Annotated in this window: 60 protein-coding genes and 1 pseudogene (1 of these 61 cut by a window edge); 43 read left to right on the top strand and 18 right to left on the bottom strand. The window is 49.8% G+C overall.

Annotated features, from left to right (window positions below):
* On the bottom strand, positions 1-137 hold the 5' portion of the coding sequence (gene rhlB, locus BM082_RS18610) for an ATP-dependent RNA helicase RhlB (RefSeq protein WP_026024530.1). Its footprint begins 1,165 nt before the window's first position; 137 of the gene's 1,302 nt are visible here — the first part of the coding sequence; the start codon lies at positions 135-137; its stop codon lies beyond the left edge, outside the window.
* A gap of 113 nt (positions 138-250) precedes the next feature.
* Between rhlB and trxA the strand changes: the two genes are divergently transcribed.
* The 6 genes from trxA (at position 251) to fre (ending at position 6,225) form a co-directional block, all read left to right on the top strand.
* Positions 251-577 (top strand): thioredoxin TrxA, encoded by a 327-nt coding sequence (trxA, locus tag BM082_RS18605; RefSeq protein ID WP_017009451.1) that lies wholly within the window; start codon positions 251-253, stop codon positions 575-577.
* A 186-nt stretch (positions 578-763) separates the two neighbouring features.
* Positions 764-2,032 carry a transcription termination factor Rho gene (rho, locus tag BM082_RS18600; protein ID WP_017009452.1) on the top strand — a complete coding sequence of 423 codons (1,269 nt, stop codon included), beginning with the start codon at positions 764-766 and terminating at the stop codon, positions 2,030-2,032.
* A gap of 166 nt (positions 2,033-2,198) precedes the next feature.
* The gene (locus BM082_RS18590; RefSeq protein ID WP_241814598.1) at positions 2,199-3,251 is read left to right on the top strand and encodes a hypothetical protein; all 1,053 of its coding nucleotides are present in this window, start codon (positions 2,199-2,201) and stop codon (positions 3,249-3,251) included.
* Positions 3,252-3,341: 90 nt separating this feature from the next.
* Positions 3,342-5,234, top strand: coding sequence for a 4-hydroxy-3-polyprenylbenzoate decarboxylase (ubiD, locus tag BM082_RS18585; RefSeq protein WP_017013081.1), 1,893 nt, complete (start codon positions 3,342-3,344; stop codon positions 5,232-5,234).
* A gap of 3 nt (positions 5,235-5,237) precedes the next feature.
* On the top strand, positions 5,238-5,516 hold the full coding sequence (locus tag BM082_RS18580) for a 2Fe-2S iron-sulfur cluster-binding protein (RefSeq protein WP_017009456.1): 279 nt from the start codon (positions 5,238-5,240) through the stop codon (positions 5,514-5,516).
* The gene (gene fre / locus BM082_RS18575; protein ID WP_017009457.1) at positions 5,506-6,225 is read left to right on the top strand and encodes an NAD(P)H-flavin reductase; all 720 of its coding nucleotides are present in this window, start codon (positions 5,506-5,508) and stop codon (positions 6,223-6,225) included. The genes BM082_RS18580 and fre overlap by 11 nt, the downstream gene beginning before the upstream one ends.
* An 80-nt stretch (positions 6,226-6,305) precedes the next feature.
* On the opposite strand, the gene BM082_RS18570 is transcribed toward fre, so the two are convergent.
* Both BM082_RS18570 and BM082_RS18565 read right to left on the bottom strand, forming a co-directional pair.
* The gene (locus BM082_RS18570; RefSeq protein ID WP_074928121.1) at positions 6,306-7,181 is read right to left on the bottom strand and encodes a carboxylate/amino acid/amine transporter; all 876 of its coding nucleotides are present in this window, start codon (positions 7,179-7,181) and stop codon (positions 6,306-6,308) included.
* A gap of 119 nt (positions 7,182-7,300) precedes the next feature.
* Positions 7,301-7,726 (bottom strand): universal stress protein, encoded by a 426-nt coding sequence (locus tag BM082_RS18565; protein ID WP_074928119.1) that lies wholly within the window; start codon positions 7,724-7,726, stop codon positions 7,301-7,303.
* Positions 7,727-8,013: 287 nt separating this feature from the next.
* Between BM082_RS18565 and ftnA the strand changes: the two genes are divergently transcribed.
* The 5 genes from ftnA (at position 8,014) to BM082_RS18540 (ending at position 12,605) form a co-directional block, all read left to right on the top strand.
* Entirely contained in the window at positions 8,014-8,541 is a 528-nt protein-coding gene (ftnA, locus tag BM082_RS18560) for a non-heme ferritin (RefSeq protein ID WP_017009460.1), read from the top strand.
* 63 nt (positions 8,542-8,604) lie between these two features.
* On the top strand, positions 8,605-8,946 hold the full coding sequence (gene uspB / locus BM082_RS18555; protein ID WP_017009461.1) for a universal stress protein UspB: 342 nt from the start codon (positions 8,605-8,607) through the stop codon (positions 8,944-8,946).
* A gap of 123 nt (positions 8,947-9,069) precedes the next feature.
* Positions 9,070-10,194 carry a mechanosensitive ion channel family protein gene (locus BM082_RS18550; RefSeq protein WP_017013083.1) on the top strand — a complete coding sequence of 375 codons (1,125 nt, stop codon included), beginning with the start codon at positions 9,070-9,072 and terminating at the stop codon, positions 10,192-10,194.
* 168 nt (positions 10,195-10,362) lie between these two features.
* Entirely contained in the window at positions 10,363-11,547 is a 1,185-nt protein-coding gene (locus tag BM082_RS18545) for a BaiN/RdsA family NAD(P)/FAD-dependent oxidoreductase (RefSeq protein ID WP_017013084.1), read from the top strand.
* Positions 11,548-11,717: 170 nt separating this feature from the next.
* A complete protein-coding gene (locus tag BM082_RS18540) occupies positions 11,718-12,605 on the top strand; it encodes an aldo/keto reductase (protein ID WP_074928117.1) in 888 nt (295 codons plus the stop codon).
* A gap of 66 nt (positions 12,606-12,671) precedes the next feature.
* Here the strand turns inward: BM082_RS18540 and BM082_RS18535 are convergent, their stop codons facing one another.
* From BM082_RS18535 to BM082_RS18525, 3 genes are all read right to left on the bottom strand, one after another.
* Positions 12,672-14,114 carry a coniferyl aldehyde dehydrogenase gene (locus BM082_RS18535; RefSeq protein WP_017009465.1) on the bottom strand — a complete coding sequence of 481 codons (1,443 nt, stop codon included), beginning with the start codon at positions 14,112-14,114 and terminating at the stop codon, positions 12,672-12,674.
* Between the two features lie 78 nt (positions 14,115-14,192).
* Positions 14,193-14,852, bottom strand: coding sequence for a tRNA-uridine aminocarboxypropyltransferase (locus BM082_RS18530; protein WP_074928115.1), 660 nt, complete (start codon positions 14,850-14,852; stop codon positions 14,193-14,195).
* A gap of 84 nt (positions 14,853-14,936) precedes the next feature.
* Positions 14,937-16,490 carry a COG3650 family protein gene (locus tag BM082_RS18525; protein WP_074928113.1) on the bottom strand — a complete coding sequence of 518 codons (1,554 nt, stop codon included), beginning with the start codon at positions 16,488-16,490 and terminating at the stop codon, positions 14,937-14,939.
* Positions 16,491-16,573: 83 nt separating this feature from the next.
* Here BM082_RS18525 and BM082_RS18520 point away from each other — a divergent pair, with 83 nt between their 5' ends.
* The gene (locus BM082_RS18520) at positions 16,574-17,038 is read left to right on the top strand and encodes an EVE domain-containing protein (protein WP_017016789.1); all 465 of its coding nucleotides are present in this window, start codon (positions 16,574-16,576) and stop codon (positions 17,036-17,038) included.
* A 152-nt stretch (positions 17,039-17,190) separates the two neighbouring features.
* On the opposite strand, the gene BM082_RS18515 is transcribed toward BM082_RS18520, so the two are convergent.
* Complete coding sequence (locus BM082_RS18515; RefSeq protein WP_017009469.1) at positions 17,191-17,997, bottom strand: Cof-type HAD-IIB family hydrolase; 807 nt, start codon at positions 17,995-17,997, stop codon at positions 17,191-17,193.
* A gap of 144 nt (positions 17,998-18,141) precedes the next feature.
* Positions 18,142-19,161, bottom strand: a complete 1,020-nt coding sequence (locus BM082_RS18510) for an alpha/beta fold hydrolase (RefSeq protein WP_074928111.1) — start codon at positions 19,159-19,161, stop codon at positions 18,142-18,144.
* Between the two features lie 365 nt (positions 19,162-19,526).
* On the opposite strand from BM082_RS18510, the gene BM082_RS18505 reads away from it, so the two are divergent.
* Positions 19,527-20,528 (top strand): acyltransferase, encoded by a 1,002-nt coding sequence (locus tag BM082_RS18505; protein WP_074928109.1) that lies wholly within the window; start codon positions 19,527-19,529, stop codon positions 20,526-20,528.
* 82 nt (positions 20,529-20,610) lie between these two features.
* Here the strand turns inward: BM082_RS18505 and BM082_RS18500 are convergent, their stop codons facing one another.
* Entirely contained in the window at positions 20,611-20,949 is a 339-nt protein-coding gene (locus BM082_RS18500) for a DUF2500 domain-containing protein (RefSeq protein WP_017016793.1), read from the bottom strand.
* 224 nt (positions 20,950-21,173) lie between these two features.
* Here BM082_RS18500 and BM082_RS18495 point away from each other — a divergent pair, with 224 nt between their 5' ends.
* The 4 genes from BM082_RS18495 to BM082_RS18480 all read left to right on the top strand — a co-directional run bounded on the left by BM082_RS18495 (position 21,174) and on the right by BM082_RS18480 (position 23,079).
* Positions 21,174-21,536: a hypothetical protein gene (locus tag BM082_RS18495; protein WP_017009473.1), complete on the top strand. Its 363-nt coding sequence runs from the start codon at positions 21,174-21,176 to the stop codon at positions 21,534-21,536.
* Positions 21,537-21,807: 271 nt separating this feature from the next.
* Positions 21,808-22,434 (top strand): lysoplasmalogenase, encoded by a 627-nt coding sequence (locus BM082_RS18490; protein ID WP_017013092.1) that lies wholly within the window; start codon positions 21,808-21,810, stop codon positions 22,432-22,434.
* A gap of 12 nt (positions 22,435-22,446) precedes the next feature.
* Positions 22,447-22,758, top strand: coding sequence for a putative signal transducing protein (locus BM082_RS18485; protein ID WP_074928107.1), 312 nt, complete (start codon positions 22,447-22,449; stop codon positions 22,756-22,758).
* Positions 22,759-22,923: 165 nt separating this feature from the next.
* Positions 22,924-23,079 (top strand): DUF2492 family protein, encoded by a 156-nt coding sequence (locus BM082_RS18480; RefSeq protein ID WP_244276045.1) that lies wholly within the window; start codon positions 22,924-22,926, stop codon positions 23,077-23,079.
* Between the two features lie 86 nt (positions 23,080-23,165).
* Here BM082_RS18480 and BM082_RS18475 read toward each other — a convergent pair whose 3' ends face one another.
* Positions 23,166-23,441, bottom strand: coding sequence for a DUF1145 domain-containing protein (locus BM082_RS18475; RefSeq protein ID WP_074928105.1), 276 nt, complete (start codon positions 23,439-23,441; stop codon positions 23,166-23,168).
* Positions 23,438-24,073: a 16S rRNA (guanine(966)-N(2))-methyltransferase RsmD gene (gene rsmD, locus BM082_RS18470; RefSeq protein WP_017009478.1), complete on the bottom strand. Its 636-nt coding sequence runs from the start codon at positions 24,071-24,073 to the stop codon at positions 23,438-23,440. Before rsmD ends, BM082_RS18475 begins: the two co-directional genes overlap by 4 nt.
* Positions 24,074-24,813: 740 nt before the next feature.
* On the opposite strand from rsmD, the gene ftsY reads away from it, so the two are divergent.
* The 8 genes from ftsY (at position 24,814) to glpD (ending at position 32,879) form a co-directional block, all read left to right on the top strand.
* Entirely contained in the window at positions 24,814-26,061 is a 1,248-nt protein-coding gene (ftsY, locus tag BM082_RS18465; RefSeq protein WP_371737314.1) for a signal recognition particle-docking protein FtsY, read from the top strand.
* A gap of 5 nt (positions 26,062-26,066) precedes the next feature.
* Positions 26,067-26,735: a cell division ATP-binding protein FtsE gene (gene ftsE, locus BM082_RS18460; protein ID WP_017009480.1), complete on the top strand. Its 669-nt coding sequence runs from the start codon at positions 26,067-26,069 to the stop codon at positions 26,733-26,735.
* Positions 26,728-27,636 carry a permease-like cell division protein FtsX gene (gene ftsX, locus BM082_RS18455; protein WP_017009481.1) on the top strand — a complete coding sequence of 303 codons (909 nt, stop codon included), beginning with the start codon at positions 26,728-26,730 and terminating at the stop codon, positions 27,634-27,636. The genes ftsE and ftsX overlap by 8 nt, the downstream gene beginning before the upstream one ends.
* A gap of 141 nt (positions 27,637-27,777) precedes the next feature.
* Positions 27,778-28,635 (top strand): RNA polymerase sigma factor RpoH, encoded by an 858-nt coding sequence (gene rpoH, locus BM082_RS18450; RefSeq protein WP_026024531.1) that lies wholly within the window; start codon positions 27,778-27,780, stop codon positions 28,633-28,635.
* Between the two features lie 361 nt (positions 28,636-28,996).
* Positions 28,997-29,341 carry a thiosulfate sulfurtransferase GlpE gene (glpE, locus tag BM082_RS18445; protein ID WP_017013096.1) on the top strand — a complete coding sequence of 115 codons (345 nt, stop codon included), beginning with the start codon at positions 28,997-28,999 and terminating at the stop codon, positions 29,339-29,341.
* 55 nt (positions 29,342-29,396) lie between these two features.
* Entirely contained in the window at positions 29,397-30,245 is an 849-nt protein-coding gene (gene glpG / locus BM082_RS18440) for a rhomboid family intramembrane serine protease GlpG (RefSeq protein ID WP_074928100.1), read from the top strand.
* A 123-nt stretch (positions 30,246-30,368) separates the two neighbouring features.
* A complete protein-coding gene (locus BM082_RS18435; protein ID WP_026024532.1) occupies positions 30,369-31,130 on the top strand; it encodes a DeoR/GlpR family transcriptional regulator in 762 nt (253 codons plus the stop codon).
* Between the two features lie 231 nt (positions 31,131-31,361).
* Positions 31,362-32,879: a glycerol-3-phosphate dehydrogenase gene (gene glpD / locus BM082_RS18430; RefSeq protein ID WP_074928098.1), complete on the top strand. Its 1,518-nt coding sequence runs from the start codon at positions 31,362-31,364 to the stop codon at positions 32,877-32,879.
* Between the two features lie 104 nt (positions 32,880-32,983).
* Here the strand turns inward: glpD and BM082_RS18425 are convergent, their stop codons facing one another.
* Positions 32,984-33,394 carry a flagellar basal body-associated protein FliL gene (locus BM082_RS18425; protein ID WP_017009487.1) on the bottom strand — a complete coding sequence of 137 codons (411 nt, stop codon included), beginning with the start codon at positions 33,392-33,394 and terminating at the stop codon, positions 32,984-32,986.
* Positions 33,395-33,551: 157 nt separating this feature from the next.
* Here BM082_RS18425 and BM082_RS18420 point away from each other — a divergent pair, with 157 nt between their 5' ends.
* Positions 33,552-34,088 carry a chorismate--pyruvate lyase family protein gene (locus tag BM082_RS18420; RefSeq protein WP_017009488.1) on the top strand — a complete coding sequence of 179 codons (537 nt, stop codon included), beginning with the start codon at positions 33,552-33,554 and terminating at the stop codon, positions 34,086-34,088.
* On the top strand, positions 34,089-34,949 hold the full coding sequence (ubiA, locus tag BM082_RS18415; protein WP_017013100.1) for a 4-hydroxybenzoate octaprenyltransferase: 861 nt from the start codon (positions 34,089-34,091) through the stop codon (positions 34,947-34,949).
* 213 nt (positions 34,950-35,162) lie between these two features.
* Here ubiA and plsB read toward each other — a convergent pair whose 3' ends face one another.
* On the bottom strand, positions 35,163-37,601 hold the full coding sequence (plsB, locus tag BM082_RS18410) for a glycerol-3-phosphate 1-O-acyltransferase PlsB (RefSeq protein ID WP_017009490.1): 2,439 nt from the start codon (positions 37,599-37,601) through the stop codon (positions 35,163-35,165).
* A 244-nt stretch (positions 37,602-37,845) separates the two neighbouring features.
* On the opposite strand from plsB, the gene lexA reads away from it, so the two are divergent.
* From lexA to BM082_RS18385, 5 genes are all read left to right on the top strand, one after another.
* On the top strand, positions 37,846-38,469 hold the full coding sequence (gene lexA, locus BM082_RS18405; RefSeq protein WP_026024533.1) for a transcriptional repressor LexA: 624 nt from the start codon (positions 37,846-37,848) through the stop codon (positions 38,467-38,469).
* A gap of 431 nt (positions 38,470-38,900) precedes the next feature.
* Complete coding sequence (coxB, locus tag BM082_RS18400; protein WP_074928096.1) at positions 38,901-40,049, top strand: cytochrome c oxidase subunit II; 1,149 nt, start codon at positions 38,901-38,903, stop codon at positions 40,047-40,049.
* A gap of 12 nt (positions 40,050-40,061) precedes the next feature.
* The gene (ctaD, locus tag BM082_RS18395; protein ID WP_017009492.1) at positions 40,062-41,654 is read left to right on the top strand and encodes a cytochrome c oxidase subunit I; all 1,593 of its coding nucleotides are present in this window, start codon (positions 40,062-40,064) and stop codon (positions 41,652-41,654) included.
* Between the two features lie 9 nt (positions 41,655-41,663).
* Positions 41,664-42,215 (top strand): cytochrome c oxidase assembly protein, encoded by a 552-nt coding sequence (locus BM082_RS18390; protein WP_017013101.1) that lies wholly within the window; start codon positions 41,664-41,666, stop codon positions 42,213-42,215.
* Between the two features lie 16 nt (positions 42,216-42,231).
* Positions 42,232-43,128: a cytochrome c oxidase subunit 3 gene (locus BM082_RS18385; RefSeq protein ID WP_017009494.1), complete on the top strand. Its 897-nt coding sequence runs from the start codon at positions 42,232-42,234 to the stop codon at positions 43,126-43,128.
* A gap of 35 nt (positions 43,129-43,163) precedes the next feature.
* On the opposite strand, the gene BM082_RS18380 is transcribed toward BM082_RS18385, so the two are convergent.
* On the bottom strand, positions 43,164-43,370 hold the full coding sequence (locus BM082_RS18380; RefSeq protein WP_074928094.1) for a DUF2909 domain-containing protein: 207 nt from the start codon (positions 43,368-43,370) through the stop codon (positions 43,164-43,166).
* On the opposite strand from BM082_RS18380, the gene BM082_RS18375 reads away from it, so the two are divergent.
* From BM082_RS18375 to dinF, 6 genes are read left to right on the top strand one after another with little or no spacing between them, the layout of a single operon-like run.
* Positions 43,360-44,172, top strand: a complete 813-nt coding sequence (locus BM082_RS18375; protein ID WP_280138448.1) for an SURF1 family protein — start codon at positions 43,360-43,362, stop codon at positions 44,170-44,172. The two genes, BM082_RS18380 and BM082_RS18375, sit on opposite strands and share 11 nt — an antisense overlap.
* The gene (locus tag BM082_RS18370) at positions 44,169-44,696 is read left to right on the top strand and encodes a hypothetical protein (protein ID WP_017009497.1); all 528 of its coding nucleotides are present in this window, start codon (positions 44,169-44,171) and stop codon (positions 44,694-44,696) included. The genes BM082_RS18375 and BM082_RS18370 overlap by 4 nt, the downstream gene beginning before the upstream one ends.
* 2 nt (positions 44,697-44,698) lie before the next feature.
* Positions 44,699-45,844, top strand: coding sequence for a COX15/CtaA family protein (locus BM082_RS18365; protein WP_074928090.1), 1,146 nt, complete (start codon positions 44,699-44,701; stop codon positions 45,842-45,844).
* A complete protein-coding gene (gene cyoE, locus BM082_RS18360; protein WP_074928088.1) occupies positions 45,837-46,757 on the top strand; it encodes a heme o synthase in 921 nt (306 codons plus the stop codon). The genes BM082_RS18365 and cyoE overlap by 8 nt, the downstream gene beginning before the upstream one ends.
* 30 nt (positions 46,758-46,787) lie before the next feature.
* Complete coding sequence (locus tag BM082_RS18355) at positions 46,788-47,378, top strand: GNAT family N-acetyltransferase (RefSeq protein ID WP_074928086.1); 591 nt, start codon at positions 46,788-46,790, stop codon at positions 47,376-47,378.
* A 46-nt stretch (positions 47,379-47,424) separates the two neighbouring features.
* Positions 47,425-48,765, top strand: coding sequence for an MATE family efflux transporter DinF (dinF, locus tag BM082_RS18350; protein WP_074928125.1), 1,341 nt, complete (start codon positions 47,425-47,427; stop codon positions 48,763-48,765).
* Between the two features lie 107 nt (positions 48,766-48,872).
* Here dinF and nfuA read toward each other — a convergent pair whose 3' ends face one another.
* On the bottom strand, positions 48,873-49,457 hold the full coding sequence (gene nfuA, locus BM082_RS18345; protein WP_017009502.1) for a Fe-S biogenesis protein NfuA: 585 nt from the start codon (positions 49,455-49,457) through the stop codon (positions 48,873-48,875).
* A gap of 84 nt (positions 49,458-49,541) precedes the next feature.
* The gene (locus tag BM082_RS18340) at positions 49,542-50,078 is read right to left on the bottom strand and encodes a ComF family protein (RefSeq protein WP_017013107.1); all 537 of its coding nucleotides are present in this window, start codon (positions 50,076-50,078) and stop codon (positions 49,542-49,544) included.
* 194 nt (positions 50,079-50,272) lie between these two features.
* Here BM082_RS18340 and bioH point away from each other — a divergent pair, with 194 nt between their 5' ends.
* The 3 genes from bioH to BM082_RS18325 all read left to right on the top strand — a co-directional run bounded on the left by bioH (position 50,273) and on the right by BM082_RS18325 (position 52,061).
* Positions 50,273-51,055, top strand: a complete 783-nt coding sequence (gene bioH, locus BM082_RS18335; protein WP_074928085.1) for a pimeloyl-ACP methyl ester esterase BioH — start codon at positions 50,273-50,275, stop codon at positions 51,053-51,055.
* A 99-nt stretch (positions 51,056-51,154) separates the two neighbouring features.
* Positions 51,155-51,490, top strand: a complete 336-nt coding sequence (locus BM082_RS18330) for a hypothetical protein (RefSeq protein WP_017009505.1) — start codon at positions 51,155-51,157, stop codon at positions 51,488-51,490.
* A gap of 76 nt (positions 51,491-51,566) precedes the next feature.
* Complete coding sequence (locus BM082_RS18325; RefSeq protein ID WP_017013109.1) at positions 51,567-52,061, top strand: hypothetical protein; 495 nt, start codon at positions 51,567-51,569, stop codon at positions 52,059-52,061.
* A 112-nt stretch (positions 52,062-52,173) separates the two neighbouring features.
* Here the strand turns inward: BM082_RS18325 and BM082_RS18320 are convergent, their stop codons facing one another.
* Complete coding sequence (locus BM082_RS18320; protein ID WP_074928083.1) at positions 52,174-54,522, bottom strand: Tex family protein; 2,349 nt, start codon at positions 54,520-54,522, stop codon at positions 52,174-52,176.
* A 37-nt stretch (positions 54,523-54,559) separates the two neighbouring features.
* A pseudogene (gene greB / locus BM082_RS18315) lies at positions 54,560-54,901 on the bottom strand (transcription elongation factor GreB); the annotation flags it as partial.
* A 147-nt stretch (positions 54,902-55,048) separates the two neighbouring features.
* Here greB and gmtY point away from each other — a divergent pair.
* Positions 55,049-56,335: a gamma-mobile-trio recombinase GmtY gene (gene gmtY / locus BM082_RS18310; protein WP_074928081.1), complete on the top strand. Its 1,287-nt coding sequence runs from the start codon at positions 55,049-55,051 to the stop codon at positions 56,333-56,335.
* Positions 56,332-56,488, top strand: a 157-nt coding sequence (locus tag BM082_RS25490) for an integrase repeat-containing protein (protein WP_425285243.1), incomplete at its 3' end; no start/stop codon positions are given. The genes gmtY and BM082_RS25490, both read left to right, overlap by 4 nt.

The following is a 56,488-nucleotide window of genomic DNA, read 5'->3' as shown; positions in this document are numbered from 1 at the left end:
CCGGTGAGCAGGACCGGCAATGCCAAGGCTTGAATAGGGGTACAATTATGAAACCCTTTTTCTTCCAAACCTTTGATAACATCGGCGTGTAGACCGAAGTCGGCAAATTTCTGCTCTGTGAGATGCGTCATTTTCATCCGCATAGAATATCAGCTTAGGCTTGCAATACGATAGTGAATACATTCAAATAGTGTGATGATTTACTGGTTGGTATATCGCCAGTGACAAAAAGCAATCATTGGAGTGGAAGATGAGCGACAAGATTTTGCAGTTGACTGACGACAGTTTCGACGCTGACGTTATTAAAGCAGCTGGCCCTGTACTAGTAGATTTTTGGGCTGAATGGTGTGGTCCTTGTAAAATGATCGCCCCGATTCTTGATGAAATCTCAGAAGAATACGAAGGGAAAGTCACTATCGGTAAACTGAATATCGATCAGAATGCGGGTACACCACCTAAATTCGGTATCCGTGGTATCCCGACTTTACTGCTGTTTAAAGACGGCGGTGTTGCAGCAACTAAGGTTGGCGCTCTGTCTAAAACTCAATTGAAAGAGTTCCTAGACGCAAACCTGTAATGTGACATAGAAGCCGTGTACCACCCTGGACACGGCTTAATTCTTCCATCTGCTAGACAGTTCACTATTCTGGTGCTAGTTTATTGCACGTAAATTGTTCATCTGTTCATTTCTCGTTCACACCCGTGATCATATACACTCTAATTAAATCAGACCTCAACTTTGACTGACAAGACACCTACCACTATGAATCTTACCGAACTGAAGAATCAGGCCGTATCTGAGCTGGTCGCCTTAGGCGAAAAGACTATGGGCCTTGAGAATCTCGCCCGCCTCCGTAAACAAGACATTATCTTTGCGATTTTGAAGCAACATGCGAAAGGTGGCGAAGATATTTTTGGAAACGGCGTGCTGGAAATTCTTCAGGACGGTTTTGGCTTCCTGCGTAGCGCAGACAGCTCTTACCTTGCGGGTCCTGACGATATTTATGTATCGCCAAGTCAAATTCGCCGTTTCAACCTACGTACCGGTGATACCATTTCAGGTAAAATCCGTCCGCCTAAAGATGGCGAGCGTTACTTCGCACTGTTGAAAGTGAACGAAGTTAACCATGACAAACCTGACAATGCCCGCAACAAGATCCTGTTTGAAAACCTGACACCACTGCACGCTAACGAGCGTATGGTGATGGAGCGTGGTAACGGTTCTACCGAAGACATCACAGCCCGTGTGCTGGATTTGGCATCGCCAATCGGTAAGGGTCAACGTGGTCTGATCGTTGCACCGCCGAAAGCCGGTAAAACCATGTTGCTGCAAAACATCGCGCAGAGCATTGCTTACAACCACCCTGAGTGTGAGCTGATGGTACTTCTTATCGACGAACGTCCAGAAGAAGTAACCGAGATGCAGCGCCTTGTTAAAGGTGAAGTAATCGCCTCTACCTTTGATGAACCAGCAAGCCGCCACGTACAAGTTGCGGAAATGGTTATCGAAAAAGCAAAACGCCTTGTTGAGCACAAAAAAGACGTCGTTATCCTTCTGGATTCGATTACACGTCTGGCGCGTGCTTACAACACCGTGGTACCAAGCTCAGGCAAAGTACTGACTGGTGGTGTGGATGCGAACGCATTGCATCGTCCTAAGCGTTTCTTCGGTGCTGCACGTAACGTTGAAGAAGGCGGTAGCTTGACCATCATCGCAACAGCGTTGGTTGATACAGGCTCGAAAATGGATGAAGTTATCTACGAAGAATTTAAAGGTACAGGTAACATGGAACTGCACCTGTCTCGTAAGATTGCCGAGAAGCGTGTCTTCCCTGCGATTGACTTCACGCGTTCTGGTACCCGTCGCGAAGAGCTTCTAACGAAGTCTGACGAGCTACAGAAGATGTGGATCCTGCGTAAGATTGTTCACCCTATGGGCGAAATCGATGGCATGGAATTCCTTCTGGATAAGCTGGCGATGACCAAAACCAACGAAGAGTTCTTTGAAGCAATGCGTCGTCAGAAATCATAACGACGTTTTGTTTTGAGAGAAAAAGCACCGCCTAGCGGTGCTTTTTTGTATCTTAAACATATTTGCTAACAACCTAATCAGTTGCCAAACGTGAGATTCATCCTCAGAATTGAGCGAAGCAACGAGATACTCAGCACATTGGGATGTGTTGATTCAGGATTCTGGGATGAAAGATTCGATAGTAAAACGGTTCATTTTCGTGATGTGCTTGCTCTCAAGTGCTGTCCAAGCGATCCCAATGTCTTCTTGTAAAATCTCCGATTTTGAAACGGAATCGGTGCATGCGATCACGGTATCTGCTTGTGAAGTCTCTGATTCCATGGCTAGCCCAAAATCTGTCACGTCGGTGATGCGTGCCATTCAAATCTTCGATGCCAATGAGTTTGATAAACTCACCGTTTACCTCAAAACACTCCCACTACTAACTCAAGAAGAAGCACTGACAGTGCTCGTCAGACGTGCTGGTAACTTCGAAAATATGACCCCAGAGCGCGAAAAATTTCTCGTTAAGCTCAGCCACCAACAGCCTCAATACTTAGTAAAAAGCCAAGGCGATGGCTATTGGGTCACGATACCGGCCTTCAATTTTGCAGGAGAGGCCCGCTGGGTACTCAATCATTGGAAAGTGAAGCTGCTTCAAGATGAAGTGCGCCGCCTGCTGGGATACAACGAGCTTTCTCTGTCGACATGGCTTTCTTTTACCTCGTCTGATTATCCACTGCGCCGTGATGCGTTAGTCGGCATGATTTCTCAGATGACGTCGATAAACGTGGAAAAGCTGGTCACGCTGTACCTTGCTGACAAAAACATGGTGTGGGCCCCAGACAATGCAGTTCTGGGTGCATTGGCTTATAAAACCGGCGATCCAGCCCTGTATAACCTGTTATGGCGTCGCCGCACCGACAGCGATAGTTTGAAACAGCTGCAATTGTTGAATATGCCGCCAGTGACAGAAGATAAAATCTCTCAAATGATTGCGGCGAGTGTAAACCCGTTGCTGCGCAATATTGCGACCCGTCAGTTGGCAGGGTTGCGCCCGTTACCTGATGATGTAAAAGCATTTTTACTCAAGCAACTGAGTGACAGGCAACGAGGGAAAGGCATTGCTGAAATGATTGCGAAGAAAGGTCATGCGCAATGGCTGGAAGACTTGTTGGAGAGCACGACGGGGGTTACGCATCGAAATATCGAAAAAGGCCTCGACCTCGTCGCAGGGTAATCCAAAACGGCAGAATTTCAGTATATTGGACACGGATAGACTGTGTTCATCTCGTTATAATCAACCCACAACACCTCGCCCGAGAAAGTTATGAAATTTACCGATTTACGTAAGTTCATCGACTATTTGGAATCAGTCGGTGAATTAAAACGCATTGCACAACCCGTAAGCCCTGATCAAGAAATGACGGAAATTGCCGATCGCGTGCTGCGTGCTGGCGGCCCTGCATTGTTGTTCGAAAACCCTATTGGTTATGACATACCTGTTCTTGCGAACCTGTTTGGCACGCCAAAGCGCGTTGCAATGGGCATGGGACGGGACGAAGTGAAAGAGCTTAGAGAAGTGGGCAAGTTACTGGCTTACTTGAAAGAGCCTGAGCCACCGAAAGGCTTTAAAGACGCGATCGACAAACTCCCCGTGTTTCGACAAGTACTGAACATGCCTGCCAAAAAGCTGCGTAAAGCGGCGTGTCAGGACATTGTTTGGACGGGCGACGACGTTGACCTTGATAAAATCCCAGTGATGAGTTGCTGGCCGGGCGATGTTGCCCCGCTACTCACATGGGGTTTGACCGTCACTAAAGGGCCAAACAAGAAGCGCCAGAACCTCGGTATTTATCGCCAACAAAAGATCGCCAAGAACAAAGTCATCATGCGGTGGCTGGCTCACCGCGGCGGTGCGTTAGATTTACGCGATTGGATGGAAACCCACCCGGGCGAACCTTTCCCTGTCTCTGTTGCGTTTGGTGCTGACCCTGCGACCATTCTCGGTGCGGTTACGCCAGTGCCTGATACCTTGTCTGAATACGCCTTTGCGGGCTTGCTGCGCGGCAGTAAGACCGAAGTGGTGAAAAGCATCAGCAACACACTAGACGTGCCAGCAAGCGCAGAAATCGTGATGGAAGGGTACATTGACCCATCTGAATATGCTGACGAAGGTCCTTATGGCGATCACACGGGCTACTACAACGAAGTGGAAAGCCATCATGTGTTCACCATCACGCACATCACCATGCGTGATCAACCGATCTACCACAGCACTTACACAGGGCGTCCGCCGGATGAGCCTGCGGTATTGGGCGTGGCGCTAAATGAAGTGTTCGTGCCGATTCTTCAAAAGCAATTCCCCGAGATTGTGGATTTCTATTTGCCGCCTGAAGGGTGTTCATACCGCATGGCGGTGGTGAGCATGAAGAAGCAATACCCTGGTCATGCCAAGCGCGTGATGATGGGTGTGTGGTCTTTCCTTCGCCAGTTTATGTACACCAAGTACGTGATTGTGGTGGATGAAGACGTGAACACCCGAGATTGGGGCAGTGTCATTCATGCAATGACGACCCGCATGGATCCGAAGCGCGATACCGTGATGATTGAGAATACGCCCATCGATTCCCTCGATTTTGCTTCTCCGGTGGTGGGGCTTGGCTCCAAAATGGGGATAGATGCCACCATCAAATGGGACGCTGAGTTGGCCAATTCCGCGCCAGTTTCTGATGTTGAACCCGACTCGGAGCGCGTTGCTGCGAGTATTCGCGCACTGAAAGTGGCGTACCCTGAAATTGTTGATTTTCACTTACCAACCGAAGCGGCGGCGAACCGTATGGCGTTGGTGACCATCAATAAATCGGCGCTCGGTGATGGGCCACGTATCATGAAAGGGATTTGGTCTGAATTTGAACAGGTTGCAGACATCAATTTCGTGATGGTATTCGATCAGGATGATGTCGATATTCGCGATTGGAACGATGTGATTTGGGCGATTACCACCCGAATGGATCCATCCCGTGATACCCTGATGGTCGACAATATGCCTGATGACGTCCTTGATAATTCGTCACTGTCTGGCAATGTCGGGTCTAAAATGGGATTAGATGCCACCAATAAATGGCCGGGAGAATCCACACGAGAGTGGGGGACACCCATTTCAAAAGATCCGGAAATCGTCGCAAAGGTCGATGAAATCTGGGGTAAGTTGGGAATTTAAGGCATGTTTGTGGTACACCTGATGCCCGCTGGCACCCAATTTGAGGTGCCTGCAAATAAGACACTATTACAAGGTGCGCTCGACGCTGGTGTGCCATTTCCTAACCGTTGTCAGATCGGTGCTTGTGCAACGTGCTTATGCCGTTTGCAAAAAGGTGAAGTGAACTATCACCTCGAGCCAATGCTCACTGAGCAAGAGAAACAACAAGGCTGGATATTTGCCTGCCAAGCCATACCATGCAGTGATCTGGTGGTTAGTTTTGAGGAAAGCGATGACTATTAAATGTGAAGTTACGTCAGTGTCGTCACTGACCAATAACACTTATCGAATTTTATTAAAGCCAGCAGCGCCGGTGAGCTACAAAGCCGGACAATACCTGTTGGCAGTGCTTGGTGAAAAAGACAAGCGCCCGTTCTCGATTGCGAGCAGCCCATGCCGTCAAAACGGCCATGAGCTTGAATTGCACATCGGTGCGGCAGAAGAGAATGCCTACGCGCTCGACGTGGTAACCGCAGCGAAAGCAACGCTAGAGAAGGGTGATGATTCTTTCTTGATTGAAGCGCCGCATGGCGACGCATGGTTGCGTGAAGAACGTCAGCGTCCGCTGATCTTGATCGCGGGCGGTACTGGCTTTTCTTATGTGCGTAGCATGGTTGACCACTGCCTGAGCCAAAACTTCTCGCAGCCCATTTTCCTTTATTGGGGGGGCCGCGACCTTAGCCAGCTTTACTCGAATGATGAGATGGAAGCACTGGCACTGAAAAACAGCCAACTGAACTACATTCCCGTCGTTGAAAACGTGCCGGAAGGGTGGAACGGCAAGGTCGGCAATGTGTTGGAAGCCGTAATGACGGATTTCGTGTCATTGTCAGCCTACGATGTATACATTGCAGGGCGCTTTGAAATGGCAGGTGCAGCGCGTGAGATGTTCTGTAATGAACGCGGCGCTGAACGTGACCATTTGTTTGCCGATGCGTTTGCGTTTCTTTGATTCGAATATCTCGTTGACATGAAAACACCGCCCGTTGGCGGTGTTTTTTTTATATCTACATCATGGGTGGCTTGTGCGCGTTACGTGGCAGAAGTTGCCATGATCTTTTTCTTCACCCAGGTTTCATTGATCCACAGTGAAAGTAAAATCACTGCACCGCCGATAGCCAAGGTGACCAAATCCGCGTCGCGGTTCCAAATCAACACGTTCACCACAATGCCGGCTGGCACGAGCACATTGTTCATCACCGCCAGCGCCCCGGCGTTTACCATGGTTGCGCCTTTGTTCCAAAGGAAATACCCCAACCCTGAAGCCACCGTGCCGAGGTAAGCCAAAATCAACCACTGGTGTGTGTGTGTCGGCAATTTTTCTGTATTACCGAGCAGCAAAAAGGCCGGCACCGCGATGCAGAGTGCGCCGAGATAAAACAGGCCAAAAATCGTGTGTTGCGGCACATCGACCTGCGATCTCTCCATCACGACTTTGTAGCTCACCTGACCGATTGCAAAGCAGAGGTTTGCGCCCTGAACGACCAAAAAACCTAGCATAAAGTTCGGGTTCACCGAGGCAAACTTAATCACGACTGCGCCGAGCACTGCCAGTAGGGCGGTCATCAAGTACCACGGTGAAAAACGGCGATGCATGATGTCGTAAGTCAGCGTGACATACACTGGCGTGAATACGGTGAACAGCAGCACCTCAGGCACAGAGAGATAGAGGAAAGATTGGTAGTAGAAGCAGTACATCAAGCCCAGTTGAATTGCACCAATCACCATCAGTTTAAGCATCAAAGGTTTTGGAATGCCCTGTAAGCGCAAGAAAGGGAGAAAAACCAAGGCGGCGAGCGCAACGCGACTGACCACTGAAAAGTAGCCATCGACCTGTCCGGCGAGGTAAACGCCAATCAAACTAAAAGAAAATGCCCAAAGAAGGGTGATGAACGAAAGGTATCCCATAATGTGCTCATGTCCGTGAAAGTTGCCGTTATTGTACTGTAAATAACGGCAACGTGTCGGTAACGTCAGTCTGGACGGATGAGCAACGAAGAAGGCGCTAACCGCGCCTTGGTGAAGACTTAACTTGGCAGCGGCACCATGAGCATATCAACAGGGGTACGATTAATGAGCTGTTTAGCGGAGGAAATCAAGGTGCTCCAGAAATCTTGATGGTGCCCGCAAATCACCAAATCGATGCCGAAGTTGGAAATCGATTCGGTGATTTCATCCGCCAAATCGCCACTGCCCACAAACGTGTGGGTGACAGGAATACCCGATTGTTTTGCTAGCACATTGAGCTGTGCTTGTGCTTCTTCCGCCATGCGATGGCGCACGTCAACCATGTTGATATCAATCAGGCCGGTGTAGAGCTGCGCGTAGTTCACGTCGATATGGATCAAGGACAGCTTTGCCCCGAGCGGTGCAGCCAATGCCGCGCCTTTTTGCACTAACACTTCACTGTCAGCAGAGAGATCGACGGCAACCAGAATGTGTTTATAGCCCATGGCCTCACTCCTAAAATCAGCCCCTGTTGGGGTGGGAAAACATTGAAACCTGATCAGAAATTAGCACTGTCTCGGCGGCAAGACTGTCGTGTAGATCTCACTGCTGAAGCGCATAGTTGAAGTTTATACGTCTCCAACATTAATGGGGTTGAAAAGTGACCATCAGGCAGGGAGAATGATCATCACTACAAGAATTTGCCTCGAAGAATTGAGAACATTCAAGACTTCTAACATCGAGCATCTTCAGGTTGTTTGGGTATCTTAGATTGAAAACAGGGAACCATAGCATGTTAGCAAAACCGATGATCGACCAGCTCAATGCACAGATTAATTTGGAGTTTTTTTCATCAAATCTATACTTACAAATGAGCGCCTGGTGTGAAGACAAAGGTTTCGAAGGAGCAGCGCAGTTTTTGCGTAAGCATGCCGTAGAAGAAATGGAGCATATGCAACGTCTATTTACGTACGTAAGCGAGACGGGTGCACTGCCGATTTTGGGCACGATTGAAGCGCCGCGCCATCAGTTTGAGTCGTTAGGTGAAGTGTTCCGTGAAACTTACCAACACGAACAACTGATCACACAAAGGATTAATCATTTGGCGCATGTGGCATTCACATCGCAGGATTACTCAACATTCAATTTCCTGCAGTGGTATGTCGCAGAGCAACATGAAGAAGAGAAACTCTTCAAAGGGATCTTGGACAAGATTGAACTCGTAGGGGAAGACGGAAAAGCCCTGTTCTTCATTGATAAAGATTTGGCTGAAATGGCCAAACAAGAGTCCACTTCTGTGATGGATAGCCCAGCGGCTTAAGACCTGATTGCTAGCGTCTTCGCCATGGGCTCCCTCCGAAGTTTTATGATGGGAGATGACACCATGAGCGGAGACGCATTAATTATTGCGATTTTTTTCGTGACACTGGCAAACATTCTGCGCTATTTCAGTTCACTGCGCGCGCTGCTCAGCATGATGCGCGAAGCCAATCCGCTGCTTTACCAACAAATGCACCGCGGCAACAATAACTTCTTTTCTTCTCAAGGCGACATTAGCCGGCAGAAGCGGCTTTATCATTACATTCGAAGTCAAGAATACCTCCACCATCACGATGATGCGTTTATTGCCAAGTGCAATAAAGTCCGACACCTGTTTATCCTTTCGACCGCCCTTGTACTCGCTTTGGTTGTTTCACTCTTTTTTGTGGCGTTTGCTGGTTTATAACGGTTACTTCACGCATGTCTTAAAAAAACGCTGACCGAGGTTAGCGTTTTTTTTGATACCCTCCCACGCTAAGACAATATCTAAGTAACCTAGATATACCTATCTGATGTAATGGAGATTTCTGTGGATCGCTTTTTAGCATGGTGGCGAACAAGTTCCGAAGGCCTCAACTGGAATTGGCTAGAGCACATTGCGCTGCTGCTTGCGGCAGCTGCGTTTTCTTGGTTGGTCTGGAAAGTGGTATTTGGCAAATTGGTGTCGGTATCGAAAACCACCAAAACACAGTGGGACACCATTGTGTTGGAATCGGTGAGTGTCCCGATCAGTGTGCTGATTTGGTTGTGGCCATCGAGTTATGCCATCGATAGCCTGCTGGAAGTCACCAGCAAGGCCAGCACAGATTGGTTTGCGATATCACGTCGCGTCATGCTATTTGGCGTGGTGCTATGGATCTTGCTGCGCTTGGTCAACAAGGTTGAAGCCTACCTGATGACGTCCGAAACCCGTGACCAAACCACAGTGTCTGCTATGGGGCACATTTTCCGCTTATTGCTCGCCGTTGTCGGCGTGCTGACGGCCCTGCAGGAGTTTGGCATTAGCCTGACAGGATTACTGACCTTTGGTGGTGTGGGTGGCTTAATCGTCGGTTTGGCAGCAAAAGATCTCCTGTCGAACTTCTTCGGCGGCTTGATGATTTACTTCGATCGCCCTTTTAGTGTCGGTGATTGGATCAGTTCGCCGGACAGAAACATTGAAGGCACGGTGGAACGCATTGGTATGCGCATGACCATGCTCCGCTCCTTTGAAAGCCGCCCTATCTATGTACCGAACTCCGTATTCAGCAGCATCGTGGTACAGAATCCGTCTCGTATGCAGCATCGCCGCATCAATGAAACGTTTGGCCTACGCTACAAAGACGCAGACAAAATGGCGGTGGTGGTTGCTGACGTGAAGAAAATGCTCGAAGCCCATCCGGACATTGAACAGCGTGCCACCATGATGGTGAACTTCGATGCCTTTGCTGGCTCATCACTGAATTTCTTTATTTATACCTTCACCAAAACCGTCAACTGGGCGAAATACCACGAAGTGAAACAAGACGTGATGCTCAAGATTGTCGAGATTGTTCATGGACATGGCGCAGATTTCGCTTTCCCAACCCGAACCGTGAGTTTTGATAATGGCGACATGGCAGAGGCAAACATTCCATTGCCCGAGCAATTAAATGCGACGCCAAACCAAGACTAGGCACGGACTAGGCTAGGGGTAGACCAGAGGTAGGCAAGACCAAGTCATTCATAAGGTGCTTATCTGGGTCTGGCTCAATGCGAACAGGGCGGCTACAATGCCGCCCTATTTATAAGCAGCAAGCGGTGACATTCCCCACCTTTGGTATGCAAAGCGAAGAGCGTAAAAATGAAGCAAGTTGATGTCGTGATCATTGGTGCAGGTGCTGCGGGCCTTATGTGTGCTGCGCAGGCTGGAAAGCGTGGTCGCTCGGTATTGGTGGTCGATAACGGCAAAAAGCCAGGACGCAAAATCCTGATCTCAGGGGGCGGTCGCTGCAATTTCACCAACTATGATGTCACCTCGGCCAACTTTGTTTGTCGCAATCCGCACTTCGCAAAATCTGCATTGGCGCAATACAGCCAATGGGATTTTTTCTCCATGGTGAACGAACACGGTATCGCATGGGAAGAGCGCGAGCATGGTCAGCTATTTTGCATCGATTCAGCAAAAGACATCGTCGAAATGCTGCTAAAAGAGTGCGATTTACCGAATGTAGAGCAACGCTACCGCTGTGATGTTCATGACATCGAAAAAACAGAAGATGGCTTCACCTTGAAGTTAGATACCGACACGATTACCTGCCAATCGCTGGTGGTGGCGACAGGTGGCTTGTCGATGCCTAAGCTGGGTGCGACCCCATTTGGTTACCACATCGCAGAGCAGTTTGGCCTGAAACGCATTCCAACCACCGCTGGTCTGGTGCCTTTCACGTTGCATGATAAAGACAAAGCAGCGTTCTCTGATTTATCCGGTATCGCGATTCCTGTGGTGATCACCTCTGACAGTGGTGTCACCTTCAAAGAAAACCTGCTTTTCACTCACAGAGGCTTGTCTGGCCCTGTGGTATTGCAAATCAGCTCATATTGGAACCCAGGCGAAAAAGTCGCCGTAAACCTGTTACCTGATCTGGACTTGGCTGACACGCTCAACGCCATGCGTGACAAACACCCGGCACAAAGCTTGAAGAACAGTTTGTCTCGCCTGCTGCCAAAGCGTTTGATTGAAGCCTTGATTACGCGTGGAGATATTGAAGACAAACCACTTAAACAGCTCAACCCGAAAGACATTCAATCGCTGTCAGACTACTTCCATGCTTGGAACATCGCGCCGAATGGCACAGAAGGCTACCGCACCGCGGAAGTGACGTTGGGCGGCGTAGACACTGACGAGCTATCATCGAAAACCATGGAGGTCAAAAATATTGCTGGCCTGTATTTTGTCGGTGAAGTGATGGACGTATCGGGCTGGCTAGGGGGCTACAATTTCCAATGGGCGTGGAGCTCTGGTTGGGTCGCGGGTCAACACGTTTAATGCGATCTCTTCAAGATTTGCATCATTAATGCTCGATGTTCTAAAGCCATGACTTGTCATGGCTTTTTGCGTTTATGAGGGATGTAACGCACGCAATGCTTTGCTTTTGTTGCGGATGTTCAGGAAACCGTTAATCTCTCGAGACTTATGCAAGTTTAGGGAACGGTTCAATGAGTGCAAACACGACAGATGAGAACGCATCGATTATCGCGGGTTTTTGGCGAACGAATGCATGGGGATATTCTACCCAAGCGTTAAATCAATTTATTGAGCAGCTCATCGAGATCGGTGTGAAAGACTTTGACCATGCCTATGTGTATCGCAGTGAAGCGGCATTTGGGCAAGCGTTGTCACTCTCTCCAAACCTTCGAGACAACATCAATATCATCACCAAGTGTGGCATTCGCGGCGTGGGTGACAACCCGCTCGATGCAACCTCCGTGAATCACTACGACTCAAGCAAAGCGACCATCCTTGCGTCAGTCGATCATTCCTTGAAGGCGCTCGGCACCGATTACGTTGATACCTTGCTGCTGCATCGTCCTGATTATTTGATGGATGTTGATGCCGTGAACGACGCTTTCAATGCACTAAAAGCGCAGGGGAAAGTGAAGCAGTTCGGGGTGTCGAACTTCAATACCGCGCAGTTTTCTTTGCTACAAAGTACTTTGGATGTACCGCTCGTCACGAACCAAATTGAGTTTTCGCCGTTTGAAACCAGCGCGCTGGACAATGGCCTGCTCGACCAATGCTATCAGCACCGCATTCGTCCTATGATTTGGTCTTGCTTGGGCGGCGGACGCTTGTTTGATAAGACGGATGCCGTGACCCAAAGGCTGACGGAGAGTCTGAATGGTTTAATGGAAGAGGTTGGTGTCTCTTCGTTGGCTGAGCTTATTTATGTTTGGGTGCTAACCCTGCCAAGTCAGCCGCAAATCATTACCGGCTCTGGCAAGATTGAGAACATTCGTCCTTTGGTTAACGCGCGCGATATCCGGCTGACAAGAGAGCAGTGGTATCAAGTGTGGTCTGCCGCTGTGGGGCATGGTGTGAAGTAAGCGCTCTTTGGGGATGCCTGAAAAGAGTGAGCAAAAAGGCGCAATATGCGCCTTTTTCGTGTCTGATTAGCGTAAAAATAGCTTCAACATCAGTGTTTGCCACCATTTGCCGTAAGGTGGGGTGAGCAGTTTGCCAGGATTGATTTTCCCGCGCGTGAAAACGGTTTTGGCGTGGCTGAAGGTGCGGAACCCTTCAATGCCGTAATAGCTACCCATGCCCGATGCACCAACGCCACCGAAGGGCGCATCGTCCACGGCGACATGCACCACGGTGTCATTGATGGCGAGTGACCCCGAGTGCGTGTGTTTGATAACGTGTTGCTGAAAATCTTTATCAAACGTCATCACATACAGCGCAAGTGGGCGAGGCTGGCGGTGCAAGGTGCTGACCACGTCGTGCACATCTTTGTAAGTAATGATCGGCAAAATCGGGCCGAAGATTTCTTGTTGCATCACGGCACTGTCAGCGGGTGGATTAACGACTAGATGCAGTGCCATTTTTCGCGTGCCACGATCGATGGCCGGTTCAGCAAGGTGGATGACGGTAGCGCTGATCTCCCTTGAGGTATCAATCAAAGATTCAAGGCGAGAAAACTGGCGATCGTTAATGATGGCGGTTCTGTCTTTGCTGTTAATGCCTTTGGGGTATGCCGCCTGCCATTTTGCGCGCAGCGCTTCAACAAAAGGCTCGAGCGAGTCTTCGGGAACAAACACGAAATCTGGCGCGACGCAGATTTGTCCGGCATTGAGGTTTTTACCGAACAGCATGCGATCAGCCGCAAGGGCTGGGTCGATGTCGGGTGCCACGATAACGGGCGACTTACCGCCGAGTTCTAGGGTGACAGGCGTAAGGTTTGCTGACGCTGCCTCCATCACTTTTTTGCCCACTTCCGTTGAGCCGGTAAAGAGTAGGTGATCGAACGGCAGTTTACAGAAGGCACTGGCAACGGCCGCTTCACCATCCACCACGCACACTTGTTCTGTTGGGAATGCGTCGCCGAGCATGGCTTTGAGTACGAGATTGGTGTTGGGTGTGAATTCGCTGAGTTTGAGCATCACGCGGTTGCCCGCGGCAAGGGCTGTCATCAGCGGAATAATGCTGAGTGTCACCGGGAAATTCCACGGTACAACAATGCCGACAACCCCCAGCGGCTGATAATGCACCTTCACGGATGCGGGGGTGAGCAGCAAACCCGTTGAGCGAGATGATGGGCGCATCCAACGCTTGAGCTTGCGCTTGGTGTAGCGCAGCATTTGGAAACACGGCAGGATATCTGCAATCAGCGTGTCAGTGTCGCTGCGGTGGCCATAGTCTTGAGACAGGGCGTCAACGAGTGCTTTGTAGTGTTGTTTGAGTGCTTTTTGTAGCTTATTGAGATCATGAATACGATCTTCATACGCCACATCAGGATTGACGTTACTGTGCTCAAACAAGGTTGCAAACTGCGTTTCTAACGCCGAAATTTGCTGTTCAACAGGAACCATACTTGCCATTGATACCACGCCCATGTGTGCATTTCCCTTTTGCGGACACCATCTTCTAACATTAAGGTCAGACCAGCACAAAGGCAAGCGTCAGACCACTGACTACCGCACGGATTTGTGTTGTCTGTCGGCGTCGAACGTGTCCATAAAGTGATGAAAGTATTGGTCTACTTTCTCTGCGTTTTCTAGCTCACCCATCGCCTTCATCAAAACAATACCGACTTCGCAGGTACATAGCGCACCCTCTGGCTGGTTGCGTCGTAAGCTGTATTCCGTGACTAAACCTGAGGGTAGGACCACGGTGGGAATGTCTTGCAGCCACGGGCTCTTATTGCGCATTTTTTTCGCTTGCTGACATGTCGCATCCAGAATAATGAAATGAATAGGTTTGGCTTCTGGTTTAGAGCAGCGTCGCGCTGTGATCTGCTCGAGCGGCACGGCATCGTCGCTTAAAAAGACCAGTACGGGCTCTGCAGCAGGATCGGCCAACAGTGTGAGTAATTCGATAGGCGGATCTTTTCGCTGCCAAACATGGCGGCGACAATAGGGCAAGCATGCTTCAAGCAATTGCCCTGTGTTCGTGGCGCGCTCGGTTTCTGTTTCGTGCATTAATAGCTCAATACGCACTTTGCTGTCGAGCCTTGGCACTGCATCACACAGGCAGTTGTAGTGAAAACCACAGCCAGAACATGGTGCAGGTTTTGCCGATGAGGGAATGCCTGAGGGGTTGGGGGCTGAGGGTGAATCAGAAGATGGCGCCATGTGTTCCTCGGTCTGTGGTTAGGCTGATGCTTAACATGAGCATGCCGCCATCAACCTTGGGTCTCTGGCGGCACACGGGTGCACTTATTGTAACGTTACGCCTTGCTGCGCAGGGTAAATACCGTCAGCAAATAAGTAAGTATCGGCGCTGTCAGGCTTGCTGACTTCTGGCGCTATGGAAGGGTTACCAGGATAGCGTTGACCGTTAAATTTGAGCACATGGGTGGCTGGTTTCGCGCCACCACCGCCCACAGGCATGATCAGATTATGCCAACCTTGGCTGGTGGCATTGCTCATTTGAAACGGCAAGTGCACCAGTGTGATACGACTGTTGAACTGCCAGTCGCCCTTGTTGTTGGCGAACACCAGTAAGGTACAACCGCCACTGCCACACCAATCGGTTATCACGAGCAATTCATCTTGTCCGTCTTGGTTCAGATCTTGTGTCAGCCAGCGGTACGTCACGGGGTCTATTTTATCGAGCGCTTCACCCAAATAGGCTTTTAACGCCGCATCGACCTTCGGGTTTCGAGTCGCCGAGCCGTTAACCCCATTTTTGGCGGGCGCATTGCTGGCTTCTGCATGGTTGCCGACCATCAGAGAGAGACTCAACCCTTCTTTGCCAAGGCGGTATTTTCGACCATTGACCACTTCGCTGTCCGCGTGCAATGAAAAACCATTGCGAGTAAACACGCGCTCGCTGACCAAAAAACGCCCTTGATGACGGGTCATCATCACATGGGCTTCGCGATCATTTACTTGCTGCCAAACGCCCGTTTCCTCGATAGGGGATTCGCCCGCTTCTTGGTAGGTGGTTTTTGCTGAATGATCAGCATTTAACGTTAGAGTGGTGCTCAGCGAGGTACTGCCAAGACGTGTTACGCCTTGATAGTTGCCGACCCACGTTTGCGTTGGGTCATCGGCAGACAAGGTGGCGCAGCCCTTATAGGTCTTTCCGTTTCTATCAAAGGTGGCTGTCCAGCCATACAGGCTGTCGCTCATGGTGTCGTTGCAGATCTTGGCGTCGAGCGTCAAGGTCGCGCCATTTGCGGTGTAGGTGCGGGTGGTTGGCGTGAGCGATCGATCTGACAGTGCAAAGCGCGCTGGCGTGCCGCCAAGTGGGTTGAAATGGAGTGTATTGCCTTCAATAGACACTGACCATGACGGCTCATTGCCGGCGGCGACAGTGTTGTTTCGCGCTTGCTTGCAGCCATCAATTTCAGCAGAAATCAGGTTTAATTGGCTGACTTTAAACACCGCGGGGTAGTCGGCAGCAAAGCCGTCGGAGGCGGGTTGAACAAATTCACCAATCACTTCACCGTAGATGCTGGCATAAGGACTTGGCGTCATCATGGTGCCTTTTTGCGCAAGGTTAGCGTCCAGTTCAAGCCAATATTGGTTTTTACTGCCACAGGGCGAGATAGCGCTGACTTCGTGGCCTAGGGTGACATTGCCGCGCAACATAAAGCGTTGTGGAGAAGCGGCGATATGGGAAGGCGACGTTTGTGCCGCTTGCTCGAGCTGGTCGGAATTACCCAGTTCAACAGGTTCAGAAGGCGATAAGCTACAGGCTGACAGCACGCTGATCATAGAAAGGCTGCCGAGCAGTTGGAGACGTTGTCGATATTGGGTCAACAAGGGAGATTCCTCTTCTCTTTGTTTTCGTTACGGGTTAAAACCGTGGGTCACCGATTAATCAATGGATCGTTTACGGGGAAATTATGGCGTATTGGCTACTAAAAACCGAGCCTGACACTTTTTCTATAGACACCTTAAAACAGCAAAAGGTCTCTTGCTGGGAAGGTGTGCGCAATTATCAGGCACGAAACATGATGCGTGATGGCATGAAAGTGGGCGATAAGGCGTTTATTTACCACTCCTCCTGCAAGGATGTGGGTGTCGTTGGTATTGCGGAAGTGGTGAAAGAGGCATATCCCGACCATTTCCAGTTTGATCCCGAAAGCCACTACTTTGACCCGAAAAGCGCGCTCGATAATCCGCGCTGGATCATGGTGGATGTCGCTTACCGCCAACACCTTAATTATGTGTCGCTGGCGCGAATCAAAGCCAACCCCGCACTGGAAGAGATGCCATTGGTGAAGCGGGGCAATCGCCTCAGTATTATGCCGCTGACTGAATGCCAGTGGCTTGAAATCATCGCCATGTCAGAAAGCAAAGGGCGTTGAGTTGTTTCGCTGAGGCTGTCGCTATCGATGCAAGAAACGGGCGGGCAAAGAAAAAGGCAGCGGGGGAATGGCTGCCTTTTTAATCACACTATGTTTCTCTGCAGATGGCACCGCGTGTCCAATCGTCAAATTGCGCGGCGCTTACGCGGGCCTTATTCCACGTTCAGCAGGTGTTTCTCTAAGTAGCGTGCAACGGCTTCATCTGCATGACTGCCGATCACTTCGTTGTCTGGTAGCGTTGCTTTTACGCGTGGGTGGGCGGTTTCCATGATCAAACCTTTCTTCGCTGCACTGAGCATTTCAACGTCGTTCATGCCGTCACCGAAGGCAATACAATCATCCAGGCTAAAACCTTTCAGCTCTGCAACGGCTTTCAATGCTTCACCTTTCGAGACGCCTGCTGCCATGACTTCTAAGCAGAATGGCGTTGAGAACGCGACGCTAACTTGGTCGCCAAATTTCTCTGTGAAGGTTTTTTCATAATTCGTTAGGTAGTCATGGTCGTGACGAATAAAGAAAACCTTCGCAACGTCTTCTAATGGCGGGTTTTCTGAGTCGAACTCGGTAAAGCTGAAGCCTGATTCTTTATGGTATTTTGCCAGTTCTTCATCAACACGGTTCAGCAACCAGTCGTTTTCACGGTATATGTGAATGGTCACGGTTTCGTCGTCTTTCACCATCTTGATCAGCTCAGCCACCAACTCTGGGTCTACATTACGGCTAAATACGAGGTTATCGTCAGCATCATGCACACGTGCGCCGTTTGAGGTGATCATGAAGGCTGGGATGCCCACGTTCTTGCGGATGCTGGCAACATCAATGTGGTGACGACCAGTCGCAAAAACAAAGTGTTCGCCTTTGTTGTGAAGACGTTGAAGGACGTCGCGAGTATAAGGGGCGATTTTGTGGTCGGGTGTCAGCAGTGTGCCGTCAAGATCAGACGCAACGATTTTGTACATGGAAACCTCGGTAGGAGAGAAGATGTTCTTAACCTAACCAGTGTATCCAAGGTGGAGATAAAGAAAAGGGATCAAAGTGACGGTTATTTTTTCCTGTTTAGTCGAAATAACCGTCATATCGTGCGGTGGCTTGCGGCAACACTGTTAGGCCGTTTGCTCGAGAGGTACGGTTTCTTGATCGGGCTGTTGCGCGCCGAAGAAGGTCAGCACATACGTCAGTGCTTTGTCGCGGATTTCATCACGTTCAAACAGCAGCTCGTGGCGTGACTCTGGCACAATTTGGAATTGAATCGGCTGACCTGACGCTTGTCTGTCGCGGTAGAAACGGAACATGCTCTCGTTACACACGATCGCATCGCGGGCCGCTTGTATCATTAAAATGGGCATGTCGATGTCTTTTGCAAGGCTCACGGCATGCTCGCAAGATGTCATGCTTTGCCAAATCCACTGCGCACTTGGGCCGCCAACCTGCACTGTCTCATGTTCTTCATACAGCTCTCTGAACCACTGATAACGCGCTTCAGATTGGGTGAGCAGGTTGTGTTTGAAAGGTTTTGCCCAGTAAGGTACTTGGCCTGGTGCAAACCCTGCTGGGTGCTGTAACTGAGAAAGTACGCGGCATAGCGGTTTTGCAGTTACACGCAGCAATGGAGAAAGATTAATTCCCAGCATAGGCGCACTCAGCGCCAATGCATCAATGGCCGCTGGTTTACGTGCTGCATACAAGGTGGCGATTGCGCCTCCCATTGAATGCGCCAGAATCATGCGTTGCTGGTGGACTTTTTGTGTCACCACATCATCAACAAAGGTCTCGAGATCGTCCACGTAGTCTTCGAACTGAACAACATGACCGATATCGCTGCCCGTCACCAAACGTTGGCTGATGCCTTGGCCGCGGTGATCGTAGCTGTAAACGTCGTACCCCTGCTGGAATAGGTCATAGAAAATTTCTTGGTATTTTTCTGCGCACTCAATACGGCCGTTTACCACAACAATGGCTTTGGTGTGCTCAGGCGATGTAAAAGCGCACCACTGCAAGCGCAGTCCGTCTTTACCTATGAACTGTCCCTGCTGACGCGATGCCCAAAATGGCCCAATAGACGCTTCCATGGCGTCTGTGAGCTCAGTTTCGCGAGTAAATAAAAAAGGGTGTTCAATTACCATGTCTAATCCCGTTGGGGTTTTTATTTAGCATATCATGTGTCGACATTTCTGCCCTGCGTTTGTGGCATTGAGTTGGCAAACAGTAAAAGAAAACAGCCGGCATAGGCCGACTGTTTGACTATTTTCCCACTGCTTCTCGTTTAGTTACTCAACAAGTTGCCATGAAGTCACAGCCCACGTTTATTCGCTAGGCCTCGGTATCTGGTCGCTATCTTTCTGACATACCTGTCGATAAAACAGGAAAAATGCCACGGCATGGGTTTCTTATCAAAAAGCGATTGGGGCAAGTGTAATTTGCTTAAAAAATGACAGTATTTATGTGGGGGAAAGAGGTAACGGAAGGAGACTCGCGGTAGAGTAGAGAGATGCAGAAAAAAATCTTTTACGTTGAACTGCTGCGCGTTGTAGCAGCCATCGCCGTTATCGCCATCCATGTCCTTGGTCCCTATCGTCACTTGTTAGGACAAATTCCTGATTCTGATTGGGTATCCGCGGTGTTGATCAACGGCGCAAGTCGATGGGCTGTGCCTGTATTTATCATGATTACAGGTGCATTAATGCTATCGGACACTCGGCCATTTTCAGCGTCATACTTTGTCCGTCGTCGGGTTATGAAGGTTTTTGTGCCCTTTCTTGTTTGGTCCTTGTTTTATGGGCTGCTGGCGGCGGTTTCGTTAGACGGTGTCAATTGGACGGAAACGATCGCGCGGCTAGCGACGTTTCCGTCTCAAGAAACTTATTATCACCTCGGCTTTTTCTACTATTTTCTGCCGCTGTATGTCGTTATTCCCTTACTTAGGCCTGCGGCTCAGCACCAAGACCCGCGTTACTTTAATACCTTGCTTGGGGTGTGGATTGCGCTTTGTACGTTTCGCTTAGCAGGTTTGAATTTAGGGATAGTGGAAGATTTACTGCTTTATGGTGGGTATTTACTGTTGGGATTGGCGCTTCATCGAAATGATATTCCAATCAAAGGGCTGCTCTTTGCTGGGCTTCTCGCGCTCATCGCCACGGAATACACGGCGCTGAGCCAAAGTGCATTACAGGGGAAATACACCAGTGCGGGGTGGTTCTCTTATAAAATCATCAACACCGTGCTGATCGCAGCCATGGTATTTGGGCTGTGCAAACATTGGGCTGAACGTATTTCACCAAAGCATCAGCAACGTCTCGTCGCATTAAGCCGTCAATCTTTGGGGATTTATCTCATTCATCCGATTTTCTTGTGGCCTATTCGCGAATGGGGTGGCACGTTTGATATGGCATGGCTGACCATTCCATTAGTGACGTTAGTGGTGTTTGTGTTGTCCTATTGGACAAGCCGCGCGCTCTCGTCATCGCGGTGGACGGCATGGCTGGTGCCATAAGGCAAAACGGCCAGTGGCGGCGCTAAAATAAAAACGCGGAAACCTTCGTCTCCGCGTTTTAGGGTGGTGTTGCCGTGTGGCATTAATCGACGCGTTGTAGCTTTGCGAAGTGCAGGAACTGTAACCCTTTGTAGGTCAATGTGCCGCAATCACCCGGCTGAAGTGCATGGTAGTAATGAACGCCCACTTGGAATTCGCGCTTAGGGCCACCAGCCAAAGGTTGAACGTAGATCCAATACTCTTCTGGATCTTCGTGCTGCTCTGGAGAAGGCAGCGCAACAGACTGTTTGTCTAAGATGCGGATATCAATAGCGCGTTCTTCTGCACCTTTGCCGAGAGAGTGTTTTTGAAATGACAGGAAAAAATACACTGTCGAAATCACGGCCAACGCAACTAAGAGTAAAATCATAGAAATTGGCACGGTGTTCTCCTGTTCCGGCCTGAAGAAGTCGAGCATGAGTCTACTTCAGACTCTACCCGCGCAAACCTTGGTGCAATTGGTTTCGTGATCAATCGCACTCATATAGTCAGTCGTTGCAGTGAATGTAAACGAAGTTAAAGGATTTTCTCATTTCCGTCGAATTGACGTAAGCTAATGAAATGAAGGTATAAAGGGTATGAGACCCTACGCCCAAGGAGGTCAGCATGGATGATATTGCTGTCGTAGTGAGAAATAGTCGTCGTTTAGAACGGCTGCTCAAGGAGCACTACCACGCGCAAGGCCGTGGGCTTCATGAGCTGGTATCGAGCTGCCAAGAGCGCTTACCCCATGATGTGATTGCGAAACTTAGGTTTGTCGCAACCGTCCGAAACAAAGCTGTGCATGAAGATGGCTACGAAGTGGATGACATGCGCGGGTTCGTTTCTGCCTGCAAACAGTGCGAAAAAGAATTGCAGCCTCGCAGTAATCGAATGATTTGGCGGATGGCCTTTTTCCTCATTTTTGCCGTCACAGCAGGTGCTGTGTGGTTCTATATCGAAAACTGGCGACACATTGTCGGCAGTTAGCCACGTTCTAAAAATTGAATACAAACAAGTGAAAGCAGGCCTCTAAAGGGGCCTGCTTTTTTATTGTCTGATGCCTAACAGCGTTGAATTCTCGTGTTTCCCGTGGGGGACTTGGGTAGAGAAAGGCGCGGATCCTAAAGGGTATGAGCTGTCCCTCAATGTGGTGCTGATGTTGGCTTTTGATGTGTTGTTCGCTTTCTGAGAGGTGTACGGTGGACTTTCTTTATGTCATCTCTAGACTTGGTTGGCTTGATTTTAAGGGAATGAAAACATGCTGAGTTGGTTGGCCGTTTGTTGTTCAGGGGTGCTGCATATCAATGCCGCCTATAAAGGACCGCGCTGGCAATTTTATCTTTTTAAGCCATTAACGATCGCGTTGATGATGCTTATTGCCGTTTTTGGCGGAGAGCCAAACGGGTATACCTATCTGATCTTGGCAGGCTTGCTGTTTTCACTGTTTGGCGATGTGTTTTTAATGCTGCCAAAAGACCGCTTCATTCCCGGTTTGTTGAGCTTTCTCGTGGCGCATATCATCTACAGCGTTGCGTTCTGGCAAAGCTTTGAAGGATCGATGGTGTGGTGGCTACCTTCTTTGATTGGGGCTGCCAGTGTCATTGTTTTCTTACTGTTACTGCCAAACCTGGGTGCTTTGCTCATTCCTGTCGGTATTTATATTACCGTGATCGCCCAAATGGCATGGGGGGCAGGAGAGTTTTGGATGAGTGCGGGCACCCAGCCTGCGGCCTATGCCTTCGGTGGTGCGCTGTTGTTTATGGTGTCCGATACCGTCTTGGCATTTGAGCGATTTAAAGGGCCATTTAAAGCGTCTGTTCTTCTCGTTATGACCACCTATTTTTGTGCGCAAGGGCTTATCACCGCCTCCGTACTTTCGCTGTAAGGAAGATTGCTTATGCCATGGGTTCAGGTTTATAGCGCCGCTAACGCATTGGAAGCACATAGTTTAAAAGGCATGCTGGGATCTCAAGGCATTGAAGTGATGCTAAAAGGTGAATCGCTATCCAGCGCTGCGGGCGAACTACCACCGGACATTGTGGCGGTGACACTGTGGGTGGATGCCTTGCAAGAAAGCAAAGCACGCCAAGCGCTTGAAGCCTATGAGGTGCAGAGTGAAACGGTTTGGTATTGTTCACATTGCCAAGAAGAGAACGGTGGGAACTTTGAGGTGTGTTGGCAGTGTAATACGCCACATGATGAAACCTGATTGAGCTTGTGCCACATCAACTCATTGATTCTATAAATGTGATTCCATGCGCGTAGAGACCGTCAGATAACGTGTGGAGCGCAAATGTCTTCTTCTGTTCATGTTCACCAAATCCTAAACCACCTCAGTACTGCACCAATGTCAGAGCTTGACCTTACCCAATGAGTGACAGAGCAATGGGGTGCGACAGCAAGATTTCATACGTGTAGCCAACAAGATCTGTTGTTCAGCGAAGTCTTAGTGTTTCTTCGTCGACGCAAGAAAATCATCGAGCAGTCTGGTACCTTGTTGGTGAACGCAGCGCGAGTCTGTCAGCACTGAGTGAGTGTGTTAATACACTTATGAAATGGAAAAGGCCTCAATAGAGGCCTTTTTAACATCAGGGAAACACTGATGATAAATGAATGTTAGTACTTACCAATCATGTATTTTTGGCGAATACCGAGCAGTGCGAAAATCCCGAAAAAGAGAATCGACCACTTTTCCCAACGTGTCATGTTCACTTTATCGCCAAACGCACCGATGAAAATCAGCATTTGAAGACCGTGCATACAAAATAAGAATGCGGTCATGATATAGAGCGCTATCGCGGCAACGCCGGGGAATGGATAGGCAATATTGGTGAACAATATAAGCCAAACAAAACCGATGGCGGCTTTTGCTAATAAGATGAGTGCGTTCATTCTTCCTCTCTCTGATACAACCGGAAGCTGACTTGTCCGGCATGTTTTTCCTTAACCATGTCCCAATGTACTGGTACGTCGATAGCGCCCAGTTCTTTTTCTGCCTCGATATAAATCATGGCGTTAGGACTTAGCCAGCCATTTTTCTCCAAACGTGTAATGACGTCTGACAGTAAATCTTTGCGAAACGGCGGATCGATGAACACCACGTCAAAAGCCTGCCCTGCCTGTGACAAATAACTCAGGGCGTCAGTATTTACTACCGTGGCATTGTCGGCATTCAACGTATTGATATTCAGTTTGATTTGGTCTGCAGCGCCTTTATCTAGTTCCAGCAGGGTGACATGCTCTGCTTGGCGAGACAAGGCTTCAAGGCCAAGGCCGCCGCTGCCTGCGAACACATCCAAGCACTTTGCTTGATAGAGATCGGCTGCCAACCAGTTAAAGACGGTTTCTTTAACGCGGTCAGTGGTTGGGCGCAGGCCTTCTACGTTTTTCACGGGAAGCTTACGGCCTCGCCATTTGCCACTGATGATACGGACAAAACCGGATCCGCCACCTGTGGATGCAGATGGATTGCTGCCCCTGCTCGTGTTGCGCGTCGCAGGGTTTTTGGGGTTACGTCTTACCATAGATTTTTTGACCGCCAAGAAGGTGTTAGTATATGTCGGTTCGGTAACGATTCTGCATTCCCCTTATTTAACGAGTCAACGACGAAAGGACTTCGGTCACTTTCGCCGAGTTTGTTACGCTGCAAGGAATGTGTTTGTGTTTCGTTACCACACTGCATTCATAGGCGCAGTGTTTACAGTTTTTGATCAGTTCGCTGTGTATTGCGCCGATTGTACCAATCATGCTTTAGGATTTGCCAATGGCAGAAAAAAAGAAACGCGGATTTATGTCCTGGCTGGGTTTCGGCCGTAAGAAAGATGACCAAGAAGAGCAGCAACAGGTAGAAGCCCAAGCACGTGCTGAAGAAGAAGCACGTCTTCACGCGGAGGCAGAAGCAAAAGCCCAAGCCGACGAAGAAGCCCGCCTGAAAGCGGAAGCAGAGGTGCAAGCACAAGCGGCCGAAGAAGCCCGCCTGAAAGCGGAAGCAGATGCCCAAGCGCAAGCCGCCGAAGCAACTCGCCTGAAAGCGGAAGCAGATGCCCAAGCACAAGCGGCGGAAGAAGCCCGCCTGAAAGCGGAAGCAGAGGTGCAAGCCCAAGCCGCCGAAGAAGCGCGCCTGAAAGCGGAAGCAGATGCCCAAGCGCAAGCGGCGGAAGAAGCCCGCCTGAAAGCGGAAGCAGAGGCACAAGCGCAAGCGGCGGAAGAAGCCCGCCTGAAAGTGGAAGCAGAGGTTCAAGCGCAAGCAGCGGAAGAAGCGCGCTTGAAAGCGGAAGCTGATGCTCAAGCGCAAGCGGAAGAAGAAGCGCGTCTGAAAGCGGACGCTGATGCTCAGGCTCAAGCGGCAGAAGAAGCCCGCCTGAAAGCGGAAGCAGAGGCGCAAGCGCAAGCGGCGGAAGAAGCACGCTTGAAAGCGGAAGCAGAGGCGCAAGCCCAAGCGGCGGAAGAAGCACGCCTGAAAGCGGAAGCAGAGGCTGAAGCGCAAGCAGCCGAAGAAGCCGAAGAAGCCCGTCTGCAAGCAGAAGCTGACGCGCAAGCTCTGGCTGAAGAAGACGCGAAAGCGAACGCAGAACAAGAAAAGCCAAAGAAAGAAGGCTTTTTTGCACGTTTGAAGCGTGGTCTTCAGAAGACCAAACTGAATATCGGTGCTGGGTTCTTTGGTTTATTTAGCGGCAAGAAAATTGATGATGAACTGTTTGAAGAATTAGAAGAACAACTTCTGATCGCAGACGTTGGCATGGATACCACCACCAAAATCATCGATAGCCTGACGGATAAAGCAAGCCGCCGTGAATTGAAAGACGGCGAAGCGCTCTATGGCCTGCTCAAACAGGAAATGGCCGAGATTTTAAGCAAAGTTGAAAAGCCACTTGAAGCCAAGTGCGAGAATGGCCCGTTCGTTATTCTGATGGTTGGCGTGAATGGCGTGGGTAAAACCACCACCATTGGTAAACTTGCCAAGCAATTCCAGCAGCAGGGTAAATCCGTGATGTTGGCTGCGGGTGACACATTCCGTGCCGCGGCGGTTGAACAGCTTCAAGTGTGGGGCGAACGCAACAAAGTTCCTGTTATTGCTCAACATACTGGCGCAGACAGTGCATCTGTTATCTATGATGCTATTGAGGCGGCAAAAGCGCGTAACGTGGATGTGGTGATCGCAGATACCGCAGGCCGTTTGCAGAACAAGTCGCACTTGATGGAAGAACTGCGCAAGATTGTTCGCGTGATGAAAAAGCTCGACCCGAATGCGCCGCATGAAATCATGCTGACCATTGATGCGGGTACTGGGCAGAACGCCATCAGCCAAGCGCGTTTGTTCAACGACATCGCGCCGCTTTCTGGCATAACTTTGACCAAGCTTGATGGCACGGCAAAAGGTGGTGTGATCTTCGCGGTTGCCGATCAGTTCAACATTCCACTTCGATATATCGGTGTGGGTGAAGGGATTGATGATTTACGACCGTTTGTTGCAGAAGACTTTATCGAAGCTCTATTCAGTCAGGAGGATTGATACGCGTGATCCGGTTTCAGCAGGTAAGCAAGGCCTACCGTGGTGGGCAGCAAGCGTTACAGAAAGTGAGCTTTCACTTGCCGAAAGGCGACATGGCGTTTTTGACTGGTCACTCTGGTGCCGGTAAAAGCACCTTGCTGAAGTTGCTCTGTGCGATTGAGCGACCAAGTGACGGGCAAGTCCTGTTCAATGGTCACGATATCTCCAGAATTGATCGCAAAGAGATTCCTTTTTTGCGTCGTCACATTGGGGTGATTTTTCAAGACCATAAACTCTTGATGGACCGCAGTGTGTTCGACAACGTGGCATTGCCGCTGCGCATTGAACAAGCCAATGAATCGGACATCAAGAAACGGGTGTCCGCGGCATTGGACAAAGTCGGTCTTCTCGATAAATCCGCGTGTTTGCCCATTCAACTTTCGGGTGGTGAGCAACAACGTGTCGGGATTGCGCGTGCAGTGGTTAATCGTCCGCAAGTGCTGATTGCAGATGAACCTACTGGTAACCTTGATGCTGCGCTCTCTGCGCAGATCATGGATTTATTCCGTCAATTTAATCAGGTGGGTGTCACTGTGTTGATGGCAACGCATGACACGTCGCTATTGAACAGTTATGACATGCGCCGTTTTGATCTGAATCGTGGTCACCTGTCGGAGGTGCCGCGCCATGGCTAATTTCATTACCTTGCACAAACAACAAGGTGGTCAGGCGTTACGTGACTTATTAGCAAAGCCTTTAGGTAATGCATTAACCGTACTGGCGTTAGCCTTCTCGTTAGCGTTGCCTGCAACCTTGTTTGTGCTGGCAAAGAACGTGGTTGCTGTGACAGAAGAGTGGCAAGTGCCCAATCAGTTGACGGTTTACGTTAACCAAGGCGCTTCGGACGCCGTGGCTGAAACACTCTTTGATGAATTGTCGCAGTGGCAAGATATCGGGAACACGGAATTTATTTCTCCCGAGCAAGGTCTTACTCAACTGAGACAAATTCAAGGGTTTGATGAAGCGATCAGCTTGCTGGATGACAATCCACTTCCTGCGGTGATTGTTGTTACACCTGCAAACGATGACGCCGCTTCTGCGACTGCATTGGCCGCAAAACTGCGTGCTGAATCTGCGGTTGAAGAAGTGCGCTTAGACAGTGATTGGCTGCAACGTTTGTCTGCCATTGAATCTCTGGTGTTGACGCTGACAGTGGTGTTTTCTGGCTTGATGTTGATGGCCGTGTTTTTGATCATTGGTAATACCCTGCGTTTGCAGGTCTTAAACCAAAAGGCAGAAATACAAGTATTGAAGTTGGTGGGTGCCACCGACAGCTATATCCAAAGACCGTACCTTTATACAGGCGTATGGCTGGGTTTAGCAGGCGCTATCGTGGCGTGGATCGTGACCTTAATTAATGGTCTACTTTTAGACACGGCAGTGGCGAAATTGGCGACGTTATACAGTAGCGGTTTCCGTCTTTCCGGGCTTCGGATTGACGAAGGTCTGATACTACTGATGATAACGGGCTTAATAGGACTGCTTGCTGCACGTCTTGCAGCAGGTAAACATTTACGCGAGATCGAACCTGTATAATTAACTGAACCCCCGTAAACAATCATGGTCACATTATCTAGGTAACCATGCTTGGGGTTGCAGTTTTTTTGATCTTAAGTAGAGTATGGCTGGAGCCTAAATTGGTTCACATATGTTCGATAGATTCGAAAAGAGGTGAAAATGACAACAGAGTCGTATGCAATAGCCCCGATCTCAAGGGATAGCCTAGACAGCTATCTGCAGCAGGTAAACAGCCATCCAATGCTGTCTGCTGATCAAGAACGCGCGCTTGCAGAACGTCTTCACTACGAGGAAGATCTGGACGCGGCGAAAAGCCTGATCCTGTCTCACCTGCGATTTGTTGTTCATATCGCCCGTGGTTATTCCGGTTACGGACTGCCTGTGTCTGATCTCGTGCAAGAAGGTAACATCGGATTGATGAAGGCGGTAAAACGCTTCAACCCAGAAGTGGGTGTTCGTCTGGTGTCGTTCGCCGTGCATTGGATCAAAGCTGAAATCCATGAATACGTTCTGCGTAACTGGCGTATCGTGAAAGTCGCGACCACAAAAGCGCAGCGTAAACTGTTCTTCAACTTGCGTAAGGCGAAAAAACGCCTGGGTTGGTTTAACGCAGATGAAGTTAACATGGTTGCTGAGCAGCTCGGTGTTGATGCCGCGGAAGTGCGCGAGATGGAATCCCGTCTTGCTGCGCAAGATCCAGGCTTTGACGCAGGGAATGACGACGACGAGCGTGAAGGGCCATCAGCCCCTGTTTTCTATTTGGAAGATAAAAGCTCAGACGTTGCCATCAATCTTGAATCAGAAAATTGGGAAAACCACGCTAACCACAGACTCGCGAATGCGATGTCAGGGTTAGACGAGCGAAGCCAGCACATCATTCGTTCTCGCTGGTTGGACGACAATAAAACGACCTTACAAGAATTGGCTGATCACTATGAAGTGTCTGCCGAGCGCATTCGCCAATTAGAAAAGAATGCGATGCGTAAATTGAAAGAAGCAGTAGGCGACGTCTTCTGATCGTCCCTATCTTCAATGCGTTAGGTTACCATGCAGTGCTTTCGGGCAATGTGAAGATCATTAAAAACCGGCTGATGCCGGTTTTTTGTGCCTGATAAACCCTTGGTATCACAGGCGTGAGATAAGTTGTCCACAGCTTTGTTACGATCAACACTACATCTTGTGGATCCAAACGCGAGATCCTACTTTATCAACGCAATCCACAGATTTTTCCACAGGTGGCTAAAAAGCGTACAAAGACCCTGACTTCTCTATGGCATGATTTCATATAAAGTCAGGTAGAATACTGGAATACCTGCAATATTCGGATGTGTTTCCGTTGTTGCAAAGAGTGATTACGATGAAAGGAGTGGAATAACTCATGGAACAATTTGCGCATATCTCTGTTACGGACGCATGGGAGAAGATTCAGCAGGATGATCAAACTGCGGTGATTGTTGATATCAGGGATCCTCAGTCATTTCAGCTATCTCATCCACAGGGCGCATTCCACCTTACTAACGATTCTATTGTGCAATTCACACAAGCGATCGATTATGAACAACCTGTACTGGTCATGTGCTATCACGGGGTGAGTAGCCAAGGCGCTGCCCAGTACTTGATCAATCAAGGCTTTGAAGAAGTTTACAGCGTGGATGGTGGCTTCGAAGCGTGGCATAGACAAGATCTCCCCGTGGAGTCTGGTGTCAGTAGCTTTAATCAATAGCGACATGTGTGGCGGGATTGCCACGTAGCCGTGATCACACAGAAAAAGAGGCGCTATGATCCGTCTGATTGCGATATCTAACCCTCGAGCCGGGCAGGCGTTTATCGATTACATGTCTTCAAGAGGCATTGAAGTTCAAATGATGCCTGAAGGTGAGGGGACGTTTGGCTTGTGGCTCAAAGAAGCAGAGCACCAAGTTGAAGTAGAAGTAGAGCTACAGGCTTTTCTTCAACACCCCACCGCGCAAAAATACCAATCTGCGTCATGGGATATGGCGGAAACCCGCACCGCTCGTTTTTATTATCCGCGACAAGGCTTCATCAAAACCCTTAAAGACAGCTCAGGCCCGGTCACCATGTCCGTCATGCTTGTATGCATCGTCACTTATGCTGCGCTATTTTTAGGCTTTGGTGATGATGTTTTCTCGGTGATGCATTTTCCGGCATCGGGCGATGAGCAGTGGCAACTTTGGCGTTTGTTTACCCACGCGTTTTTGCATTTCTCCGCGACCCATATCGTTTTTAACCTGCTTTGGTGGTGGGTACTGGGCGGTCGCATAGAAAAACACAGTGGCAGTGCCAAGCTGTTGCAGCTTTTCTTACTCACCGCGTTGTTCTCTGGGCTCGGGCAGTACGCCTTTGATGGCCCGAACTTTGGCGGTATGTCGGGTGTGGTGTATGCCATGCTTGGGTACGTGTGGATGGTTGGGCATTTTGCGCCTTCACGTGGCCTCTCTATTGAGCCAGCCTATGTCGGCTTTATGCTGCTGTGGCTGGTGGTTGGTTTCTTTGAACCGTTCGGCATGGCGATTGCGAACATGGCGCATTTGTTTGGATTGCTCTCTGGCTGTTTGATTGGGGTTTTGGATGCCAAGCTCTCCCGATCTGCGAAGAATCCGTCATAAATGCCGCTGTAGTGTGATGTAAGATCACCGTTGAAGCCCGCCAGATTGGCTTTCATGCGGTAGGTACGTAAACTTGAATGTCCCGATTAGCGGGACATTTTTCTTTTGAGCGCAGAGGATGCTGTGAAACAGACCCAACGACATCAGGAAATTCTCGATCTCGTGCGTAGCCAAGGCTACGTGAGTACCGATGATCTGGTTGCTCATTTCGATGTGAGTCCACAAACCATTCGTCGTGATTTAAACGAACTGGCTGATGAGAATAAAATCCGTCGCCAGCATGGCGGTGCGACCATACCTTCCAGTTCCGTGAACACGGCGTACAACGCACGCAAAGTGATGCAGCAAGAAGCCAAAGATAAGCTGGCTCAAGCGTTGGTTGCGCATATCCCAGATGGCGCGACCTTGTTTATCGATATCGGCACGACGCCCGAAGCGGTGGCGCGCGCGTTACTGAATCACCAAGATCTCCGCATCGTGACCAACAACCTCAATGCCGCGAGCATTCTGATGGCGAAAGAAGATTTTCGTATCATCATGGCGGGAGGTGAAGTGCGTAATCGCGATGGCGGCATCATGGGTGAAGCGACGCTGGATTTCATTTCTCAGTTCCGCCTCGATTTCGGCATCGTGGGGATCAGTGGTATCGATTTAGACGGTGGTTTGCTTGATTTCGATTATCACGAAGTGCGTGTGAAGCAAGCCATCATGGAAAACAGCCGCTCAGTCATGCTCGCTGTTGACCACACAAAGTTCGGTCGAAGTGCCATGGTGAACGTGGGCACTCTCGGTCAAATCGACATGCTGTTTACTAACGCAGACCTGCCTGACTCGATTCGCTCACATCTCCAACACACTGATACACAAGTCGAAATTGTTCGATAATCCACCTTTTTAAAATACCGCCGCCGTTTGGCGGCTTTTTTATGTCCGAATTTTGTGTGCATTTTGATCAAATGTTAACTGGACAGATGGTTTCTCTGCGCTAAAATGCTCGTAAACGAACATTAAATATTCGAATGAGCATTTGGTTCGACGTGTTTATTGGAATGAAGCGCATGAGCGTGCGTGATTGAAGAGCAGTAATCGCGCGTGTAAAAGAAAGGTGAAGGGAAAATGACAGACAAAGTATTGGATATTATCGTTGTGGGCGGTGGTATCAATGGCGCAGGCATCGCGGCTGATGCAACAGGTCGTGGATTAAGTGTTGGGCTTTATGAAGCGGCAGATTTTGCTTCTGCGACCTCTTCTGCAAGTTCTAAGCTGATCCACGGTGGATTGCGCTATCTCGAGCATTACGAGTTTCGTTTAGTGAGTGAAGCACTCGCTGAGCGTGAAGTGTTGTTGAAAAAAGCCCCTTACCTTGCTTGGCCGATGCGTTTCCGTTTACCTCACCGTCCTCACCTTCGCCCTGCATGGATGATCCGTGCGGGTCTTTTCCTTTACGACAATCTGGGTAAACGTACGAGTCTTCCTGCCAGTAAAGGCATTTCATTCCGTGAAGAATCAGTGTTGAAGCCAGAGATCACTAAAGGCTTCGAATACTCAGATTGCTGGGTAGATGATGCGCGTTTGGTGATCTTGAATGCCATGGATGCACAAGAGCGCGGTGCAGAAGTGCGTAACCGTTGTGTGGTTGAGCGCGTTGAGCGTAAAGACGGCCTTTGGCATGTAGAAGTGTTTGATAGCACGACACAAGAGCGTTTTACGCGGTCATGTAAAGTGTTGGTCAACGCGGCGGGTCCTTGGGTGAAGCAGTTCTTTGATGACAGCACCTCGTTGACATCTCCGCGCGGTATTCGTTTGGTGAAAGGCAGCCACGTTGTGGTGCCGAGAGTTCACAATGAGCCACAGTCTTATATTCTTCAAAATGAAGATGGTCGCATTGTGTTTGTGCTTCCTTATCTCGACCGCTTTTCAATCATCGGCACCACAGACGTGGAATACTTCGGTAACCCACGAGATGTTGCTATCGAAGATAACGAAGTCGCCTATTTGTTGGACGTGTATAACCAACATTTCAAAAAACAGCTGACGTCTGAAGACGTTGTCTGGACCTACAGTGGTGTGCGTCCTCTGTGTGAAGATGAATCAGACTCGCCACAGGCGGTGACGCGTGATTACACGTTAGAGTTGGACGAAAATGGTGGCGTAGCACCTATTCTTTCTGTGTTCGGTGGCAAGCTGACGACGTACCGCAAACTGGCGCAAGCGGCGATGAACATGATGAAACCTTTCTTCCCTGAGATGGGCGCTGATTGGACGGCAGAGCAAGTGCTACCTGGCGGCGAAGAGATCACCTCGTTCAAAGATGTTGAAGAGAAGCTGGCGAGCACCTACCCATGGATGGACAGTTTTACTTGCCACCGCTTAGCCACGACCTATGGCAACCGTGTTTGGGTGTGGTTGTCTGACGATGACACGCAAGCATCATTGGGCAAAGCGTTTGGTGAAGGCTTAACGCAGCGTGAAGTGGATTACCTGATGACGGCGGAATATGTCGTTGAAGCAGAAGATTTGTTGTGGCGTCGAACCAAATTGGGTTTGTATCTCAACGCAGAGCAACAAGCGCAGGTAACCGATTATATCGCACAAGCGAAAACATTAGACTCCCAAGCGGTAGTGAATGCGTAAATAGGCGCGAGTGAGGGATGTTGCGGTTAATCTAGGCTTCGCAATGGCACGCTCAAAACCAATGAAAAAGGCGTACAGAGTACGCCTTTTTTGTGTCTGCTTGTTTACTGGTAGAGGTACTTAGTAAACAGTAAGTCAGCCAGTATTTTTTGTTTGGTTTCCGCAAGGAGAATGGCGTTCACTTTCTCGAAGCAATTTTTTCGAATGGCTTCTCGCCCAGACAGCGATTTGATGCGCACGCCACTCTCTTGGCTTAGCACCTCGATAATGGTGTCGCGGATCAGCGGCTGGTGGTATTCGAGTTCTTGAATCAATGCAGGGTCATCGACCATCAGATCGACGCGAACATTGATAAACCCAAGCTTGCGTCCATCCGTAATAAAGTTAGTGGTGATTTCTGGTTCGAGCGTGAAGTAGCTGAATTTAGCCGCATTCTCTTCGCCTTCAGCCATAGAAGGGGAGGACAAGAACAGGGATACCAATAAGGTGAAAATAGCCGTTATATTTTTTTTCATGGTTTTTGCCAAACCCCAGATTTAATGAATCTCTTATGGTAGTTTAGCTGCGCGTGACAGGGCACAGCTGTGTACAATAGCGCACTATTAATACTAAACATTATTGGCCGATTCGGCGAAATTTTTGTGGTTTTTTTGCTCTTTGGCTCAGGATAACATGTCAGATTTCAAACAATTACACGTGTCAGCCCTGATGGGTGCGAATTGGGAGGCCCCGGATTGGCAGCAATTGGAAACAACACGCAAGGGCGAATGGCTGCTCGAAGCGCATTCAATGACAGAGCGATTAAAGGCGTGCTGTGCAACGCTAGACGTTGAAGTGTTGGGGTTGCACCAATGTGATATGGAGACGCTGACAAGCAGTGAACGTGAACTTTTAGGCCATGAAGGCTGCTTGGTTCGCGAGGTTGTCCTTTCCGGCGACAATATGCCGTGGCTATGCGCGCGCACCTTGGTGCCCATGTCCACGCTGACAGAAAAAGAAGAAGATATTGCACAGTTAGGTGCGGTGCCTTTGGGGCAACGCGTTTTTACTCAAGCAAACGCGCGACGAGATGCCATTGAAGTCGCGACGGTGATCGTGAAAGGGGAAGCTTTGTTGGCGCGTCGTTCCCGCCTATGGGTAAACAACAAACCAATGTTGGTTTCAGAGTTATTTCTCCCTCACGCGCCGATTTATCAGGAGGAAGGCTAAATGGATGCAGCCAAAGCTCGGGCGTTTTGGCAACTCACGCGCATGGACCGACCGATTGGCAGCTTGTTGCTGCTTTGGCCAACCATGTGGGCGCTGTTTCTCGCCGCAGACGGCATGCCTGATCCAAAGGTGCTGGTGGTGTTCGTGCTTGGCGTTATCATGATGCGCGCTGCAGGTTGTGTGATTAACGATTTTGCTGACCGAAACCTCGATGGCCATGTGAAACGCACCAAAGCACGTCCTCTTCCTTCTGGGCTTGTAACCGCCAAAGAAGCCTTGGCGCTGTTCGCTTTTCTAGTGCTAGGCGCATTCTTGCTGGTGCTTACGCTCGATGCGTTAACCATTCAGCTATCGGTAGTGGCCTTACTTCTTGCCTCTGTTTATCCTTTCATGAAACGTTATACGCATATGCCGCAGTTGGTATTGGGCATGGCGTTTAGCTGGGCCATCCCTATGGCCTATGCTGCACAAGCTGGCGAATTGCCGCCTGTCGCGTGGATGCTGTTTCTTGCCAATGTGGCATGGACTGTTGCTTATGACACCTTATATGCCATGGTTGATCGCGATGATGACGTGAAAATCGGTATCAAGTCGTCAGCCATTTTATTTGGTCGCTATGACAAAGCCGCCATTGGCGTGTTGCAGCTAGTGACTGTTCTGCTGTTGGTGCTGGTCGGTTTCTTGAGTGAACTCTCAACGCTTTATTACTCTTTCTTGCTTGGTGCATCTGCGTTGTTTGTTTATCAGCAGTGGCTGGCGAGAGCGCGCGACCGTGATGCGTGCTTCAAAGCATTCTTGAACAACAATTACTTCGGTATGTTGGTCTTTGTTGGCATCACTGTCAGTGTATTAATTAAATAATACGAAAGACTGATGGTAAAAAACCGGTGAGGTAAAAGTCGGGTAATACCAAAAACCTCCGGTGTGAAAGGCCGTTGTTATCTTGATACAATCTGCACGAGCGAGTAATCATCGTCACAGACAAAAAAGCCCTCGTTGAAAAACGAGGGCTTTTTGTTTTGTCATGCGTGTCCGTCGTAAGCGCGTGGTCTGCAATAAACCACGGGTTTCACCTTAAGAGGCGTCTTCCGAAGGTCGATCTAAGATAGCTTGAATGGTTAGCTGTACTTCTGGCGAAATCAGACCAAACACGTTTTCTCGTAGTGATTCGACACGGCCAGTCAGTGCATGGCAATCGTCGTTAAGGTAACCCTGCTCGCGCAGTGTTGCCATCAAGGTTGCAAACACGCCTTTGTCGAAGAACTCTGGGGCGTTGATACCGTGCAGGCGACTCAGGCGCTGCGCCATCATCTGGCTTTGCATTTCTAGGTCGTCTTTTGACATGTCCGCTTCGTGACTGAACAGTGTCAGGGTGATCGCGAAGCGTTGCAGGGTTTCTGCAATGGTGCGACCCAACAACTGCAACTGGTTCAGCTTGGCAGATTTGCGGTGCAACATGTCCCCTTCAACGGTGATCAGTTGCTGGCGAGACATTTCTTCAATCATGGTATCGACGTACTGCGTGAGCGATTCGTCGTCAAAACTCATGAACAGTTCCGCTTTCAGCAGTGGGTAAAGCTGGCGAATAGACGCATGCAGATCGTCGCGGCTCACGCTTGGCTTGAACACCAACATTTGTGCAATCAATGACGGAATCGCCAACAAATGCACGATGTTGTTGCGGTAGTAGGTCATCAAGATGGCTTGCTGACGGTCGAGAGAAATTACGTCACCCAGTGAATCTTTCTCTACCACGAACTTGTTCAGGCTCACGGCGTGCTCAACCAATTCTTCCGCGCTTTCTTCTGGCACTGTACTGGTTGATGAATACGGTACTTGGCGAAGTAAATCGAGATAAATCGTCAACTGCTCTTCTAACGCTTCGCGGCTCAATGCGCGTTGGCGAGAAGAAAGCAGTGCGGTTGCACACAATGTGAGGGCATTGGCGGCAGCGGCATCATTGATTTTGGTCATCATGCGATCGGCCAGTTCGTTCACCACTGGGTTTAACCATTGTGGACGTTGTGGTTCAATCGGGTTGATGGCGTCATGCCAGCTTGGCACTTTGTCATTCAGGAACTGGTTAACTTGAATCGGTTCACCAAAGTTCACATAGCCTTTACCGTAGTTACGCAGTTTGCGCACAATGCCCAGTACCTGACCGAAGTTTTCTTTTTGCTTACGCTTGCCTTGCAGCTCTTTTGCGTAGGTGCTTACTTCCATCACGTGTTCGTAGCCGATGTAAACCGGTACAAGGGTGACTGGGCGTTTCAGGCCGCGAAGCATGGCTTGAATGGTCATGGCCAACATGCCTGTTTTCGCCGGTAGCAAACGACCGGTTCGCGAACGGCCACCTTCCGAGAAGTACTCAACCGAGTAACCCTTCGAAAACAGCTCTGCCAAGTATTCACGGAATACGGTGGAGTAGAGGCGATCGCCTTTAAAGGTACGGCGCAAGAAGAATGCACCACCACGGCGGAAAATCGGCCCTGCAGGGAAGAAGTTAAGGTTTACGCCTGCCGCGATATGCGGTGGTACCAACCCTTCTTTGTACAAGGTGTAGGAGAGCAGCACGTAGTCCATGTGAGAACGGTGACACGGCACATAAACGATTTCATGACCGTCTTGCGCCAGCTTACGTACGCGCTCTGCGTTATTGATCGTGATGCCTTGATACAGCTTGTTCCAAAGCCATGTCAGTAGGTTGTCGGCATAACGGATCATGCTTGGGGAGAAGTCCGCTGCAATTTCTTCCATCATGTCGATGGCTTCTTTACGGACCTTCTCGACCGCAACATCACGGCTTTCCGCTTCTTCTTGTACCACTTTATCAATGGCTTTTGAGGCAAGAAGTCGCTTAAACAGCGCTTGACGGTTTGGCAGGCCTGGGCCTGATGCCGCCATCTTTTGACGTGAGAAGTGGATTTTCGCTACGCGTGCGAGTTTGTTCGCGATGCTGGTATCGGTGCCGTGCTTGTCAGCCATAAAGCGCAGAGAAACCGCATTGCTAAAACGCACCATACTGTCGCGACCTAGGGTCAAGATGGTGTAGCACTTTTGGATGCCATTCATGGCTTTTAGCGGTGCAGCAGCGGGGCGATTCTCATTACCTGGGTTGCGGTTCCACACGACTGAGACAGGAATAAGCTGAATATCCAGCTCAGAATCGCGTTTGTGCAATTCAAGAAGTTCTGTAAACAGTGCGATGGATTCTTCAGGCACCGGATCGCTCGAGTCAAACATGCGTTTGCCTTGCGACACGAAGACGTAACGTTGCAGGCTTTTGCCACCGAGCTCTAAAGGTTCAAGCGGATCGGGCAACCCTTGTTGCAGACAGCTGCTGCGTAAGGTGAGCAAGTCGGTGTGTGAATGGAACGGCAATACGTAAACCACGGGTCGATTGAGATCGATGCCCAGTTGGTTAATAGGGTCTGACGGAATGCTGATTGTTTTCACCAGCGCCGACAGCGGTAAATTCAGTATTTTCTGATACATGGATTGGCAAGCAGACATCTGATCGCAGCCTCTTAGTCGTTGTGCGCCCGAAGGATAGCAGAAAACGTCGACGAACTTGCAGCGAAATGGCAGTAATTCGCACGAATTTGTCAGCCTTGGGAATGTTATGTATGTCGAATGTAAAAAGAAAAAATGTGATCTGAAAAGGCATCTGTATAGAGATTGGTGCTAAATGCGCCTTTTCAAGTGGCTAAACACTGGATATACTTCCAGTTAACTGTATAAAAAGACAGGTCTGATTATGAAGCCGTTAACCGCTAGACAACAGCAAGTCTTTGATCTTATCAAAGGGAAAATCGACGATTCTGGCATGCCACCGACTCGCGCAGAAATCGCGAAGGAGCTGGGATTCCGTTCAGCGAATGCTGCTGAAGAACATTTGAAAGCGCTGGCGCGTAAAGGCGTGCTGGAAATCGTACCTGGTGCGTCACGTGGTATTCGCCTTTTGGTGGGCAATGAACCTGCCAATGACGACGTAGGTTTACCTTTGATTGGCCGTGTTGCCGCCGGTGAGCCTATCTTGGCGCAAGAGCACGTTGAGAGTCATTATCACGTTGACCCAAGCTTGTTTAAACCGAGTGCTGACTTTTTGCTGCGCGTAAACGGAATGAGCATGAAAGACATCGGCATTATGGATGGCGATTTACTCGCGGTGCATAAAACCCAAGATGTGCGTAATGGCCAAGTGGTTGTCGCGCGCGTTGAAGACGATGTGACAGTTAAACGTTTGGAACGCAAAGGCAATCAAGTGCTTTTGCATGCTGAAAATGAAGAGTTTGCGCCTATCGTTGTCGATCTTGCGCATCAAAACCTTACCATTGAAGGCATCGCTGTGGGTGTGATCCGAAATAGTGACTGGATGTAAGCCTCGCGCTGTGTCTTAAAAAGTCTTAAAAAGGCGACTTCATGCAAATAGCATGAAGTCGCCTCTTTTTTATCCGGTTAACTCGCTTTGCGCACCGCTGAAAAGCCTTCTCTCGTACTTCATATAGCAATCACTCTCTGCGCTTTTACAGCAGTATCGTCAAAATTCCTTCGTAAATTGACGGGGATACCCGATCCCGCTTTCTGTTAATTCATCAGAAAAACGCTACAAAAAAATTGCGAATGAAACAGTTGTCTTTATCTCGTAATTTCGTGGTTTACATCAAGTTTCGCCCCATAATGTTGCGCATTTTTTGTTCTTTCTGCATTCCTCTCCTAGTTTTAGATGTAAATGAACTGTTAATTATTATTTATCCATTCATTGCTTCCATTGACTCACTGTAATGCGTAGTGATTTTGAGGAGGAATCAGGTGACGATTCGCCAACTTCTATCCACGCTCGCACTTGTCCCGTCTTTTGCCGTTGTTGCGTCAGAAGAACCGTCTTCATTGAACCTCACCAGAGGTGTGACGGAGATAAGTGCTCAGGTCTATGACCTACACATGACCATCCTCTACATCTGCATAGCCATTGGCGTTGTGGTGTTTGGTGCGATGTTCTGGGCTATTGTCCATCACCGGAAATCCAAAGGGGCGGTTGCTGCCAATTTCCATGAAAGTACGAAAGTGGAAATCCTTTGGACGTTAATTCCCTTCTTGATTTTGATTGGTATGGCCGTGCCTGCAACGCGCGTCCTGCTTGCAATGGAAGATGTGTCTGAACCTGAAATCACGGTGCAAGTTACCGGTTCTCAGTGGAAGTGGCATTACCGCTACTTTGACCAAGACGTTGAATTCTTCTCTTTGCTGGCGTCCTCTGCCGCGCAAATCAATGGTGAACAAACGAAACGCGACAACTACTTGCTTGAGGTTGACCGTCCTTTGGTGTTACCGATTGGCAAGAAAGTGCGCTTTTTGATCACGTCGGAAGACGTTATCCACTCGTGGTGGGTACCGGATTTCGCGGTGAAGAAAGATGCTAACCCTGGCTTCATCAATGAAGCGTGGACCAAAATCGACAAACCTGGCATCTATCGAGGCCAGTGTGCGGAGCTTTGCGGTAAAGACCATGGCTTTATGCCGATTGTGGTTATCGCCAAGCCGGTTGAAGAATTTGATGCATGGGTGCTAGAGACCGCCACTGCACAAGCCAAGGTGCGTGAAGAGGAGAAAAAGCTTCTCGACATGAACATGGACATGGACGAGCTGATGGCCCTTGGCGAAGAGGTGTACAACTCACGTTGCGCAGCTTGCCACCAAATCAATGGCCTTGGTCTGCCGGGCGTGTTCCCCGCATTGGCGCAATCAGACATTGCTATCAATCCTGATCGCATCGTTGATCACCTCAGTGTGGTGATTCACGGTCAAGACGGCACGGCGATGCAGGCGTTCGGCCCTCAGCTAGGTTTGAAAGAACTGGCTGCGGTAGTCACATATGAAAGGAATGCGTGGGGTAACAACACGGGTGATGTCATCCAGGCTGCTCAGATAAACGCTGTCCTCAACGGCGATGATCTTTAAGGAGAAACTCCAATGACAGATATGACGCCCGATCAAGTGGGTCATGACGACCACGATCATGATCATAAGCCCAAAGGGGTGATGCGTTGGCTGTTAACCACCAACCATAAAGACATCGGCACCATGTATTTGGTGTTCAGCTTCACCATGTTCCTTGTTGGTGGTGTGATGGCGCTGATCATTCGCGCCGAGCTTTTCCAGCCGGGCTTGCAACTCGTTGAGCCGAATTTCTTTAACCAAATGACAACTGTTCACGGTCTGATCATGGTATTTGGCGCGGTGATGCCCGCCTTTACCGGGCTAGCCAACTGGATGGTGCCATTGATGATAGGTGCGCCAGACATGGCGTTGCCACGCATGAATAACTGGAGCTTTTGGATTCTTCCGTTCGCGTTCTTCATGCTGCTCATGTCGTTATTCATGGAAGGCGGCGGCCCTAACTTTGGTTGGACTTTCTACGCGCCGCTTTCGACCACCTATTCACCTGACAGTACGGCATTGTTTGTGTTTGCTATCCACATCATGGGTATCAGTTCTATCATGGGCGCGATTAACGTGATCGTGACCATCATGAACCTGCGTGCACCGGGCATGACATACATGAAGATGCCCTTGTTCGTGTGGACATGGTTCATTACTGCCTTCTTGCTGATTGCGGTCATGCCCGTGTTGGCGGGGGCGGTCACCATGGTACTGACGGACAAATACTTCGGCACGTCCTTCTTCGATGCCGCGGGCGGTGGCGACCCCGTGATGTTCCAGCATATTTTCTGGTTCTTTGGTCACCCAGAGGTATACATCATGATTTTGCCGAGCTTCGGCATCATCTCAGCCATCGTTCCTGCCTTTTCGCGTAAGCAACTCTTTGGTTATGCCTCGATGGTTTACGCGACGGCATCGATTGCCGGTTTGAGCTTTGTTGTTTGGGCTCACCACATGTTCACCACGGGGATGCCGGTCTTTGCCGAACTCTTCTTTATGTATTGCACCATGTTGATCTCAGTGCCCACGGGGGTGAAGGTGTTTAACTGGGTGGCGACCATGTGGCGAGGATCGATGACCTTCGAGACGCCCATGCTCTTCTCACTCGCATTTATTGTCCTGTTCACGATCGGTGGTTTCTCCGGCCTGATGCTGGCGATAACACCGGCTGACTTCCAGTATCACGATACTTATTTCGTGGTGGCGCACTTCCACTACGTACTGGTGACAGGTGCCATCTTCTCCATCATGGCGGCGGCGTATTATTGGCTACCGAAATGGACGGGACACATGTATGACACCAAATTGGCTTCATGGCACTTTTGGTGCTCGCTGATTTCGGTGAACATTTTGTTCTTCCCAATGCACTTCCTCGGCTTGGCGGGTATGCCGCGTCGAATTCCTGATTACGCACTGCAGTTTGCAGACATTAATGCCATCGTGAGTATTGGTGCCTTCCTGTTCGGTGCATCGCAGCTGATTTTCCTCGCCGTGCTTGTGAAATGTGCACGTGGTGGTGATCCAGCACCCGCGAAGCCGTGGGAAGGGGCGGAAGGTTTGGAGTGGGAAATTCCTTCACCAGCGCCTTATCACACCTTCTCAACGCCACCGAAAATCGATTGAGGGCTCTGAATGCGCGAGAGCAACGAACAAGACAACAAAAACACCAGCCGTTCTGCCATGAAATTGGCAGGCATGGCCGTGCTGATGTTCGGGTTTGCTTTTGCGCTTGTACCGCTCTATGACGTGTTTTGCGATATCACAGGCATCAACGGGAAAACTGACGATGTGGCGGCGCAAGAAAGCCAACAAGTGGATTTTTCGCGCACGGTGACCGTTGAGTTTGTGGCGTACATCAATCCTGGCCTTGGCTGGGATTTCGTGCCTGAGATGAAACGCATTTCGGTGCACCCTGGCGAAACACGTACCATCGCGTATCGCGCGACGAACAACACGCTTACAGATTCTATTGGGCAGGCAGTGCCATCGGTATCACCGGGTTTGGCTGCGCAATACCTGAATAAAATTGAATGCTTTTGTTTTAACCGCCAACCATTGGCGGCGGGCAAAGACGCGGAACTGCCGCTGGTGTTTTATGTCGATCCAGCTATTCCTGACGACATCAATACGCTGACATTGGCGTACACCTTGTTTAGCGCCAAAACCGAGCCCGTTACCCAATAATTGCAGCGAGGTCATTATGGCAACATCGCATACCAACACCGATGCCCCTGAGGGGTATGAAAGCTACTACGTTCCAGCCCAGAGCAAATGGCCGATTGTCGGCGCCGTTGCGTTGTTCCTCATTGCCATGGGGGCAGGTTCAACCGTAGCCGATTTGTTTGGTGGTAACGGACCTTGGATGTTGTTAGCGGGGACAGGCCTAATTTTGTTCATGCTGACCGGCTGGTTTAAAGACGTAATACATGAGTCCATGGGTGGCATGTATTCGAGCCAGATGGATCGCTCTTTTCGACAGGGCATGAGCTGGTTTATTTTTTCGGAAGTGATGTTTTTCGCGGCTTTCTTTGGGGCACTTTTTTACGCTCGATTTATCGCTGTTCCTTGGCTTGGCGGGGCAAGTAACAATGCTATGACGGCGGAAGTGTTATGGCCGGATTTCATCCCTGGTTGGCCTTTGATAAAAACACCCGACGGCACAGAAACTACGGCCATGGGCGCGTGGGGCTTGCCGCTGATTAACACCGTCATCCTACTTACATCGTCTGTCACGCTGCATTTCGCGCATGTGGCGATGGAAGAGGGCAAGCGTAAGCGCATTGTGCAATTCCTGGGTGTGACCGTTTTGCTGGGGTGGATCTTTTTGTTCTTGCAAGGCGAGGAATACATTCATGCCTATGAAGAGCTCAACTTACGCCTTGATTCCGGCGTCTACGGCAATACCTTCTTCTTGTTGACGGGCTTCCACGGCATGCATGTGTTCTTGGGGTCGGTGATTCTGTTTATTGTTTGGCTGCGCGTGCTGAAAGGGCACATGTCGCCGAAGCAACATTTTGCGTTTCAAGCAGGCGCTTGGTATTGGCACTTTGTGGACGTGGTTTGGCTGTGTTTGTTTGTCTTCGTCTACATATTGTAGCGATGCAAGCTCGCGCTGTTGGTTAAATGGCGCTGTTAGTAAGGGCGACTGTTCGGTTCTATGAGGCCAGTCGCCATCGCAATCAATAAAATCACGAAGGCAATGACTGATAACAAAACACGCCTGCCAAGGTAGCGCGACATAGGAACATCTGAATTGCCCTTAATCAGAATGGGCAACGCGCGGAACAAGTTGAACACGATAAAGATGAGCAGGCAGACGAGGATCCCTTTGAGCAGCATATTGCCTCCAGCGGGCCAAGAAGGTGACTCATTGAGTGACCAAGACCCAGAATGTGAATTAGCGCCGAGTGCAAGGTTACGACCGTTTCGGCGGTTTGGATTCTTACTCTTTACTTTGGCGATGACGGTCTTATTGGTCAAGCTGGGGATGTGGCAAGTATCACGTGCTGCGGAAAAAGAAGCACTGCTCACCCAATTGGATGTCCGCCAACAACACACCCTTCTTCGTTTATCCGATTTACCGAAAGAAGGAAAAGGCTACCGTATTGATGTGTTAGGGCAGTTTGATGCATCAAAGAGCGTGCTGTTGGATAACCAAACACATTTGGGGCGCGTCGGGTATCGCTGGATGATGCCTTTTAAGGCAACCCAAGATAACAACGAGAAATGGCTGTTGGTTGAACTCGGATGGGTGCCAGCACCAGCGACACGTGATGTGTTGCCGACGTTACCCAACGTAAAGGGTGCATTTCACGTTCGCGGCATTATTGATTTACCGTCTGATCGTGTGGTGTTAGGTGGCGCATCAGAATCAGTGTCTTGGCCTTGGCGGGTGCAGTCGGTTGATATGGCCGCCATCAACGCCGAAACCGGAGAGTCTTTTTATCCATGGGTCGTTCGCGCCGCGTCTGTTGCAAGTGATGCGGGAGAACAATTAGAAACAACATGGAATGTCATCCCTGTTTGGGAGCCTGTCGTCATGAAACCTGAAAAGCACTATGCGTATGCGATGCAATGGTTTGGACTGGCGCTGGTGGTGTGGGTTGGCTTTCTAATTTGGTGGAGGAAGGGACGCGTATGAAAGGGAAAAAAGCACTCATACTGGTAACAGCTATCTTCATTCTGCCTGTCGTTGCAGCAAAGCTGGTACTGGAGTTTGATTGGTATAGTCGCGGGGTGACCAACAAAGGTGAATTGTTGGCAGAAGCGGTGAACACCGATTGGTTAGAAGAGAACGGACAATGGCGCTTGGTGTATACCTTGCCGTCTGATTGTGATGCGTTATGTGAAACCGCCTTGTTTCAATTAACACAAATTCCTGTCGCAGTCGGACGTGAACAAGAGCGTGTATCAAGCATTGTGTTGGTCTCTGATACGCCGTCAGACAACAAAAACATCGAGGTGCGCCAGCAATCGATGGATGCCCAACAACAGAAAACCATGGCAGCGTTGCCTTACGGTAATGACGCGATTTACATTGTTGACCCTCTGAATAACCTCATTCTGGCGTACCCCATTCCTGAAGGAAAAGATGCGCAAATCACCCAAAGCAAAGGCTTGCTCTCTGATCTTCGCAAGCTGATGAAAATGTCAAAAGTGGGGTGAATATGATGGTGAAACCAACGCATCCGATCCATGACAATAAAGGCTACCTCTTCTTACTTTATGGCTCACTGTTTCTCGCACTGATTGTGGTCGCGCTAGGCGCATTTACACGATTAACCGAAGCAGGGCTGGGTTGCCCTGATTGGCCGGGGTGCTATGGCTTCCTCACTGTGCCTCAATCTGCTGAACATTTAGCAAAAGCGGTGCAAGCTTTCCCTGACGCGCCGGTTGAAGTGCAAAAAGCATGGAATGAAATGATTCACCGCTATGTCGCGGGCACCCTTGGGTTGCTTGTCGCGCTCATTGCGTTTTTAGCGTGGCGTAAGCCGTCGAGAAACAAAATGCTGCCGAGCATTTTACTGGCTGTGATTTGTTTTCAAGCCGCGCTGGGCATGTGGACCGTCACTATGAACCTCATGCCGATCGTGGTCATGGGACATCTGCTTGGTGGCTTTACCACGGTGACACTCCTGTTTCTATTGTGCTTGTTTGAGCGTCGACGTTTTTATTCGAATGCTGAGATAAGCTCGACCTCAAAGACAGAGGCTGGCTTAGAACAGCAAGATGTTGAGATAAATATTGATGACCAGCACGCGTCACCTACCAAAAATCACATTAGCGGGAAGTTGAAACTGCTGGCGGTGTCCGCGTTGGTCGCGGTGGGCTTACAAATCGCGTTAGGGGGTTGGACATCCGCCAACTACGCCGCCGTTGTCTGCACGCAATTACCTGTCTGTGAAGCCGATTGGGTTGGACACTACGATGCGTCCGCGTTTCATCCGATCAGCCCCACTAATGACACCTACCAATATGGCGTGTTGAACTTTGAGCAACGGGTCACCATTCATGCCACGCATCGTATTGGCGCGATGGTGGTCTCTGTGTTGGTGTTGCTATTGGCATTTGCTGTACGCCGTCCACTCGGTGTGATGGCATCGCTCAGTTTGGTCGCAGCACTGTTACTGCAAGTTTCCTTGGGTGTTACCAATGTGGTCGCGTTGTTGCCATTGTCCGTGGCGGTCGCGCACAACGTGTGCGGATTGCTGCTTTTACTGTTGGTGGTGAAAACCACGTTGGGTGTCTTCGCACGTCAAACCTCGGCGGTGCGAACGTCTTTGAGAGAATCGGGGAGGCTGAGTCATGGCTAAAGTGTCGATGTCACCGTTAGCGGGAAATGTATCGGTCGCAGCAGAGCCTGCTCTGTGGCGAGATTATCTTGAATTAACCAAACCTAAAGTCGTTGCCATGTTATTGCTCACCGCCATGGTGGGGATGTGTTTGGCGGTGGCGGGCTTACCGCCGGCCAAAGCCGTGATTCTCGGTCTACTTGGCATCGGGATGCAATCCGCCGCGGCTGCGGTGTTCAATCATGTGATTGACCAGCGTATTGATCAGCAGATGCAGCGCACTATTCATCGTCCTGTGGCGAAAGGCCGCGTGTCTACCCGACAAGCATTGGGCTTTGGCTGCATGTTAATGGGGTTAGGGTTCGGCGCGCTTTGGGCATTGAATGCCTTGGTGGCGTGGCTCACGTTCGCCAGTTTGATTGGCTATGCATTGGTGTACACGGTCTGGTTAAAGCACGCGACGCCGCAGAATATCGTTATTGGCGGGTTAGCGGGCGCAATGCCACCACTTTTGGGTTGGGTTGCTGTCACCGGTCAGCTTGACCCACATGCTCTGCTGCTTGTGATGTTGATTTTCACGTGGACACCTCCTCACTTTTGGGCGCTCGCGATCCATCGCCAGAAAGATTATGCAAAAGCGGGCGTACCCATGCTGCCCGTGACGCATGGCGTTGAATTTACCAAAACCATGATTTTGCTCTATACCCTTCTGTTGGTGGTGGTGGGTTTGCTGCCGTATCTCGCTGGCATGAACGGCGTTATTTATCTGGTGGGCAGCCTCGCCCTTAACCTCGGATTTGCATGGTATGCGTGGCGATTGAAGTACGCTGATAAAAAAGGCCTCGCTTGGCAAACCTTCAAATATTCTATTTGGCACATTTTTGGTTTGTTCGTGGCGCTGTTGGCCGACCACGCATGGTATGCAGTAGCATGAGGATAGATTTCCTCGTGTACTGAGGCCACTATGACTTATTCCAGCATGACGTATTCCAACGTGACCTTTCCAAACATTGCTTTTCAAACGCCGCGGTTAACAGCCGCGGCGTTGTCTTCTTCAGCATTGCCTCATGCGAAAAGCACCTTGTCTACAGAGCTTGCAACCCTCCTCACGTCTGTTGTTAAGCGTCATCTACCTCCGGACCTTCAGGCCGTGTCTGATGCCGAGAGTGCGTTACGTTGGTTGGAGCAGACATTGGAGGATTGCCAATTCGTTGCGGTGCGTTTGGCCGAAGACGACGCATTGGTTGGGTTCTTCTTACTGTATGTAGAAGTTGATGCACAGCGTGGCGGCCAGCCTCGCTTGGCGTCGCCTCATTATTCGCTGCGACTGGGTTATGTGGTGGCGGAAACCTTCCAAGGCCAAGGTCTGGCGAGTGAAATGGTTGAAGGCTTGGTCGCCTGGTGTCAGACGTCTGGTGTTGTGTCTTCACTGTCCGGTGGTGCAGAAGCGGATAATCTTCCATCGATTAAGGTGCTGGAGAAAAACGGCTTCGTCCGTGAGAGAAATGATGAATTTCATCAAGGAAATACCGTGTTTTTGACGCTTATGCTTTAGGCAACTTTGTTACACTGACCCATCGAATTCTTCCAGCATGCGAATTATGTTCTCAGCACTTCAACAAAAAGCGCTGCACGTGCGCGTTTTCTCTTTAGCCCTGCCGATGGTGCTGTCCAACATCACTGTGCCTTTATTGGGGCTGGTGGATGCGGCCGTGATTGGGCACCTCGATCATGCTTGGTACCTTGGCGGCGTCGCTGTCGGCAGCACAATGATTGCAGTGACCTTCTGGCTACTGGGCTTTTTGCGCATGGCAACCACGGGACTAACGGCGCAAGCGTGGGGCGGCAAAGATAGCGCAGGTCTCGCCAATGTGTTTCTGCAAGGGGTGACCCTTGCTTGGTTGTTGGCGGCTGTCATTGTGGCGATTCACCCTTGGGTGTCTGACACTGTGTTCCATTTCAGTGATGCTAGCGAGCAGGTTAAACGCTATGCGAATGAGTATTTCTCGATTCGTATTTGGAGTGCGCCAGCTGCATTGACCAATTTGGTGATCATGGGATGGCTGCTTGGCGCGCAAAACGCGAAAAAGCCGATGATGCTGGTCATCATCGTCAATTTGGTCAACATCTTGCTCGATCTGCTGTTTGTGGTGGTGCTTGACTGGAAGGTACAGGGCGCCGCTGCCGCGAGCGTGATTGCTGACTACACCGGTATGGCGCTGGGGTTGTTCTTTGTTGCAAAAGTCTGGGCGTCTGCTGCATTGCCATCCCCTTGGGCGCAATGGAAGAAATCGTCCGCGGGCATGGGGCGTTTGCTCAAGCTCAATCGCGATATCTTCTTGCGCAGCTTGTGTTTGCAGCTCGCATTCACCTTCATGACGTTTCAGGGGGCAACGCTGGGTGACGATGTGGTGGCCGCCAATGCGGTGCTGATGAATTTCTTGATGCTGGTGTCATTTGCCATGGACGGGTTTGCCTACGCCATGGAAGCCATGGTTGGGAAGGCAATTGGCGCGAAAGACAGGGAGGAGTTATTGGCCACGCTGTCAGCCACAACGCTCTGGAGCTTTGTGATTTCCCTGTTTATCACGCTTGCCTTCTTGATGGGCGGTCAAGGCATTGTTGGGGTGATATCAGACATCCCTGCCGTGCGAGAGCAGGCTGCTATCTACTTGCCTTGGCTCATCGCGATGCCGCTGGTCTCTATGTGGTGCTTCTTACTTGATGGTGTGTTCATTGGCGCGACGCGAGGCCGAGAAATGCGCAATACCATGTTTGCATCCATGGCCGGTTTCTTTGCCATATGGTGGCTGTTAAGCGACATGGATAATCACGCGCTGTGGGCAGCGATGCTGGGCTTTATGGCGCTTCGTGGGATAACGTTAGGTGCGGTGTTTGTGTATCAATGGCGACGCGATGTGTTTCTTTCACCTGCTCACTAGCTTTAATGCAGTCGCCCTAATGTAATTGCCTGATGCATAAACAGAAACGGTAGGCATGAAAAAAGCTCCCTCGGGAGCTTTTTTTTATGGTGATGTCTCTTACTGAATCAGTAGTAAGAGTGATCGCCCGCCGCGTGTTCGGTGACATCGCGAACGGCCGTCAATTCACCGCTGAATTCTTCTAGAAGCTGCTTTTCGATGCCGTCTTTTAGCGTAACATCAACCATTGAACAGCCGTTACAACCCCCACCGAATTGAATAACAGCCGCGCCGTCTTCAGTGATTTCGATAAGGTTGATGTGACCACCGTGGCCGGCAAGCTGCGGGTTCACTTGGGTTTGAATAACGTATTCAACACGCTCAAGAAGCGACGCATCGTCAGACACTTTACGCATTTTCGCGTTAGGTGCTTTCAGGGTTAGCTGAGAGCCCATTTTGTCGGTAACGAAATCGATCTCTGCATCTTCCAAGAAAGGCAGGCTCAGTTCGTCAACGTACGCAAGGAAACCGTTAAAGGTTAACTCGGTATCGCTTGCTTCAATAGCGTCTTGTGGGCAGTAAGACACGCCGCACTCTGCGTTTTGTGTGCCTGGATTAACCACGAATACGCGGATATTGGTGCCTTCCGGTTGCTGTTCTAGCAACTTACCGAAATGACTTTGTGCATTTTCTGAAATTAAAATATTAGACACGACTTCTTACCTGAATAGCCCAGTTTGTTTTAGACAGTTTACTCTTTCTTTTCATGACTATCACCCCTCTACGGACGCGGGTAATTATTTCTTCTGTTTTCCATCAGTTGGCGTGCGGCATAGCGCGTAGATATCTATCTTTATCACGCCATGTGCTTTCAACAATCGGCACAATTCCGTCAACGTTGCTCCCGTTGTCACCACATCATCGACCAATGCCACGTGAGACGGCAGGTCACCATGGATGTTGAATGCATCTTTCAGGTTGGAAAGCCTCGCTTTACGGCTGAGACCTTGCTGTTGCTGAGTGGCACGTGTGCGCACTAAGGCTTTATCTAAACACGGACGTTCTAGCTGGCTTGCCAGTGCGTTGGCGAGCACGGTGCTGTGATTGAATCCGCGCACCCAACGTCGCCGCCAATGCATGGGAACGGGTATCAAACAGGGTGCAGGGTCATCGATATTTTCTGCCAGCAGGCGGGCTAAGGGCTTTGCAAACCAATAATGGCCTTGGTACTTAAATTTGTGCAGGAGCGTGTCGTAAGGAAAGGTGTAATCACCGAGGCACACAAGGTTGTCCCATGCGGGTGGCGTGTTGAGGCAGCGTCCGCACGTTTCCATGGTGTAGGGCGTTGAAAGGCCGCATTGCATGCAACGTGGTGACGAGGGGAAACTCTGCGAACAGGTTTCGCACCACGGATATTGGCGCTGCTCCAACCTGTGATGACAAAGCTGACACCTCAATGGCAGAGCGCGTAAGATAGAGCGCAACATAAAGGATGTTTTGGTCCAGCAACACGTTTTAGGCAGTGTAAATGACAACTTCGCTTTACTGGCACACGGAAGGCCAGGGTTCCGACCTGATTCTCATTCATGGATGGGGAATGAACAGTGCTGTTTGGCAGCAACTCCTTCCTCGCTTGACTGATCGCTATCGCGTTCATTGTGTCGACCTTCCCGGTTATGGGCATAGCCAACCGACAGATGCGTTCTCATTAGAGGAAATGGCACAGTGTTTGCTTAATAATTCACCGCAGCACGCGATTTGGGTTGGTTGGTCTTTAGGGGGCATGATTGCCACACAAGCCGCGCTTCTCGCTCCAGAGCGAGTGCAAGGTTTGGTGACGGTTGCTAGCTCACCTCGATTTGCTGCGGAACATGGATGGAGAGGGATTAAACCTCAGGTACTGTCAGCGTTTTCGGCGCAATTGGAAGATGATTTTTCATCGACAGTTGAACGATTTATGGCGTTGCAGGCAATGGGAAGCCCGACTGCACGACAAGATATCAAGTGGCTAAAAAAGGCGGTGCTTTCGCACCCGTCGCCTCAACCTGAGGCACTAAAAGCTGGGCTCGATATTCTTGCTGAAGCAGATTTACGGCCACAATTGCACGATATTTCAGTGCCTTGGTTACGGATGTACGGTCGGTTAGATGGTTTGGTGCCGGTTAGAGTGGCACAAGAGCTGGATGTTTTAGCCCCGCAGTCGCAGCGGCAAGTTTTTGCCAACGCGTCGCATGCACCGTTTATCTCTGATCCTGAACACTTTTCTGAAGAATTGCTCTCTTTCTGCGGACAGTGTTTGCCATCCAGATAAGAAAAAGTGATCAAAATAAAGTGAATTGCGGCTAAATTTTAAACTGAATCTGCCGATACTTTGTTCATGTCACTTGCTATGGCATCAGGAGAGACCATAATGAATGTAGGTAACGTTGGCTATTCTCAACAGATGTATGCACGCCCAACGCCAGTTAACCAAGAGGTTAAGGCGGGTGAGCAGAATCAAGCTGAGGGTGCTAAACAGTCTTATGCGCAAGTCGCCAATCAGGTATCGGACGTGAAGACTGTCAACAAAACAACGGAAGCCGAAGGCAAAACACCAGCATCGACGGATGTTGAGGCTTTCACTTATGGGGCATTGGGCATGGACCACCCTGACGAAGTGAAAAGTAACGACGATGACGCATATACCGCTGGGCAGGTTTTATCTGCTATCGGTACGATAGGCGGCATCTTGGCGATATTGGTGTAATTTCGCTGTAGAGATATAGCACGAGCATTCGCGGGTCATTTCCCGCGGCATGCCTTAAGGTGACTGCCTTCGGTCGATGTTGGGAGATAACATTGGCATGAATATTTCACCCGCTAACGTCAGCATCCCCGCTGTCGTACCGTCAGTAAACCCGCCAACGGAGCAAGTTGCGCGGGACAATCGTGTGCGTGAAAAAATCGCTCCCGCCAAGCAGCCCAACGCGGCTGAACATGAAAAACCCGTCAATCAAGAAGAAAAACAACTCCGTAAACCGTCTTGGGATCCATCAGAGCATCCTGACTATGCTGATTTAAGGCAAAACACCAGCCAGTTCAACGGTGGCCATTTCGGCGCACATGATTCGTTAAGCCATCTGTCGTCTTTGTTGTCGAGCGAGTCTTATACGCCGAAGAATGAAAACGGCTATTCCATGCAGATAAAGCTGCCGAAGGAAATTCTCGATAAAATCGATGAACTTAAGGCATCACAACGTACAGGTGCCGTGGTTGCTATGCGCTACTCACAAGCCACTGTGGCGAATATCCCTTCTGAAGTGCTTATCGTGATTTAGCGGTCTGCTGTTTAGGCTCCATTGTGTCGACTTGGGCATGAGCAAAAATCTGAACATAAAAAAACAGCGCCTTGAGGCGCTGTTTTTGTCTCTGGAGAATCGATGACGTCGTTTACTTACGCTTCGCTTTGGCAAAGGCATCAGCAAACGCACCACCAAAGGCTGATGAATTGCCACCTTGGTTGTTGTTTGATGGCGCACGATTTGGTTGGCTGCGTTCTTGAGGACGCGCTGAGCGAGTGTCACGGTTCGCATTGCCGCGGCTTGCAGGTTTGTTGTCTGCGCCAGGTTCGTCGTTTAGACGCATGGAAAGCGCAATACGTTTACGCGCAAGATCCACGTCCATCACTTTTACTTTGACCACGTCGCCTGCTTTCACCACTTCTCGGGGGTCAGAAATGAATTTGTCTGACAATGCTGAAATGTGAACGAGGCCGTCTTGGTGAACACCGATATCAACAAACGCGCCAAATGCGGTCACGTTGGTGATTGAGCCTTCCAGCACCATGCCTGGGATCAGATCTTTCACTTCGTTTACGCCGTCGGCAAACGTTGCGGTTTTAAATTCAGGGCGTGGGTCACGTCCGGGTTTCGCCAGCTCGGCGAGGATGTCTGTCACCGTTGGAATACCAAACGTATCATCGGCGTACTCTGAGGCGTTCACGCTACGCAAGAAGTCGAGGTTACCGATCATGGCGTCAACGGCTTTGCCTGTGTTATCAGCAATGCGCTTCACCACTGGGTAAGCTTCTGGGTGAACAGATGAGCTATCTAGCGGGTTTTTCCCTTTCATGACGCGCAAGAAGCCCGCGCACTGTTCGTAGGCTTTTGGCCCCAAGCGCGGCACTTTCAGTAAGGTTTTACGCTCACCAAAGCGGCCATTTTCATCACGGAATGCCACGATGTTGGCAGCCATGGTGGTGGAAAGGCCGGCAACGCGGGTCAGCAATGCGGCAGAGGCACTGTTCACGTCTACACCGACGGCGTTCACACAGTCTTCGACCACGGCGTCCAAACGTTTTGCCAGTTGGCTTTGGCTGACGTCGTGTTGGTATTGGCCCACACCGATAGATTTAGGGTCAATTTTTACCAGCTCTGCCAGCGGATCTTGCAAGCGACGAGCAATCGACACCGCGCCGCGCAGTGAAACGTCTAGCCCCGGGAATTCAGCCGCTGCCAGTTCTGACGCGGAATACACCGATGCGCCAGCTTCGCTCACCATCACGGTCTGGATTTTCTCGCCCGCATCTTTCAACATGCCAGCCACAAACGTATCGGTTTCACGGGAAGCTGTACCGTTGCCGATAGCAATTAAATCTACATGGTGTTTTTTCACCAGCGCCATGACCACACGTGCCGATTCAACCGTCTTGTTGTGCGGCGCGGTGGGGTAAATGGTGGCAGTGTCGAGTAGCTTACCCGTGTTATCAACCACGGCAACTTTACAGCCTGTGCGCAAACCGGGGTCGATACCCAAGGTGCAGCGAGGGCCTGCTGGCGCGGCCATGAGCAAGTCTTTCAGGTTGTCGGCAAATACCCTGATGGCATCATTCTCAGCCAACTCACGTAAGTTGCCCATCAGCTCGGTTTCCATGTGCATTAAGATCTTAATGCGCCACGCGAAACTCACTACTTGCTTGCGCCAGCGGTCCGCGGGGGCGGTGTCGAGGGTTATGTCGTAGTGCGAACAGATGATGTTTTCACAGTATGAACCTGTCGATTTCTCATCTTGTTGTGGGTCAGCATTCAGTGACAGTTGGAGAATGCCTTCGTTACGGCCACGGAACATGGCCAGCGCACGGTGAGACGGCACTTTTGTCAGTAACTCATCGTGTTCAAAGTAGTCTTTAAATTTTGCGCCTTCGTTTTCTTTGCCTGCAATCACACGCGCTTGAAGTTCGGCGTTATGGTTTAGATGGCGGCGAATTTTATCCAAAAGAGCTGCATCTTCGGCGAATTGTTCCATCAAAATGGCGCGCGCGCCGTCCAGCACGGCTTTGGTATCCGCAAATCCCGCTTCTGCATTCAAGTAACGGGTGGCTTCTGATTCCGGGTCGTGCTCAGGATGTTGCCAAAGCGAATGCGCTAACGGTTCAATGCCCGCTTCAATCGCTATTTGCCCTTTGGTGCGGCGTTTTTGCTTGTACGGCAAATACAGGTCTTCAAGGCGGTTTTTGGTGTCAGCGTCGAGGATGTCTTTCTTCAAGCCATCGGTCAGCTTTCCTTGTTCATCAATCGATTTCAAAATGACTTGGCGACGATCTTCCAACTCGCGTAAATAACCGAGGCGAGATTCCAGATTACGCAATTGAGTGTCATCAAGGCCATTGGTGACTTCTTTACGGTAACGCGCGATGAAGGGCACGGTGTTGCCATCATCAAGCAGGGTGACGGCTGCGATAACTTGCGCATCACGTACGTTTAGCTCACTGGCAATCTGTTGATAAATTGAAGTGGTCATTGTGTTCCTTTGAGAGTCACCGCCGCGAGCGGCAGTATTAAAGTTCGTCTTGTTGATAGCGAATGGTGTTGACGTACCAGACCTTCGGTCCTTCAGGGGTCGTCACAATGGCTTCGTCATCGACTTCTTTTTTGAGTAATGCGCGTGCCATCGGGCTATCAATGGAGATGTAGTCTTTGCGGCCATAGATTTCATCTGGGCCAACAATGCGGAATGAGAGGGTGCCACCGTCGTCATTTTCAATGTCGACCCACGCGCCAAAGAAGACTTTACCGTCTTGCTGTGGGTTGTAATCGACGACGCGGAGGATTTCCAAGCGTTTGCGTAAGTAGCGAACGCGACGGTCAATTTCACGCAGAATGCGTTTATTGTAGGTGTATAAGATCCATGTATATCTATGTACTAAAAAAGCAAAACCAAACCTAAAACTCATCACTTTAACTTTCCATAAATGTGATTAAAAAAGTAGATAACCATAACTTTTGTACTATTTATTATACTCAGGATACCTGAGTTGAGACTGAGTATGGGTTATGTCATCAAAAAGAAGGTTAGATACACTGCTAGCCCCACATCCCCAGCGGTAGAGCTTCCCGCACTTTTTACTGAGAAAGGAATCGTAATATCCTACTTAAGATTTATCTACTCAAAACGTGGCAAATCACAGTCATGGCTTGAACGTAATTGTTATGCAGTCACTTTATTGCTTGTATTTATTAACGAAAAACAAAGTGAGTTTCAATCGGCTACTGAGCTGTTGAGTGCTTTTGTAGACGCCCTCCATTTTGGAACAATTGACGGTGTTAACGACCCTTCGGGGTTATTTTGGCGCCCGCGAAAGTCAGTAGATGTCAATGTGCTACTTGGTCACGTAACCAGTTATTGTGATTTCATTGATGATGTTTATGGAACGCAACTGCCCAACATAAACCCTTTAAGGAAAGCTACCAGTCCTGAAGAAAGAATTCGGTGGTGTGCCTACTATCGCCGGCATAGTCGAGTGTTTCTAAACCACTTAAACGACCCAAAACAGAGAGAGTTAAACCAAGTACGTAAGGTACAAGGTCCTCGAGTTCCCATGTTTTTGCACTCAGAGGATGTCTACCAGTTTCCTGAGGATAAAATTGACTCGCTGATTTCTCATGGTTTCGAGGGCGACTATGGCAGTCAACTGATAGTTATGCTGATGCACTTCGGCGGGTTGAGATTATCAGAGTGTTTTCATATTTATGTCGACGATATCTCAATTGATAACAAAGACTCAGCAGCCCTGGTATCTGTCTTCCACCCTGCAGATGGTGTCGTTCCTACGGTTGGTTTCAAAAATCGGCGTGAGTATCTTTCGGTAAAATTTAATATGTCGCCTCGAGATGAATACCCAAGAGGACATAAATTACATTCCGGTTGGAAGTCCCCGGCCTTATCAAACAAGAACTTCTCGTTTGATGTGATGTTTTTTCCATACTCCAGAGCAATCGAATTTACTCAGATACTCTTGCGTTACCTTCCGCTTATAAAAAGAACTGAGCACCCATTTTTATTCGCGAACTATGTAGGTAATCCTGAAACAAAGAAAAACTTTATCCAAAAATATAATCGAGCACTACGACGCATAGGGATGATTAGTGAAAAGAGCTCTGGTACTTCGCCACATGGGCATCGACATGCATACGGATACCGATTGAGAGAGCATGGCTTTGGGCAATTGGATATTCAAAAAGCCATGCATCACAAAAGCCCCGATAGCTGTCTTGTATACATTATGCCGTCAGGAGAAGACATTAGAACGAGAATGCGTGGTCTTAGTTTATGAGGGCGACTCAGAAATATTCCGACATAAAATCTGCCAGTGAGGCGGCGCGGCGCCTGAAGATAGCAAGTCGTAAGGAATACCAGGCGCGCTACAAAGAAGACCCTCGTTTGCCATCATACCCTGACCGGACGTACAAAAAAGAGTGGACGGGTT

The sequence above is a fragment of the Enterovibrio norvegicus DSM 15893 genome, from assembly GCF_900115495.1.
Taxonomy (GTDB): Bacteria; Pseudomonadota; Gammaproteobacteria; order Enterobacterales; family Vibrionaceae; genus Enterovibrio; species Enterovibrio norvegicus.
Note: the sequence above shows the minus strand (reverse complement) of the source record. Positions and strands in the feature narration are given on the sequence as shown.

What these genes read in the sequence shown, in the direction of transcription:
- trxA (WP_017009451.1), top strand. Translation starts at nt 251, where the DNA reads ATGAGCGACAAGATTTTGCAGTTGACTGACGACAGTTTCGACGCTGAC.
- rho (WP_017009452.1), top strand. Translation starts at nt 764, where the DNA reads ATGAATCTTACCGAACTGAAGAATCAGGCCGTATCTGAGCTGGTCGCC.
- BM082_RS18590 (WP_241814598.1), top strand. Translation starts at nt 2,199, where the DNA reads ATGAAAGATTCGATAGTAAAACGGTTCATTTTCGTGATGTGCTTGCTC.
- ubiD (WP_017013081.1), top strand. Translation starts at nt 3,342, where the DNA reads ATGAAATTTACCGATTTACGTAAGTTCATCGACTATTTGGAATCAGTC.
- BM082_RS18580 (WP_017009456.1), top strand. Translation starts at nt 5,238, where the DNA reads ATGTTTGTGGTACACCTGATGCCCGCTGGCACCCAATTTGAGGTGCCT.
- fre (WP_017009457.1), top strand. Translation starts at nt 5,506, where the DNA reads ATGACTATTAAATGTGAAGTTACGTCAGTGTCGTCACTGACCAATAAC.
- BM082_RS18570 (WP_074928121.1), bottom strand. Translation starts at nt 7,181, where the DNA reads ATGGGATACCTTTCGTTCATCACCCTTCTTTGGGCATTTTCTTTTAGT.
- BM082_RS18565 (WP_074928119.1), bottom strand. Translation starts at nt 7,726, where the DNA reads ATGGGCTATAAACACATTCTGGTTGCCGTCGATCTCTCTGCTGACAGT.
- ftnA (WP_017009460.1), top strand. Translation starts at nt 8,014, where the DNA reads ATGTTAGCAAAACCGATGATCGACCAGCTCAATGCACAGATTAATTTG.
- uspB (WP_017009461.1), top strand. Translation starts at nt 8,605, where the DNA reads ATGAGCGGAGACGCATTAATTATTGCGATTTTTTTCGTGACACTGGCA.
- BM082_RS18545 (WP_017013084.1), top strand. Translation starts at nt 10,363, where the DNA reads ATGAAGCAAGTTGATGTCGTGATCATTGGTGCAGGTGCTGCGGGCCTT.
- BM082_RS18540 (WP_074928117.1), top strand. Translation starts at nt 11,718, where the DNA reads ATGAGTGCAAACACGACAGATGAGAACGCATCGATTATCGCGGGTTTT.
- BM082_RS18535 (WP_017009465.1), bottom strand. Translation starts at nt 14,114, where the DNA reads ATGGGCGTGGTATCAATGGCAAGTATGGTTCCTGTTGAACAGCAAATT.
- BM082_RS18530 (WP_074928115.1), bottom strand. Translation starts at nt 14,852, where the DNA reads ATGGCGCCATCTTCTGATTCACCCTCAGCCCCCAACCCCTCAGGCATT.
- BM082_RS18520 (WP_017016789.1), top strand. Translation starts at nt 16,574, where the DNA reads ATGGCGTATTGGCTACTAAAAACCGAGCCTGACACTTTTTCTATAGAC.
- BM082_RS18515 (WP_017009469.1), bottom strand. Translation starts at nt 17,997, where the DNA reads ATGTACAAAATCGTTGCGTCTGATCTTGACGGCACACTGCTGACACCC.
- BM082_RS18510 (WP_074928111.1), bottom strand. Translation starts at nt 19,161, where the DNA reads ATGGTAATTGAACACCCTTTTTTATTTACTCGCGAAACTGAGCTCACA.
- BM082_RS18505 (WP_074928109.1), top strand. Translation starts at nt 19,527, where the DNA reads ATGCAGAAAAAAATCTTTTACGTTGAACTGCTGCGCGTTGTAGCAGCC.
- BM082_RS18495 (WP_017009473.1), top strand. Translation starts at nt 21,174, where the DNA reads ATGGATGATATTGCTGTCGTAGTGAGAAATAGTCGTCGTTTAGAACGG.
- BM082_RS18490 (WP_017013092.1), top strand. Translation starts at nt 21,808, where the DNA reads ATGCTGAGTTGGTTGGCCGTTTGTTGTTCAGGGGTGCTGCATATCAAT.
- BM082_RS18485 (WP_074928107.1), top strand. Translation starts at nt 22,447, where the DNA reads ATGCCATGGGTTCAGGTTTATAGCGCCGCTAACGCATTGGAAGCACAT.
- BM082_RS18475 (WP_074928105.1), bottom strand. Translation starts at nt 23,441, where the DNA reads ATGAACGCACTCATCTTATTAGCAAAAGCCGCCATCGGTTTTGTTTGG.
- rsmD (WP_017009478.1), bottom strand. Translation starts at nt 24,073, where the DNA reads ATGGTAAGACGTAACCCCAAAAACCCTGCGACGCGCAACACGAGCAGG.
- ftsX (WP_017009481.1), top strand. Translation starts at nt 26,728, where the DNA reads ATGGCTAATTTCATTACCTTGCACAAACAACAAGGTGGTCAGGCGTTA.
- rpoH (WP_026024531.1), top strand. Translation starts at nt 27,778, where the DNA reads ATGACAACAGAGTCGTATGCAATAGCCCCGATCTCAAGGGATAGCCTA.
- glpE (WP_017013096.1), top strand. Translation starts at nt 28,997, where the DNA reads ATGGAACAATTTGCGCATATCTCTGTTACGGACGCATGGGAGAAGATT.
- glpG (WP_074928100.1), top strand. Translation starts at nt 29,397, where the DNA reads ATGATCCGTCTGATTGCGATATCTAACCCTCGAGCCGGGCAGGCGTTT.
- glpD (WP_074928098.1), top strand. Translation starts at nt 31,362, where the DNA reads ATGACAGACAAAGTATTGGATATTATCGTTGTGGGCGGTGGTATCAAT.
- BM082_RS18425 (WP_017009487.1), bottom strand. Translation starts at nt 33,394, where the DNA reads ATGAAAAAAAATATAACGGCTATTTTCACCTTATTGGTATCCCTGTTC.
- BM082_RS18420 (WP_017009488.1), top strand. Translation starts at nt 33,552, where the DNA reads ATGTCAGATTTCAAACAATTACACGTGTCAGCCCTGATGGGTGCGAAT.
- ubiA (WP_017013100.1), top strand. Translation starts at nt 34,089, where the DNA reads ATGGATGCAGCCAAAGCTCGGGCGTTTTGGCAACTCACGCGCATGGAC.
- plsB (WP_017009490.1), bottom strand. Translation starts at nt 37,601, where the DNA reads ATGTCTGCTTGCCAATCCATGTATCAGAAAATACTGAATTTACCGCTG.
- lexA (WP_026024533.1), top strand. Translation starts at nt 37,846, where the DNA reads ATGAAGCCGTTAACCGCTAGACAACAGCAAGTCTTTGATCTTATCAAA.
- ctaD (WP_017009492.1), top strand. Translation starts at nt 40,062, where the DNA reads ATGACAGATATGACGCCCGATCAAGTGGGTCATGACGACCACGATCAT.
- BM082_RS18390 (WP_017013101.1), top strand. Translation starts at nt 41,664, where the DNA reads ATGCGCGAGAGCAACGAACAAGACAACAAAAACACCAGCCGTTCTGCC.
- BM082_RS18385 (WP_017009494.1), top strand. Translation starts at nt 42,232, where the DNA reads ATGGCAACATCGCATACCAACACCGATGCCCCTGAGGGGTATGAAAGC.
- BM082_RS18380 (WP_074928094.1), bottom strand. Translation starts at nt 43,370, where the DNA reads ATGCTGCTCAAAGGGATCCTCGTCTGCCTGCTCATCTTTATCGTGTTC.
- BM082_RS18370 (WP_017009497.1), top strand. Translation starts at nt 44,169, where the DNA reads ATGAAAGGGAAAAAAGCACTCATACTGGTAACAGCTATCTTCATTCTG.
- BM082_RS18365 (WP_074928090.1), top strand. Translation starts at nt 44,699, where the DNA reads ATGATGGTGAAACCAACGCATCCGATCCATGACAATAAAGGCTACCTC.
- cyoE (WP_074928088.1), top strand. Translation starts at nt 45,837, where the DNA reads ATGGCTAAAGTGTCGATGTCACCGTTAGCGGGAAATGTATCGGTCGCA.
- BM082_RS18355 (WP_074928086.1), top strand. Translation starts at nt 46,788, where the DNA reads ATGACTTATTCCAGCATGACGTATTCCAACGTGACCTTTCCAAACATT.
- dinF (WP_074928125.1), top strand. Translation starts at nt 47,425, where the DNA reads ATGTTCTCAGCACTTCAACAAAAAGCGCTGCACGTGCGCGTTTTCTCT.
- BM082_RS18340 (WP_017013107.1), bottom strand. Translation starts at nt 50,078, where the DNA reads ATGGAAACGTGCGGACGCTGCCTCAACACGCCACCCGCATGGGACAAC.
- bioH (WP_074928085.1), top strand. Translation starts at nt 50,273, where the DNA reads ATGACAACTTCGCTTTACTGGCACACGGAAGGCCAGGGTTCCGACCTG.
- BM082_RS18330 (WP_017009505.1), top strand. Translation starts at nt 51,155, where the DNA reads ATGAATGTAGGTAACGTTGGCTATTCTCAACAGATGTATGCACGCCCA.
- BM082_RS18325 (WP_017013109.1), top strand. Translation starts at nt 51,567, where the DNA reads ATGTTGGGAGATAACATTGGCATGAATATTTCACCCGCTAACGTCAGC.
- BM082_RS18320 (WP_074928083.1), bottom strand. Translation starts at nt 54,522, where the DNA reads ATGACCACTTCAATTTATCAACAGATTGCCAGTGAGCTAAACGTACGT.
- gmtY (WP_074928081.1), top strand. Translation starts at nt 55,049, where the DNA reads ATGGGTTATGTCATCAAAAAGAAGGTTAGATACACTGCTAGCCCCACA.